Source organism: Mesorhizobium sp. AR02 (assembly GCF_024746835.1).
Classification (GTDB): domain Bacteria; phylum Pseudomonadota; class Alphaproteobacteria; order Rhizobiales; family Rhizobiaceae; genus Mesorhizobium.
Genome location: NZ_CP080530.1, coordinates 346,029 through 403,699, shown reverse-complemented (window position 1 = coordinate 403,699; position 57,671 = coordinate 346,029). Strand labels below are relative to the sequence as shown.

Genomic DNA, 57,671 nt, shown 5'->3' with positions numbered 1-57,671 from the left:
GAGCGATCGTCGCGATAGACCAGACACTGAAAATTAAGCGGACCGGCGTGTTCGCAAGACTTACCGTCGCCTGGCCTGTCGAGTGCCATAAGCGTGGCGGGATCGGATATATACGGCCCGACGAGTGGCTCGGGTATTTCAGCGGTCCAAATTTCCGGTGAGACCGCCGCATCGCCGTCCGCCTGCGCGGCGCCAGCGAACAACCCCATGGCCACCGCCGCGATCATTCCCCAATGTCGCATGCTTCCCCCAGCAATATCAAGGTTGCCCGCCTGACGTTTAATAGCCGCCGCACGTAGATGCTCGGCAAAGTAGAGTCAAGATAATTGCGTGATGTGATACAATTTTCGACCAACGTATGAAAATGCATTCAAGGCGAAGGAGGCACATAAACTGTTGAAATATATTAAAATTGTACTGGTAGGGAGAGATCGTGAGCGGCGGCGGTCACGGCCCCATAGATGTCCTAATCTCGCTACAAATTGCAAACTGTTGTAGGGAATCTCAGTAGGTTCAGCATTCGGAACCGGTTCACACTAACCTGCTGCCGGTTTAGTGGACACCGAGATAAGGTGGAAGATCCGGCTGTTCGCCTTGCCCTCGTCTTGATCTTGGCCGCGTCGTCGGTACCCTGTTCGTGACGCGGCCGACCATGCGAACTGATTACGTAGAAGAAGCCATCAGCGTAGGCCACACCCTCCGCGTCGAGCTCAAGTGGCTTGTTGGCGAAGCTGTTGTCAATAAGCCGGACGAAATCGCCGGCAATCATCCTCCCGTCCTCCAAAATCACGATTTGGACGCCTTGTGTCTCGTCGTCAGCGACCAGACAAATGCGCGGAAAGCCGGACGTTGTCTCGCAGGCGATACCGCTGACATCCGCGGATCGCTTGCTCTGCGATCCGTCGAGATTCGTCGGTTTGCCAACCAGCCCGCCGCTGATCTCCCAGGGCTGCGGATCGGTGGCCTGCCCTAATGCCGGTCCGCCAAAGGCGATCCCCGCCGTCAGGCGATTGGCAGAAATTAGACGTTTGCGACAAAATGTGCCGGGCTATCTTGATCTCGTTTTTGAGGCCTTGCAAAAGGCATCTGGCCGGGAGGATGTTCAACAAGCCGGCCTTACAGCGCAGTATGTGGCGCTATACCTCCCTAAGCCTGACAGTTTCGACATATCGCTGGCGATCACCGTGGAGCTGGAGAAGACAGGCAGGAGGTCGAATCCGATGTTGTATGTCAGGAAAGCCTCGGCTCTGGGACAAAAGTATTCATACTCACAGCTTCGAACACCGAGCGATGTGGCTGCGAGCGAGGTTGTGAGAAAAGAAGCCCTCGCGGCTGTGGAACAGGTTGTGGATCTTACCCCCGACGCTGACAGCCCACCCGGAAAACTACTTAAGCAATTGTTTGACCCGGGCCGTGAGAAATCGCGAGCGACTGAGAATGATCTGGAAATATTCCGAATTGAGGAAGAGCGGACCAAGAGCACGGAATTTTCGGACCTCATTTACCGAGAGTAAAGTTCATGGGTTCGCGGCTACGGCGGGAATGCAAATGTTCTTGCTGTGGGGCATCTATCCTACGGTGCTCGCGGTGATATCCGCTCGTGAATATCCTCAACCCGAAACTGTCTGTCCGCCTCCGGCCCAATCTCGGCCGTTGGCGGCAAAACGGTAAGGCAAATCACCGCGGCCCTCGCAAAATATGAAAACTAGGGGGCATAGCTAGCTTTGGCCCTGCCCTTCCCTCGCCAGGAACGACAACGATGCCGCGTTCTCGGCCGCCCTTCCTACCAAAGTCTACTGATGTGATCGACAAGAGCCTTTTTGATAAATCTGCGCTATTCTCCTGTCGCGCACGGACGACCGCGTGGCGAAGAGCAGGGTCCGAGGTGAGAGCCCTGCCGCGCAGCTTCTATCGTCGCACCTCGTTTGCGGCATCCGTGCGCGCCTTTCTCGGGCCTCGCGGGTTCCAACCGGCGACGAAGCGTGCATAGGCGCCCTCGGCCTGCTCCACCCAGCGGCGCTCTTCTTCCCGGTGGCTCTTGATGTTGTAGGCGTGCGCGGACCCCTTTTGGCCGCGCACGGCCTTGCTCCCGGCCTTGAGTTCCACATCGCGCAGCTTCTTGGCATGCAGGGAGGGTCGAGCCCACGCGTAACTCTCGCCCTTCATCAACAGATGCCAGATCACGACAGAGAGTTTGCGTGCGGTTGCCACGGCCGCGACATGCTGTCCGCGCCGGGCTCGCACGCGCAGGAAGAAGGCTCGCAACGGTCCGGGAGCACGAGCGGCCGCCCAGGCCGCCTCGACGAGCATGCCGCGCGCATGACCACGGCCCTGCTTGGTGATCCGCCCATGGTAGGCCGGACCTGGCCCGGACTGTCGCACGCTTGGGTTAAACCCGAGATAGCTCACGAGCTTCTGCGGATCGTCGAAGCGCGATACGTCGCCGATCGCCGCCTTCATCGCCAGCGCGACGGTCATGTCGACGCCGGGAATGGTCATCAGCCGCTTCACGCCTTCATCCGCGAGAGCCGAGCGGGCAAGATCGCGTTCGATGACCTGGAGGTCTTCGCCCAATCGGTCGAACTCGCGCAGATACCGATCGATCGCGAGGCGCTCGTCCTGCGGTACGACCTGCTCGCTCAACCATGACCGGCCCTTAGTGCCGCACAGGTCGGCATGCGGGCAGGACGGGATCAGGTGGCTATGAAGGATCGACTGGATCACGTTCTTCAATCGAGATCTCTGCCGGACGATCTGATTGCGCCGTGTCACCTGTCGACGCAGAGCCTGCGTCGGCTCATCCGGAATCCAGACTTCCGGCAGGAAGCCGCTGGCATAGAGCTGCGCCAGAACGCTGGCATCGATCGTGTCCGTCTTGATCTTGGCATAGGCGATGATGCGCACCTGCTTGGGGTTTGCGATCACCACTTTCTTCACATGCGGCGCGACAACCGCGGCGGCCGAGGACGCGTTGCCCGTCGCCTCGATCACCACGACATCATCCAACGACAGCTTTGCGGCGAAGGCATCCAGCAGATCGCGCCGCATGTCGACACGACCCAGCCGCCTGAGCCTGCCGTCCTCCCAAGCTACCGCCTCGGCGAAGGCGCGATGGATATCCAGTCCGATGATGCGCATGCCCGTTCCTCCTTCTTGGCTCGGTCAAAGACGGGAGCTGGCGGGCAACACGACATCTACTGATCCGCGCTCGCAGCGCATCCGGGAAAGTCGCGAGGGGCGGCCATGTAACGAGCTCGGGCTCTCAGCCCACGGTCTATTGACGGCCTGCCTGCACCTTCGTGCTCCCGGGGCCCCACGTCCCGGATGGGCTCACCATAAGGCCGTTCCAAAACAAGAACAGCAGGACGAAAAGGCACCACAGATCACATACCGGATAATGGCAAGGCCGAGCGCTTCATCCAAAAGGCGCTGCGCGAATGGGCCTATGCCATCGCCTATCCGACTTCAGATCACCGCGCCGCCCAACTGCCTGTCTGGCTGCACAGATACAATTGGCATCGCCCACACGGCAGCCTAAAGTCCAAACCACCCATCAGTCGCCTCGATCTAACCCTGGACAACCTGTTGAGGCTCCACATCTAGTCTTATCTGAGTCAGAAAGTCGCGACTGAGGTGGGATTCGCCGGAAGTTGGGTTGTGATAGGCTGCTGATTCACGGGATTGGTTAGCGCCATGGTCAGCGAGAACGGCAGCGAAGCGACGGCATTTGATGGGTATGTTGAGGCACTGATCGAAGTCATCGGCCACGCCGATCGGGCGGATCCGCTTCGGGATTATTGTACGGGTCTGATGATGCCGGTGGCGCGCAAAAGCGTCGAACCGTTGGCGGCGATAACGGCGCCGGCGCGCGTTTCAGCCAAGCACCAGTCACTTTTGCATTTCGTGGGACAAGCGCCCTGGTTGGATGAAGCGCTGATGGCGCGGGTTCGTGATTGGGCTTTACCGCGCATGATTGAGCGCGGCGGTGCGATCACCGCATGGATTGTCGATGACACAGGCTTTCCAAAGAAGGGCAAGCATTCGGTCGGCGTTGCGCGTCAATATTGCGGTCAGCTTGGCAAGCAGGACAATTGCCAGGTCGCCGTCAGTCTTTCGATTGCGAACGAAGGCGGCAGCTTGCCGGTCGCCTGGCAGCTTTATCTACCAGAAATCTGGGCGCACGATCTGGAACGTCGAAAGAAGGCGAAAATCCCGGACGACATAATCTTCCAAACCAAGCCACAGATCGCGCTTGAGCAAATCCATGCCGCGCTAGCGACGAAGACACCAGTAGGCGTGATCCTTGCCGATGCCGGTTACGGCGCAGATGGCGGGTGGAGAACCGTCATGGGCTGGCGGTCGATGGCGGCATTACCCAGGCCACGGGCACAGGCGAGCGTGATGCCGCGCTCGCCATGTTGGACCGCAGACCGTCGCGGCGGCGCATCACGCTGGGCGCCGACAAGGCCTATGATGTGCGCCAGTTCGTCAAGGACCTGCGCGAGCGCAAGGTCACGCCGCACATTGCCATCGACGGCCATCTGAGCAAAACCGGCAAGCCTCGCGTGACGGCAATCGATGACCGCACGAAGCGCCATCCTGGCTATGATGTCAGCCAGCGCTGCCGCAAGCGGATCGAGGAAGTGTTCGGTTGGATCAAGGCCTCGGCCGGCATGGCCAAGGTCAAGCTGCGAGGGTGCGCCCGTGTGGGCGCGGCCTTCACCTTGAACCTGGCGGCTTACAATCTGATCCGCTTGCCCAAGCTGCTGGCGGTGCCGGCATGAGCCTCATCGGCCGCTGGCGGATCATCGCGATGCCCGACTATGTCGAGGACTATCGCGACATGATGGAGCCCGCCTACATTGAGTTCGCGGCCGATGGCTCCGGCGAATTCGCCTTCGGCTGCGTCATCGGGCAAATCTTCGAAGCGGGCGACAGCAACAATGTCGCTTTCTCCTGGCAAGGCAATGACGAAATGGATGACGCCCAAGGCAATGGCTGGGCCGAAATCCAACCAGACGGCTCTATCAACGGACAAATCTGCTTCCATGGCGGTGACGAAGCAGACTTCGCCGCCCGCAAGTGGACTTCTTCAACAACCTGCTAGACTAGACCGGGCGCCGCGCCCAAGGGAGACGAGGATGAGACTAATGCAGGCGAGCGAAACTCCGGCCTTGTAGATGAAATCATCAAGGCCGGATGCGACATTTGTGCCGTAGGTCACCACAGCAACATGCTCCGAGACATCGAGGAGATGGTCGACGCGGAGTCTGAGCTGAAGCACACGGCGATCGCGATTTTCTGAAGCTGGAGATCGTTGCCTATTTGCGTTCACTTGGCCGGTTTCTGGATGTATCCGCGACACAGTGGATAGAGAATGGCAAACCGAATTAGTTAATAGTATCAATGACTAGTCAGTTCCATAATTTATATTATGCCACTTTTGCGTGTACGAGCAAAGTTAAAATGTCCCACTTCTGCAAAGTAGGAATGTCGCTTCCGCTTTGCTGAATGCCATTCTCCCCGGCACCGATAGCGAGGGAGACTGTAGGTGGGATTGGTGTTGATGAGCGAACGCGAGCTGCAACGCATAGAGGTTCTATCGAAGATCATCGAGCGAAGGATGACAACGGTCACGGCAGCACATGTGCTCGGCTTGACCAGGCGTCAGGTCCAGAGGCTCTTGAAGACTTTCCAAATCGACGGTGCCTCCGCGCTGCGACACAAGGCGCGCGGCCGACGCTCGAACCGTCAGATTGTCGACGGCGTTCGGGACTTCACTCTATCGCTCATCCGCGAACACTATCTGGACTTCGGCCCGACGCTTGCGGCTGAGAAGCTGGCTGAGGATCATGGTGTCACCGTATCGCGTGAGACGCTGCGCAAATGGATGGCTGAGGCCGGAATCTGGCTGTCGCGCAAGCAGCGCCGGACATTCCATCAGCCGCGCTTGCGCCGCGAAGCCTATGGCGAGTTGGTGCAGATCGACGGCAGCGAGCATCGATGGTTCGAGGAGCGGGGCGGTCCATGCACCCTGCTCGTCTTCATCGATGACGCGACCGGCAAGCTTCAGCAACTGCGCTTCGTGAAGTCGGAGAGCACGTTCAGTTACTTCGAGGCCTTGGATCTTTATCTGAAGGCGCACGGCTGCCCAGTGGCGTTCTATTCCGACAAGCACACGGTATTTCGGGTGGCGAAGGCCGAGGCTCGTGCCGGCCGCGGCATGACGCAATTCGGCCGAGCCTTGTCCGAGCTCAACATCGAGATCCTGTGCGCCAATTCGAGCCAGGCCAAGGGCCGGGTAGAACGTGTCAATCGCACGCTGCAGGACCGGCTTGTGAAGGAACTGCGTCTTGCTGGCATCTCAGATATCGAAGAAGCCAACGCTTTTCTGCCGGCATTCACGACCAGCTTCAACGACAAGTTTGCGAAGATCCCCACCCGGCCGGACAATCTGCATCGTGTCTTGAACATGCCGGCCGATCGACTCCGCGACCTGCTCTGCAAACGCGAGCAGCGCTATGTCGGCCAGCAATTGTCTTTCTCCTACGAACGCAAGCAGATCATGCTGGAGAAGAACGATATCTCATGCGGCCTGGTCGGCAGATATGTCGATATTTACGAGTTCGCCGACGGTCGCCTGGATGTTCGGTGGAAGGCATGCTCCCTGCCCTACACTGTCTTCGACAAAGAGCAGCGCGTCACCCACGCCGCGGTCACCGAGAACAAGCGGCTTGGCGAGGTTCTATCCTGGATCAAGAGCCAGCAAGATGAGGCTCGGCCCGCGCCGAAGATTAAGACGAACAGCGAACAGACTGGCTATCAGAAGCGCGACAGGAAGCCGGGGCGTAGGAAGGATTTCATGAATGATCCTGCTGTCATCGCGCGTCGACAACAAGCGCTGGCAAGGCTGGATGCTGCCGAGTGAAGTCAGCTCTCAAAGCTAAAGCCGAGGAGCCCTATTGGAACGCCCCCGATCGGGCTGCGCAACCCTGACCAGCCGACGCCCGATCGGGTGCTCACGTCGGCGCCAAGAAGCGCCCTGGTGCTTATCGATGCCAGGCGAGAACTGGCCTTCAGGAACGCCTGCCGGTCAGTCATCGATTGTGCCCTACACCTCTATGCCGCCGAAACTGACCCCCAATACCTCACCCGATTGAAAGAGGACGACGAGCACAGCAGGCGTTCTCGCGCCAAACGGCATCTGGCTGTCAATGAAGGCCGACTACCCAAGGACCAGGCCAGTGTCCTCAATGGGTTCATCAAGCGAATGCACGGCCCCAAGCAGCGCTTGCAAGTTTCCGACATCGACTCGCCCGTGCCAAGACTCAGTCACGTCTACCGAGAAATATCGGCCGATGCATTGCATGTAAGCTGGACGTCGCTGCACCGTCACGTTTTTAAGGATAAGGACGGCCACGTCCACTTGACGCTGGAGCCCAAGGTGGAGAGGGACGAGCTTGAGGAGGCGGCGTCCAGCCTTGCGCTTTCATTGCTTTTCGCAATGCGCTCGCTCTTGATCATCTTGCCAGAGATCTCAGTAACGCATAATCTCCAAGGCATGTTCATGAAGTACAAGAACACATACAAACGGGGATTGCGAATGTTGCATAATATAAATTATGGAACTTGACGAATCCTATTTGAAATCAATTGCTTGTCGATGTACCGATAATATCCATTATGTTAAATCGGGGCCTATAGGCCGGCAGTGCTGCTTCCGCTCAGCTTTAGACGAACTGACCTCATCAGGTGCGATGTCAACCGCTTACCAGTGTGCCAGGACCACTCTCAGCCGATTTCTCAAATCGGGCACGATGGGCTCATATCGGTCAAAAACACCGGAAAAATGATCCGCTCATTTCAGCACAGATATCGAAATGGCGACCAAGGTATGGTCTATGATCGTATAGTTGTGGTGTTCAAAGGCTGGACGGGAGAGATCGGCAACTGCCGACGCCGACGGAGCAACCCCCCAAGGAAACTCTCAGGCAAAAGTGACCGCACTGCCGAACGATCTGGAGAGAGACGCTTCGAGCGTCCACCGAAGGGGAAAGCCGGCAAGTCCGGTTAAGCTCTCAGGTACCCGAGACAGATTTGGGGATTCGCCGCGGGCCAGTCTCGCACCCCATTGTACTGTTCGGAGTTCAGAATGCCCAAAATCATTGTAATTGGCGCCGGAATTGCCGGTGTGTCGACGGCCTATGCTTTGTTGGAGCAAGGCTACGACGTGACTGTGGTTGAGCGGCGCCGCTATGCCGCGATGGAAACGTCGTTCGCCAACGGCGGCCAGCTGTCCGCGAGCAATGCCGAAGTCTGGAATCACTGGTCGACCGTCCTCAAGGGCATCAAGTGGATGCTTCGGCGGGATGCACCGCTCCTCATGAACCCTACCCCGTCGTGGCACAAGTACAGCTGGCTGCTGGAATTCGTGTCCCATATTTCGCGATATCGCGAGAACACGATTGAAACGACCCGCCTGGCTATCGCGGCTCGCAAACACCTCTTCGAGATCGCCGACCGTGAAGGGATCGACTTTGATCACGTCCGTCGCGGGATCCTGCATGTTTATTGGGATAAAGCCGGCTTCGATCACGCGTCAAAGGTGAATGAGATGCTGAACGAGGGCGGCCTCGATCGGCGATCGGTGACGCCCAGCGAATTTGCCGGGATTGAACCTGCCTTGCATGGCAATTTTTATGGAGGGTTTTACACCCCGTCGGATTCGACCGGCGACATCCACAAATATTGCGCGGGTTTGGAGAAGGCCTGCACAAAGCGCGGCGCCCAATTCATCTATGACGCTGCGGTGATCCGGATTGAACACCGGGATCGCTTTAGCCTGGTTTGCACAACTGATGGCGCCGATCTGACGCTAGAAGCCGATGGCATTGTAGTGTGTGCGGGAACAAATAGCCGCGATATCGCTGCGATGCTCGGGGATCGCATCAATATTTATCCGGTGAAAGGCTATTCAATTACGGTGGAGTTGGAGGGGTCTGCGGCAGATTCCTCGGCGCCTTGGGTAAGCATTCTGGACGACCGCGCAAAAATCGTGACCAGCCGCCTCGGCGCAGCCCGCCTGCGCGTGGCAGGTACTACAGAGTTCAACGGCGTCAATTTCGACATCCGTGAAGATCGCATCAGACCTTTGGTCGACTGGACGCGGATGATGTTCCCGAAAGTGGTAACTGAACACGTTGTGCCGTGGGCAGGGCTGCGACCCATGATGCCGAACATGATGCCCCGGGTCGGCAAAGGCCGGGTTCCAGGTGTCTTCTATAATACGGGACACGGGCATCTAGGGTGGACGCTTTCTGCTGCAACATCGGCCATGCTGGCCACGGTTGTGGCTGCCGATCTACCGGTCGATGCTCGTATGGCGGCATAGAAGACGCCCAGTTAACAAGCTCAAGGGAAAATCCAATATGACCAAGCTGACATTGGAAGTTGCCAATTCCATCATTAGTCGGGCGTGCTCTACAGCAAGCGGGAAGGGTCTTAAGCCCTTGAGCGTTGCGGTCCTGGATGCTGGCGGCCACTTGGTCGCGTTTCAGAAGCAGGACGGGGCTTCAATGCTCCGCTTTGAAATTGCATTCGGCAAGGCTTACGGAGCTTTGGCCGTCGGTTTCGGTTCGCGCTGGCTCGACAAAGCATCAGCCGACCGACCTCACTTTGTAGCCGGCCTGACCGCTATATCAGGCGGAAAGATTGTTCCCGTCCCCGGGGGCGTCCTGGTGCGAGACGAGGCCGGTCGGTTGCTTGGTGCGGTAGGGATTACCGGAGATACATCTGACAACGATGAAGCAGTGGCCGTGGAAGCAATCGAGATAGGCGGTTTGAATGCTCAAGCGGCCTGATTCGGGCAACCAACGAAAGGCCTTGTGCCCGTCGGGCAAGTGACGAAGATCTCGCGGACGATCAGGCACATTTGAAATAGCGTCTGCGCCGCCGGCGCGATTTTGGCATCTTTCGTGCACTGAGCGCCTTTAGGATGGTGGGCAGATGCAGCCGCCAAGGTCGAGAACGTTTGGATAGACAGGGTTGTCGAATGGATCAGCAAGCCTCCTACGGATTTGCGCCGTCTGAGTTCGAAGAGCGTGTCGCCAGGGCTCAGCAGTTGATGGGTCAACATCGCCTGGATGGCTTGTTGCTCACTTCGATGGACAATATCCGGTACTTCATCGGTGTCGATTCCACGTTCTGGGAGAGCTACACCCGACCCTGGTTCGTGCTAGTGCCTGCTACCGGGGCGCCCCTTGCAATCATTCCAGAGATCGGAAGGGCTATCATCGAGAAGACATGGATCAAGGAAATCAGATCCTGGCCGTCGCCTAGGCCCGAGGATGAAGGCACATCTCTCGTTGTCGCTGCGATGTCCGACCTGCCCCGGCGACACGGACGGGTCGGGGCCGAGCTTGGTTTCGAATTGCGACTGGGAATGCCGGTAACGCAATTGAATGCGATCATCGGTGATCTGAAAGGCGTCGAGATTGTCGATGGCGCAAGCCTCATTTGGCAGCTCCGCATGATCAAGAGCGCGGCCGAGGTCAGTAAGATCAAAAAGGCTGTCGACATCGCGGGTGCCGTATACGCCCAAGTGCCCGATTTCGTTAAAATCGGCGATACGGAACGTACGATCCTTCGGGAATTCCGCGGTCGCCTCAATATGGGCGGCGCCGGCGCTATCCCGTTCCTGATTTGCAGATCCGACGTCGGCGGGCCTTTCGAGATTACGGGCGGGCCAAGGGACCGGCCAATCGCTGATGGTGACCTGCTCTTCATCGACACGGGTACGACCTTCGACGGGTATTTCTGCGATTACGATCGCAACTACCAGGTTGGCAGGGCTACAGATGCCCTACGGTATGCTCAAGAGAAGGTTTGGGAAGCGCACGAGATTGGCCTTCAAGCGGCGACAGCAGGCGTTACCGCCGGATTTGTCTTTGAACAGATGGCCAAAGCACTCTCTTCGGGTGGGGCGGACCTCAATAGCAACGGACGCATGGGACATGGGCTTGGGTTGCGGCTGACCGAACCGCCGTCAATTCGACTGGAGGACAAGACGATGCTGCAGCCGGGCATGGTGCTCTGCATTGAGCCTGCCTTGGAGTACGAGCCCGGTAAAATCGTCCTCCACGAGGAAACGGTCGTGGTCACTGAAGGAAAGGCCCAGCTGCTCACAGTTCGGGCGCCGAAGCAGCTAGCTCAGATAGGCTGATGGGGTTCAAGGCTCTCGCCCGAACCTCCGATTTGCGGCGAGATTTAGAGGCGGGTCATATAACCGAAAGTTCCCTTGCTACCTCCGCAAGCGCCGCAACGGCGCGGTCGATGTCGGCGCTGGAGTGGGCGGCCGACATCTGCGTGCGGATGCGCGCCTGGCCTTTCGGCACCACCGGGAACGAAAAGCCGATGACATAGATGCCGCGCTTCAGCATGCGCGCCGCCACCTCCTGCGCCAGCGTCGCCTCGCCCAGCATCACCGGGATGATCGGGTGGTCGGCGCCGGCCAACGTGAAGCCGAGCTTGCCCATCTCGGATCGGAACCGCGCGGCATTGGCATAGAGGCGTTCGCGCAGCGCATCGCCGTGGCGGATCATGTCAAACACTTTTATCGAGGCGCCGGCGATCGCCGGCATCAGCGTGTTGGAGAACAGATAGGGCCGTGAGCGCTGGCGCAGCCAATCGACGACTTGGCTTTTGCCCGATGTATAGCCTCCGGAGGCGCCGCCCAGCGCCTTGCCGAGCGTGCCGGTGATGATGTCCACCCTGCCCTCGACGCCGCAATGCTCGGCCGAGCCACGGCCGTTCTTGCCGACGAAGCCGACGGCATGGCTGTCGTCGACCATGACCATGGCGTCGTATTTCTCGGCGAGGTCACAGACGCCTTTCAGATTGGCGATGATGCCGTCCATCGAGAACACGCCGTCCGTCGCGATCAGCCGGAAGCGGCAATCCTTCGCTTCCTTCAGCCGCGACTCCAATTCGGCCATGTCGTTGTTGGCGTAGCGAAAACGCTTTGCCTTCGACAGCCGGACGCCATCGATGATCGAGGCGTGGTTCAGCGCGTCGGAAATGATGGCGTCCTCCTCGCCGAGCAGCGTCTCGAACAGACCGCCATTGGCGTCGAAGCAGGAGCCGTAGAGGATGGTGTCGTCCATGCCGAGGAAGGACGAAATCGTCGCTTCCAGCTGCTTGTGCTCTTCCTGCGTGCCGCAGATGAAGCGCACCGAGGCCATGCCGTAGCCATAGCGGTCGAGCGCCTGCTTGGCCGCCTCGCGCAATTCGGCGCTGTCGGCGAGGCCGAGATAGTTGTTGGCACAGAAATTCAGCACCTTCTCGCCGCCGACCTCGATCTCGGCCGATTGCATCGAGGTGATTACCCGTTCGGATTTGTAGAGGCCGGCCGATTTCAGGCCGGCGAGTTCGTTCGAGAGATGAGAAATGAAATCGTCGGTCATCGGCAGACTCGCGGCAGCACAGCCCTCCCCGCACTGGGGAGGACCTGTCGGCAAATAAATTGCGGTACTACGCGTAATCTACCGCGGTCGACCATGCCGGATCAGCATGCTTCTCCCAGTACAGGTCTGTCAGCTGGCGAGTCAGAGCGCCAACCTTGCCGTCGCCTATGACGGTCTCGTCAATCTTGGACACCGGCATGATCCCGCCCGCGGTAGACGTAATGAAAACCTCATCGGAGCCCTTCAGCTCGTCGCGATCAATGTCGCCGGCGCTGACAGAGAGGCCCAATTCGCCGCATAGATCAAATACGGTCTGGCGGGTAATGCCGGCAAGGACGCCATAGGCCGGTGTCTTCAAGCGGCCCTCTTTGACGCTGAAAACGTTGAAGCCAGGCCCCTCGGCAATGTTGTCGTTTATGTCGACGATCAATGCAGTTTCGGCACCGTAGTCGTACGCATCGAACAGGCCCTTCACCAGATCGAGCCAGTGATAATTCTTGATGGTCGGATCGATCGACTTGGGGGGGATCCGGACGGTGTTGCTAATGGCGACATGCAGGCCGCGCTCCAGCTGCTCCTTGTTGGCAACCGACCCGAACGGCACCGCGAATGCGATGAACCTGTTTTCCGACTGGCGCGGGTCACGGCTAAAGTTCGGCGAGCCGCCTCGCGTGCAAATCATTTCGACATAGGCTGACTTGTGCCCGGACAGCGCCACGCAGGTGGACAGGATTTTCTCGATCTCACTGCGGGTGTAGGCCAGTTTCATGCGCAGCTTTTCCATCCCGCGGAAGAACCGGTCCATGTGCAGGTCCAGCCTGAAGAACCTCCCATCCCACACGTGAACGGTATCGTAGGTGGCATCTGAATGCAGAAAGCCCCAGTCCAGAACGGACACCTTGGCTTCGGACATTGGAAGGTACTGACCATCCATGAAGGCCACGCCGTGGGGATATTGCCGTTGATCCCGGTGCCGTTGCTCAATGGCCGGGAGAGTCGTTGCAGGTTCGGCTGCAGCAAGTGTCATTCCTGAGTCCTCCAAATCTTGCAACCGGGCACTCCGCACAACCGGTTACGATTTACCGCTGCGGAACCGCCCAGCGGCTGCACATCTCAGCAATTCAAATGTTGGCGCGCCTCAGATCGCCAGCACGCAGCGCATGCCAGATGTCGTCAGCGCGATCGATTACCGCTTGAGCGGGGCCAATAAGCCCTTTTGTGGCCGGCCGCCGGTCGCCCGGTGTTCGGAATAAATCGCAGACTTCGATGCTGTGATTGTGATCAAAGTGGTGCCCCGGCCGAAATGCCCGCTTCAAAAACGGGATGGGAGTGGCGGAAACGTTCAGCCTAACAGGCTGTTGAAAAAGGGCTCGCGACAGTCTCGGGTTCGTGATTCACTCTGACCACGAAGAGGTGGGAGTGAATCGTGCGGGGCGGTGACGGACAGACGGGCGAACTGTTCAGCTATGTGGACCTCGAGGCTCGGGTGCGGCGCGATCATCCGTTGCGCCGTATTCGGGCGATTGTGAATGAGGCGCTTTCGGCGTTGGAGCGGGAGTTTGCGGCGCTGTACTCGCCGATTGGGCGGCCGTCGATCCCACCGGAGAAGCTGCTGCGTGCGATGCTGCTGCAGGCGTTCTACTCGATCCGCTCGGAGCGGCTGTTGATGGAGCGGCTGGAATACGACCTTCTGTTCCGCTGGTTCGTCGGGATTGGCGTCGACGATGCGGCCTGGGATCATTCGGTGTTCTCCAAGAACCGTGACCGGCTGCTGGAGGGCGACATCGCTGCAAAGTTCCTGGCGGCGGTGCTGGCGCAACCCAAGGTGAAGAAGCTTCTGTCGACGGATCACTTCTCGGTCGACGGCACACTGATCGAGGCGTGGGCATCGATGAAGAGCGTCAAACCGAAGGACGGCCCAAGCGGTGGTCATGGCGAGCCGCCGGCTGAAGGGGGCGGGCGAAACGCGGAAGCGGACTTCCATGGCCACAAGCGATCCAACGACACACATGCCTCGACCACCGATCCGGATGCCCGGCTCTATCGCAAAGGGCGGGGCAAGGAGGCGAAGCTCTGCTTCATGGGGCATGGGCTGATGGAGAACCGCCATGGCCTTCTGGTCGACGCCTGCCTGACGTTTGCCGACGGGCATGCTGAGCGGGTGGCCGCACTGCACATGATCGAACCGCGAGCGGAGCGGCCACAGGCGATCACACTCGGTGCCGACAAGGCCTATGACGCGCAAGACTTCATCAATGAGCTGCGTTCGATGAAGGTGACGCCGCATGTGGCGCAGAACACCAGCGGCCGGAGTTCGGCGATCGACGGGCGCACGACGCGGCATGGCGGCTATGCTGTCAGTCAGCGTATTCGCAAGCGCATTGAAGAGGCGTTCGGGTGGATCAAGACGGTCGCCGGACAGGCGAAGACGAAGTTGCGTGGCCGCGACCGCGTCGGATGGGCCTTCACCTTCAACGCCGCCGCCTACAATCTCGTGCGGTTGCCGAAGCTGCTGGCGGTGCCGACATGACCGCGCCCGCGGGCTGTCAACTGATCGGCCGCTGGCGGATCATCGAAGCTGACCTGTGGGATCGCGGCTATCTCGACCTCGGCGGACCCGCCACGGTCACCATTGGGGCCGACAACCACGGTGAGATCGCCTTTGGCGCCCTGCTAGCCGGCCTCGATCTCGGGTACGGGCCGTCAATGGTCTTCTTCACATGGGCCGGCTTCGATGAGATGGACGAAGTTACCGGCGACGGCTCCGCAGAATTGCTCGACGACGGCTCGATCGACATCACCTTCGCCTATCAGAACGGCGACGAGGCTATCCTCAAGGCCAAACGTGATCCTTCTTCAACAGCCTGCTAAAAGGGGCTACACCAGCGACCGGGGCTCGAACTTCACGCGGTCCAGCGCAATCATGCTCTTGAATTTGCGGACATTGGGGTTCGTGTAAAGTTTGGTCTTTACAAAAACGTCAAAGGCCTCAACGTCCTCTACTGCTACAATAAGAACGAAGTCTGCATCACCTGTCACCATATAGCATTGAGTGACTTCTTTCGCCGCCCGCATTGCTCGCTTGAAGTCGTCGACAAGGTCTAAACGCTCGCGATCGAGCTCCACCGTTACGACCACGGTCAGCGACTTCCCAAGTGCTTTGGGGTCAACCAGGGAGATATCAGCGGTGATAACGCCGTCGGCGCGTAACTTGTTGACGCGCCGCATGCATGAGGCAGCAGATGAGCCCACGAGATCCGCAAGTTCGGCAAACGACAACCTGTTGTTCTTTTGAAGAGCGCCTAGTATGCGCCGGTCAAGGTCATCAATCATCTCAGTACCCTAGAGGCGAAACCACGATTATGCAAAGCGATCCGAAACGCTCGTTGCAAGATCGGAAGCTCAATGAAACGCTACCCCATTCAAAACGTGCCATTATTGCAAACGTCGGGGATATGCGAGCGTTTCTTTTCACTGCAATGCAAATTTTGGCCCAACTATTCCAAACGCTTAGGGCAGATTATGCACATGGGCACCGACCGCGGCCCTGCAATGACCGCCAGACGTCGCTGAAGGGAGTCTGCATGCACTCAGTCGAGAACTTTTATCACCTGGCCGACGAGGTCACGGCCTGGCGCCAGCATCTTCATCAAAACCCCGAGCTCGACTTTGCTGTGCATGAAACGGCACGGTTCGTTGCGGACAAGCTAGCGTCCTTTGGAATCAACCACATCGAAACAGGTATAGCCGGAACCGGCATAGTCGCTTTCATTCAGGGGGAGAGCGGCGAAGGGCCGACGATAGGGCTCCGGGCCGATATGGACGCCTTACCAATTCAGGAGGCACCGGGAAAAACATGGGCCTCGAAGATTCCGGGGAGGATGCACGCCTGCGGCCATGACGGTCATATAGCCATGCTGCTTGGTGCTGCAAAATATCTCGCAGGGAACCGTAATTTCAGAGGCACCGTCGCGCTTATCTTCCAGCCGGCCGAGGAAGTCGAATTGCCGTCGGGCGGGCTCAAGATGGTCGAGGACGGGTTTTTGGACCGTTTTGGTATCTCTCAAGTGTTCGGGATGCACAACTGGCCAGGGATCGATGTAGGCAAGTTCGCCATTTGTGCAGGTCCGATGATGGCCTCCCAGGACGATTTTGACATCGTTGTAAAGGGTCGCGGCGGGCACGCCGCAGCCCCGCACTTGACAGTTGATCCGGTCGTTATAGCCGCTCAGGTCATTATTGGCCTGCAGGCGTTGGTGTCGCGCAGCACCGACCCGGTCGAGTCGCTGGTAATTTCCGTCACGAAACTCCGCGCCTCAAATGCTTACAATGTGATAGCCGACGAAGTTGAACTGGCAGGAACGGTCCGCGCGTTGGCCCCTGCCCTGCGCGACTTCGCCGAGACCCAGTTGGAGACGACCGCGCGGAAAATCGCGCAAGCTTTCGGGGGCGACATTTCATATCGCTACCGCCGGTCGGTTCCAGCCACCGTGAACGATAACGCCGCCACTGCTCTTGCCGTTCGTGCGGCTGCAGGCACCGGCGCGGTAGCAGTAGACGAGACGTTGAGGCCGGTCATGGGTGCCGAGGATTTCGCTTACATGCTGCAGGCGCGCCCAGGGGCGCTCATCTTCATCGGCAATGGCGCTTCAGCCCCGGTACACAATGCCGCCTACGACTTCGACGATGCCGCAATTCAATACGGAGTGGCCTATTGGGTGAATGTCGTGGAGGCCGCGCTTGGGATTGACGAGGGGTAGTCGCACCATCTTCAAATGTGTCCAATTTGCCCGCAATCCGGCCGTCCATGAAATCCACTTTTCAGTAGCGCCTGGTTTTTGGCGCAAATCTTGCGCAGGACTGTTTCATATTGGCGAAGACAAACTGCTAGTAATGTGAGGCCGCAAGTGTCATCCGTTGCCCGTTCCCTTGGCATTCTCAACCTGGAAAGAGGAGCTCTTGCGGGCGAGTCTGCGGCAGACGAGGCTATCGACGCATTTAGGGAAAGGCTGCCTTTTCCGGTGATCGCGGAGACGGTAGAGGGTGCCTGGGCAGACAACGTCATCCAAGGTGACTCTGCGCTCGAGCCCGCTTACATCGCAGCCGCCCGTCGGCTCGTGGCCCGAGGGGCCATTGCGATCAGTGCGAACTGCGGCTACTCCGTCCGACACCAAGCTGCGGTGGCATCGGCCGTCAACGTCCCTGTGGCCGCCACCAGCCTCATTCTTCTGCCGCTACTGCTTCGGCAGTACCCTACCACTGCAAAAATTGCTGTCATCGCCGCGGATTCGAGCTGCCTCGACGAGAAGATGCTTGCCATTCATGACCCAGGCGATCGAGCGCGCGTCGTAGTCGGCGGCATCGAAGGTGGTGTTATGTGGCAAAATGAAATGAAACGCCCCCCGCCCTATACTGAGCCGGCCGACATCGAAGCCGAAGTCATGGCTTGCCTCTGCAGCTTACAATCGGAACATACGGATATCGGAGCGATCCTGTTCGAGTGCACGTTGTTCCCGCTTGTTTCTCCAGCCATTCGACGGACAACCGGACTGCCAGTCTATGACATCACAACTCTCTGTCAGCTCACATACGCGGCCGCCTAACCCGACTTGAACAGTTGGAGGTGAACGGATGGCGAACGCTGTCCGTTAAGCTATTGAATTCACTCGCCTTGAGTTTTCGGCGCGAAAATGTGTGGTAACAACATTTGATCTGCTAGCCGCATGTTGTATGGATTTTATGGCATTTATTCGCTAACAACGCTGGCATGTTTGTCGTTGAGAGAGTCGCGCGCGGCCACCGCTATCTTTACCTCGTGGAAAGTGTCCGCGACGGCAAAACCGTTCGCCAGCGCACGATAAAGGCGCTGGGCCGCAAGGATGCGCTGGTTGCCAGCGGCGAACTTGACAGATTGGCGGCCTCGATTGCGCGCCATGGCGAACGCAGCCTCATCCTGTCCGACATTGACGCGGGGCGAATTGCCTCTCGCCGCATCGGCGGTCCGCTGTTGTTCGGGCGGCTGTGGGAGCGGCTCGGGATCGGCGAGGTGCTGGAAGAGGTGCTGGAAGGGCGCCAGTTCGGCTTTGCGGTGGAACGGGCGGTGTTCGTTGGCACGCTGCATCGGCTGTTCGTCTCGGGCTCGGACCGCGACTGCGCGAACTGGATGGCCGATTATGGTATCGAGGGCGCCGAGGGTCTGGCGCTCCATCACTTTTACCGGGCCATGGCGTGGCTGGGCGAGGAACTCGGCGAAAAGGCGCAAGGCGCGCTGGTGGCGCGCTGCGTGAAAGACGCGATCGAGGAAAAGCTCTTCGCGCGCCGGCAGGACCTGTTCACCGACCTCAGCCTTGTGTTCATGGACACCACCTCGTTGTGCTTCTACGGCGCGGGCGGCGAGACGCTGGGCAAGCGCGGGCATTCCAAGGACTTCCGCCCCGATCTGGCGCAAATGATCCTGGCGCTGGTCGTTGATGCCGAGGGCCGGCCGATCTGCACCGAGATGGTGCCCGGCAACACCGCTGACGTGACCGTCCTGTTGCCGGTGGTCGATCGGCTGCGAACGCGCTTCGGCGTCACACGCGCCTGCGTTGTCGCCGATCGCGGCATGATCAGCGCCGATACCATCGCCGCGCTCGAAAAGCTGGGCATGGAATACATTCTGGGGGCCCGCGAACGCTCGAGCAGCGTGATCCACAACGTCGTGCTCAATGACGCGGCACCGATGGTTCCGCTCGTTCTCGAGCGCCAGCGCGGTGAAACTCAGTTGTGGGTCAAAGAGGTCAAGGTCGGTAAAGACCGCTATATTGTCAGCCGCAATGACGCCGAGGCCGAGAAGGACAAGGCCGACCGCCAGGCGATCATCGCCGGCCTCGAGGCACAGCTCAAGAAGGGCGACAAGGCACTGGTCGGCAACTCGGCCTACCGGCGTTACCTCAAGGCCAGCGGCAAGAACTTCAAGATCGATGTCGGCAAGCTTGCCGAGGAAGCCCGGTACGACGGCATCACCGTGGTGCGGACCAACGCGAAGGTGACCCCGCTCCAGGCCGTGCTGCGGTATCGCGATTTGCTCGAGGTCGAGAGCCTGTTCCGCGCCGCCAAGGCAACCTTCAATACCCGGCCGATCTTCCACCAATCCGATGCCGCCATCCGCGGGCATGTGTTTTGCTCGTTCCTGGGGCTCGTACTCAGCAAGGAACTGTACCGCCTCTGCCGGGCCAAAGGCCTGACGCCCGAATGGCAGCCGCTTCTACGCGATCTCGACCGCCTCCAGGAAGCCACCATCGAAAAGGATGGTCGCATCGTCACCACCAGAACCCACGTTACGGGCCAAGTAGGCAACGTCTTCAAGGCATCTGGCATCGCTCTGCCACACAACCTCGACGAACAACTCGCCTGAGATCATCCCCAAAATGTAGTGGTAACACGCGCCGGCGCGCGCCTAACGTGCTGATATAATAACATATTCTTACAGGCGGTGTTTAAGTGGGGCCTAACAGGCCTGGGCGTGACTGCGATCGATGATCTGGCATCTCTGATCGGCTGGCGAAGCCGCACCGCACGGTCATCTTCTCTGGCGACTCCCTTTGGGGGCGAGCCGCCAAGGTGACTGGCAGAAAACCGACAAAAAAGCGCGCCTTATGAAGAAGTTCATGCTTCGTCCACCCTTGGCGTTGATAGCGGCAAACCAACGCACTACCCTCAGCTTGGGAGCTCCGGCTCAGACACAATCACATCCGTCGAGTGGGGTGGCGTCTATATTGACGAGATTAGGAAGGTAGCCGCAAAGCGGTCTGACGTGCAGATCAATCGGCAGCTGCACACGCGGGGCGCGACTGCAATTCTCCCCTAGAGGCCTTGGCCCATAGCGCGCTCGATACCGAGTTTTGGGGCGACATCACGAGGTTCGGCTCTCTGTCCAGGGTACAGGACCTAACCCTTGAATATCCTAGAATTGCAGAATGCCACGAAAAGGTACTTGCCCCCTAAACTTCCAACTCGCTCGCCGAGCACTCGTTGAACGAAAGGGACCAAATCGGCACCCGATTTGACGTGTCCCTTTCAGCCAGCCCGCCATTTTGCGAATAGCCGCATATCTGCCCATGCTAAATTAGGTACAGATGCCGTCACGATCCGACAACGGGCGGACGAGGCGGCAGGGGGAGACCATGAAGAAGCAGACGCTCCGCAGGACGCTGAGATCGCCCGGGTGTGCTTCGTCGCACCACGCAACTTCAATACTTCAATAGTCAACAGGCGGTCGAATGAACCCAGTTGAATTTGCCTTAGTTCGGCGGATGACCGGGCGGTAGTCGCACAACCAAAAGGGAGGAACAGATCATGGAAAATACCGTAGGCAATGTGAGCCGTCGAGCGTTTCTCAATACCGGCGCCGCGCTCGGAGGCGGATTGGTAGCTGCCGGCATGCCGCTCTCGCAAGTTATCTGGGCCGCCGAGGGCAAAGTCCTCACCGCGCGCGCAAACAGGGATGTCGACAAGCTAGACCCTGCCTTTTATATCGGGAGCATTAATTCCGAGGTGATGAGCTGTATCTATTCGAAGCTCATTCGGTACAAGCCGGGCTCTAAATGGGAATGGGAGCTTGAAGCGGCTGAAAAGATGGAACAGGTCGATCCCACTCATATCCGTTTTCACCTTCGTAAGGGCATAAAATTCACCGGCGGCTACGGCGAATTGACTGCCAAGGACGTGAAATTCTCGTTCGAGCGTGTGATCAAGCTTAATTCAGGAAGCAGTTTTGATTTTGGCCCGCTCGACCACGTTGAGGTGGAGGATGACTATAATGGCGTGATCGTCTTTAAGACCCCGTTCGTGCCGGCTTGGACCCTAGCGCTTCCCTATGGCGTCGGCCATATCGTTTCCGAAGATGCGGTGGTGAAAATTAACAAGGACGGCGGTGCCTTTGGCATGAAGCCGACCGCCTTCTCCGGCCCATATGTTTTCGCCGATTGGAAGCCGAACGAGTATGTGCTTTTGACCCGGAACCCGGAGTGGTCCGGCCCAAAGCCGGGGTTTGACGAAATACGCATCCTGCCAATCGGCGACACCAAAACGGCGGAACGCGCCTATCAGGCTGGCGACATCGATTTCACTGCTATCAGCGTGGATTCACTTGCAAATTTCAAGAGCAATCCGCCCGCTGACACTAAGGTCGAGGAAAAGCCCTCACTCGATTTCACCTATGTCGGCATGAATATCGATCACCCGAAGCTGAAGGACATCAATGTCCGCAAGGCGATACAGTGGGCAATCAATGTACCGCAGATCCTGGATGCAGCCTATGCGGGGCAGGTCGACGTGGCCACTGGCATGCTTGCAAAAGGTCTTGTCGGGTATCGCGACAAGGCGCTCATCCCACCGGAAGGCGACCTCGCAAAGGCTAAGGCATTCATGGAAAAGGCCGGGGTGAGCGATCTCACCTTGACCCTCGATTGCCTAAACCAGAGCGACTATTCGACCATGGCGGGAGTGGTGCAGGCGCAATTGTCGCAGATCGGCATTGCCGTCGAGATAAATGTCCAGGACGAGGGCTCGTTCTACTCGATCGGCATCGAATCCGAGGGCGATCGCTGGAAGAACATGCAACTTATCATCCAGCATTTCACCATGCTGCCGGAGCCATTTTATTTTTCGTCCACCTATATAAGCAGCCAAGTCGGTAAATGGAACTGGGAACGCTTCAGCAGCAAGCGTTTCGATGAGCTCAACGATAAGGCGCTCGCGCTCGATGACCCGAACGAGCGGGCGAAGCTCTACCGTGAGATGCAGGATCTTATGGAGGATTCAGGCGCCTACCGGTTCCTCACCAATGGTGCTGCGCCGATCATGTACCGCACCACTCGAATGCAGGCTGCGACCCGACCGGACGGGCGTCCGCTATACATCGATTTTAAGCCGATTTAGACTTCAGTGGTGTAGACAGGAATGTGGTTGTACTTCCTCAAGAGGATCGTCCTCGCGGTCACAATTATTGTGATCGCGGTGACGCTTCTGTTCCTAATGATCCGTGCCGTGCCGGGCGATCCTGCCGCGGTCCTGCTCGGCCCGCGGGCGACGCCCGAGATGAAGGCGCTGCTGCATCAGCAGATGGGGTTGGATAGGCCGCTGGTTGTGCAGATCTTGACGTTCTTCGGCGGCCTGCTTCATGGCAATCTCGGCTTTGACGTGTTCAGCCAGAGACCAGTCGCCGACATTGTCTTCGAGCAATTGCCCTATACGATCGAACTGATTCTGGTCTCGATCCTCTGGGCGGTGGTGATAGCCGTGCCGCTCGGCTGCTACTCGGCCATGCGGCGCAACTCCTTGGTCGACCAAGTGGCCGGCGTCGTGACGGTCGCCACGATAGCAATTCCCTCCTTCGTCGTGGCGGTCTACGCGCTGCTGATTTTTGCCGTGACGCTGCGCTGGCTGCCAGCGATCGGAGCCGGCAATGGCTACAGGGATGGGCTTATCCATCTCATTCTCCCAGGCTTCGCCATAGGCGTTGGCTGGGTGGGCTATATTTCCCGGCTGCTAAGGGCATCCATGCTTGAGGTTCTAGGGGAAAACCACGTGCGCATGGCCCGCTCTTTCGGGATCTCGGAATGGAAGATCGTTGCGCGCTACGCGCTGCCCCTCGCGATCCTGCCGACCGTGACCATACTCGGGGTAGGCATCGCGTGGCTGCTTTCGTCCGCTGTCTTTATCGAGGTGGTCTTCGCGAGACCTGGCATCGGCGCATTGCTGGTGAATGCGGTCAATACGCGCAACTATCCGATTGTCATGGGCGTCGTGCTCGTCACCACGTTCCTAATAGTTGCCGCTACGACGCTCTCGGATCTGATCAATGCATTCCTCGATCCGCGAACCCGGGAAAAGCTCTGACATGGTAAGCGCAGAAGCCATCCGTCCCGAACCCAGCGATGCGATGGGTACCGGTGCCTTTCGCAGCTTTTTGGGGCAATTTCGCAAAAACCGCCTGGGCGTGCTCGGAGCAGTGCTTGTCATAGTCATAGCCGCAACTGCGATCTTCGCTCCGCTGATTATCACGCACGATCCGACCCAAATCATGGTGGGGCCGCGTCTGGCCGCACCTTCAATCGATTTTTTGCTGGGGACAGACCAACTGGGCCGCGACACGTTTTCTCGCATTATTATGGGCGGTCGCATCCCGCTCCTTGTTGCTTTCGCGGCGCTCGGTAGTTCGCTGGCAGTCGGCCTCGTACTTGGTTTGATTGCAGGGTTCGGTCCTCGCTGGCTCGACAATGTACTCTTGTTGCTCTTCGATACGATCCGCTCGTTTCCAGGTATCATTTTCGCGCTGGCCATGATCGCGCTTCTGGGACCAAGCTTAGCGAGTGTCATTCTAGTTATCGCAATAACGTCTATGCCGATTTACGCGCGTGTCGTGCGCACCCAGACAGAAGCGCTGCGTAGCAGTGAGTACATCGCCGCGGAGCGCAGCATGGGTGCCGGCACCACACGCATTCTCGCCGTGCACGTGCTGCCAAATGTTCTCGGCCCGCTTCTAATTCTGGTGAGCATGGACGTTCCGGCCGTCATCGCCGTAGAGGCGGGTCTCAGCTTTCTCGGCATGGGCGTGCGACCACCAACGCCTGATTGGGGGGCTATCCTAAACGATGGCTATAGCTACATCGGTCAGACGCCCTGGCTGGTCATAGCCGGCGGCATTCCCATCGTTCTCGCAACACTCGGCTTCACGTTCCTGGGGGAGGCGCTGCGCGACATATTCGATCCCAAATTGCGGAAAGACCTATGAGACACGACCGTCTGACACAGCATACGTCCGCGCGGCCGCTACTTGAGATCCGTGATCTGAATCTCGATTTTGGCACACCACGTGGGCACGTCCACGCCCTGCGTAACGTTTCGCTCGTAGTTCCGGCGGCACAGGTAGTCGGCATAGTTGGCGAGAGTGGATCTGGGAAATCCACCCTTGCATATACGGTGATGGGCCTGCTTCCCGAAAATGCGGATGTGACAGCCGGCAGCATCCTGTTCGAAGGTAAAGACCTGCTCAAAATGCCCGCTTCCGAGCGTCGGAGCCTGCTCGGTGACCGTCTTTCGATGATTTTCCAAGACCCGATGACCGCGCTCAATCCCGTGCGGACCATCGAGAGCCAGATGATCGATATCCAGCACCACGAACAGGGAAGCCGCGGCGAAAAACGCGCTCGCGCCCTGGAGATGCTTCACCGGGTCGGAATTCCCGACCCTCAAAGTCGTATCGGCGCCTATCCGCATCACTTCTCTGGCGGCATGCGTCAGCGCGTTTGCATTGCCATGGCGCTTCTTGTGAAACCGGCGCTGCTCGTCGCCGACGAGCCAACCACTGCGCTTGATGCAACGCTGGAAGTGCAGATCATCCATCTCCTCAAGGAACTGCAAAAGGAGATCGGCTGCTCGGTTTTGTTCGTCTCCCACCACCTCGGAGCGGTGGCTGAGCTGTGCGACCGGGTCGCCGTCATGTATGCGGGCGAAGTGGTGGAGCAGGGTGCCGTTCGGGACATCTTCCACAATCCTGCTCATCCATATACGCGCGCGCTGCTTGAGTGCGATCCCGGGCGTATCAAAAAGAGCACGCGCACTTTGCCGACCATTCCCGGTGAGGTGCCTAGTCTCCTGGGCAGCAAGGTGGGATGCATCTTCCGCGCGCGGTGCCCACAGGCATTTGATCGGTGTGCGCACGACAAACCCGTTGAGTATCGCATCGGCCTGGACCAAGTCGCGCGATGCCATCTCCTCGACGAAGAACGGTTGGTGTCGGCATGAGCGCGCTGCTTCGGGTTGAGGACCTGCGCGTCCGTTTCCGCACCATGGGTCCACTGAAGGCGCTCGCAACCGGGACGAAAGCGCCTTTTACCGACGCGGTATGCGGTGTGACCTTTAAAATCGACAAGGGCGAGACACTCGCCCTTGTCGGTGAAAGCGGCTCAGGCAAATCCACCATCGCGCGCACGATAATCGGCTTGCAGCGAGCTGTGAGCGGCAACATCAATTTCGACGGACAGGAGATTGAGGGTATCACGGGGGCTGATCGCAAGCCGTACCTGCGCCGGATGGCGATGATGTTCCAGGATCCGGTCGGCTCGCTTTCGCCAAGGCTGACAGTGCGATCGCTGTTGATGGAGCCTTTTCGTATCCATGGGCTAAAGGATCGCGATGCCGGTGCCGAGGCGGCGCGCCTGCTGCGCATGGTCGGCTTGCCAGATGATTTCGCTCGCCGCTATCCCCATCAGCTTTCCGGCGGTCAGGCCAGGCGCGTGGGCATCGCGCGTGCCCTTGCGCTGAATCCGGACTTGATTATTGCCGATGAGCCGACCGCAGGCCTCGACGTCTCGGTGCAGGGCGAGGTGCTCAATCTCCTCGCGCGGCTTCAGGACAAACTCGGCATGGCGATCCTGATTATCACGCACAATCTCAATGTCGTACGCCACATGACCGATCGAATGGCGATCATGTATCTCGGCCGCTTTATAGAGGTCGGCTCGACCGAGCGTATCTTTGAACACCCTTGTCATCCCTACACCGAGGCGCTGCTTGCGGCCAATCCTGAGCCTGACCCGGATGCTGTGCTCAATAGGATCGAGCTCAAGGGTGAGGTGCCGAGCCTGATGCGGCGGCCATCCGGCTGTGAGTTCCACACCCGTTGTCGTTATGCGCAGGATATCTGCAGCCGCGTCTTCCCCGAACCTTCGATAAACTCGGATGACACCGAGCATAGGTTCAAATGCCACTTCCCCATTGGAGCGTGAAATCGCCCCTGTTGGGGGTGACCACCCTCTCAGTTGAAATCCCAAGCTTTGACGAGTCGCAAACGCGTTTGTGCGTCGAATTACAGCCGACCGTAGAAAAGGATAGAGCAATGAAACTAGGTGAGTACGTAGAATATGATGCCACCGGTTTGGCAGCTCTCGTGAATGCGCGCGAAGTGACGCCCGTGGAACTAACACGCTTGGCCCGCGAGGCACACGACGAGGTCAATCCTCGCATCAACGCTGTCATCGAGTTCTACGAAGATGCCGAGACAGTTGCCGGCGCAGACGGGGGACTCTTTCATGGCGTGCCGTTTCTTCGCAAGGATACTGGCCCCACGGAAGTTGGACGCCTCCAAGAAAAGGGAAGCCGGCTGTTAAAAGGCTATCGCTCCAACATCGACAGCTATTTTTTTCGTCGCGCTCGCGACGCCGGGCTCCGCACGCTCGGAAGAACAACGACGCCGGAGCTTGGGTCAACCATAATGACGGAATCCATTCTCAACGGAGTTACTGGGAATCCATGGGATTTAGAGCGCTCCGCGGGTGGGTCGTCTGGGGGATCAGCGGCGGCCGTAGCGGCGGGCATCACTCCGATCGCATCTGGTGGTGACGGTGGCGGGTCAATTCGGGTCCCCGCCTCCTGGTGCGGCCTGGTAGGGCTAAACCCGTCCCGCGGACGTGTTTCCGGCGGCCCGAACGGCCAGGACCCAGCGTTTGGCCTTACTCGACTATTTGTTTTGTGCCGGGGTGTCCGCGATATGGCCGCCGCGCTGGACGTCTTTTCTGGTCCTCATCCTGGTGATCCGTTCGTCATCGTCCAGCCGAAGCGGCCATATGTGGAAGAACTGTTGCAGCGCAACGGCATTCTGCGGGTCGGGGTCGCGAGGACCAAATGGGGTGCGGTCGATGTCGACCCGGAAGTGCTTGAGGCGGTCGAGTCGACGGCCACTCTTCTGGAGGAAATGGGCCATATTGTCACGGATATCGAGCCGCCATATGAGCCATCCGACTACGTTAAAATATGGCTCGGCCTGTCAAGCTATAGCGCACGTTCACTTGAAGAAGCGGCGCGGTCCATGGGACGCGCAATCAATGCGGACACCTTAGAGCCCGCCAATCTCAAGGTTTACGAATACGGCAGAAATTTACAAAGACGAGAGGCGGACTTACACGAGACGTTGCAAAGAATGCGGTTCAGCGTGGGCGAGTCGATCGAAGCCTTCGACATCTTGCTTACACCCACGATGCCGTGTGGGGCTATACCCCACGGCGCCACGTGTAGTGCGACCAATCCTACGGTGTCTGCAGAGGAATTCACAGCAGCGGATGCCGCACTTTGTCAGTACACTGGAGTATTTAATGTTACTGGACAACCTGCGGTATCATTACCTTTGGCACAAAGCGCAAGCGGTCTGCCTATTGGACTTCAAATCGTGGGCCGCTTTGGCGACGAGGCGACCCTTGTCCGCATCGCACGCGATCTGGAGGAAGCCATGCCATGGAGTCACCGGCTTCCAAAGGTTCGAGCAGGAGGCTAAGTAGCAGCACCGACAATGCCGGGGAACGCGTCGGCGCCTGCATACATGGGCGCCGGTGCCGAGCATCGCCCGCCAGGCACGTGTTGGAATCCTCGTCCGGGCCGAGGCGGCGGTTGTCCTCTACGGGATAGATGCTGTATGCCGGCCGAAGCCTCGATGCACAGCCATAATGACTCTTAGGCGGTTGGTTTTGGATAGCTTTGGCCAATTAGAGGCGAGCCTGTTCGGTTGAGAACCTCCAGTTGGAAACGGGCACCGGTGCTGTTTCGCTTTCCCAAGCGGCAAGACGCGATCCGGCGCAACAAAACCTTCAAATAAATTTCGCAAATTTTTGCACCGAAAATTCGCTCAGAGCGGTACGTTCAATGCAATTCTAAGGTCTGGGCTCGGCGAGTTGAACTGCCGGCAGCATCGAACAGCATTGGACAACAGCCTATGGCAAGAAGAAGAGCGCTCATCTTGGTAGAAGGTCACCCTAGATGCACTGGACTGCTATACATCCAAGCGGCCAAGCGTCTTGGTCTTCATCCAATTACCCTATCAGCAGATCCCACAAAATACGATTACATTGCGACGGAACGGGTTGAGGCAATTCAGGTCGATACAACCAATCTGGATGCGCTGATCCATGAATGTTCTCGGCTACGAGCGAGCTATGACATCGCTGGCATTGCGAGCACGGAGGAGATCGTCTATCCGGCAGTTGGCAAGCTTTGCCGGCATTTCGATCTACCTGGACCTAACCCCGAATCGATTGAGCGATGCTGCGACAAATTCGTTCAACGACAGCTCCTCGCGGACGCCGGCGTCCCGATACCTGCTTACCGCTTGGCAACAAATGTGACGGATGTGGAAAGCGCAGCCGCGGAGATCGGCCTGCCGGTAATTCTTAAGCCAGCCGTAGGGGTCGGGAGCAGAAGTGTCCGATTGTGCTGCAACGTCAGTGAGTTAGCCGAACATACTGCCTACCTGTTGGGCGGGAAGCACATATGGCGATCTGCGCCGAGAATACTGGTCGAAGAATTCGCACAAGGCCCTTACTATTGCGCCGACATAATGGGAGACGAGGTCATTGCGATATGCGCCGGCGAGTTCGGCCCCCACCCGCATTTTGTCTTTCATGAGCTCACCTATCCGGCTCCGCTGACCGATGACGAGCACAATCGAATCGTCGATGTTTCGCTGACCTGTCTGCGAGCTCTTGGCTTGGGCTGGGGCCCAACGTGCATTGAACTCCGGTGGACGAAGCGTGGCCCAGTCGTCATTGAAGTCAATCCACGGGCTGCTGGCACGCCCGTTCCGCAAATGATTCCACTGGTTTATGGTGTCGATCTGATCACCGAGCACATCAAGCTTGTGATCGGCGACAAATGGGACTTGCGCAAAACGCGGTCGCAGACCGCGGCCGCGCGGATCTTTGTTCCTGATCGCGATGGCACTATCAATTCGATCGCTGGCGAGAGTCGGGCGGCCGCTGTGCCAGGTGTCGCCGAGATCAAATTCTATGTCGAACCCACGACGGCGATTAACAGAAAAGGCGATACGAGAGACTGGATAGGACATGTCATCGTCGCTTCACCCAGCCGTACCCACACCGCTGAGATCCTTCAGCGGGCCGTCGACTTGATCGGTTGGTCAATTACACCATTTTCGAGCCTTGGCGAATAGGGGTGCGATGCCGTCGACGATGAGGACGGCTGTTTACGCAATGACCCCAGGGCAGGTACGCCGACGCGATCATACGGACCCGGCTCTTCACGACAACTGGAGGGCAGCGCGCTGAAAGTACGCTCAACAACGCGGCCTTTATCAACCAAAGACAGCTACGGCTGATTTGATGATGATGCCGCCATACGGGCTTCGGCGCATCTGACGTCCCGTGGCAGCACGAAAGACAGTCGGCAGTTGCAGCGCTGGCGGCACCCGTGACCAGAGCGTTCGCATGATTTCCCGGCCGTGCCGAGTTTTCCGAACGGCGCTTCCAGACACGACGCGCTGAGACCAGCGGAGTAAGCGATGCGCCAAGGCACCTTTCCTGAAATCGGTCTTGATGGTTAGATCCTCGTTGGTCGGCGCGCCGGCGCCGATCACTTCGGATCGTCATAGCGGGTGACGTAATGGAGTTCGCGCAGGGCGGGGATGACGAGGGCGATGTCTTTGTACGCCTCGTGCTCGATGAAGTGCGCGGTCTCGGGCCCCGGCCTGGGCTTGCCGAGGACGGGTTTCCCCTTTTTGTCGACACAGTAGATCAGGATCGGCAGCAGCAGGCCGTGGTTGGGGTTGTCGAGGTCGAGTAGCCGTCTCCAGCTTTTGATGTTGAGATTCATGGCCGCGTAGAACCCCTGGCACCACGGCCGGGGGTCGATGCCGCCGCTGGGCTTGGTTGCGAATCGGGGCGCATAATCCTGTGGTCTGTCGAAGAGCGTCTCGTTGATCCGGTTGTGGATCCTGGCGACGCTGGCAAACACGGCGTGATCGGTTGCAGACCCTTTGGCCAAGACGTCGCGCGGCAACCCCATGAGCGGGCACATCCAGTCTTGCGGGTCCGGGAACCGCGGCCCGATGACCGCCGCCGTTACGAAGCCATCCAGCGCCGACATGGTCTGCACCAGCGGGCGGCGGTTGGTCTTGGCGGCCATCCAGGCCTCGAGCGCCTCGTCCGACAGCGCCATGTCATCGAGCGCGCTCATGCCGCCAAGGAGAGCTGCATCTCTTCGCGGCGCACCCAATTCCACGGCATCAGTTCGTCCCAGCGCGAGGCTGGCCAATCATTCTGGATGCGCTCGGTGACGTCGGCCATGTAGGCTTCGGCATCGACGCCGCAAAGCTTGCACGTCTCAATGATGCTGAGCACGACCGCTGACCGCTCTGCCGCGGCGAAGCTGCCCGAGAAAAGCCAATTGCGCCTGCCGACTGTAAATCCACGAATCGCCCGCTCCGCGATCAGGTTGTCGGGCTCGAGCTGGCCATCGTAGAGGAAGCGATTGAACGCGCGCCATCGTCTGGTGCCATAGGCGAAGGCCTTCGCGATATCGGCATGGCGCGACAAACCGTTGCCCTGGCGCATGAGCTGTCGTCGCAGCGCCCGGACCAGTGGTCGGGTCCGCCTTCGTCGTGCGGCCAATCGCTCGGCGGGCGGGAGTCCCCGTATCTCTTCCTCGATCCGGTAGATCGCCTGGATACCGGCCATCGCCGTCGTGCTGAGCGCGGTCGGCTGGCTGTCGTGAACGTCGAATATCTTGCGACGCAGATGGGCCAGGCAGGCTGCTTCTCGAATGGCGCCGCCCTTGTAGAGCTGGTTATAGCCGCTGAATCCGTCGGCCTGGAGCGTGCCGGCAAATCCGGCGAGTTCGCTCATCACGCTCTCGCCGGCGCGGCCCATGGTGGCGCGATACCAGGCGATCGGCGGCTCCTTCGAACCCGAGTTGCGGTCGTCGGCGACATAAACCCAGAGCGCGCCCTTGTGTGTCTTGCCGTTGCCGGGCGCCAGGATCGGAAGCCGCGTGTCGTCGGTATGAATCTTGGTGCGGGTACGGCCGATCTCGCGGATGCGGTTGCAGATCGGATCGAGCAAGGCGGCGGCGTAGCCGGCGCTGCGCGCAAGCGTGGAACGCTCGATATCGACGCCCTTGGCGGCCATCATCTGGGCCAGACGGTAGAAGGGCAGATGATAACCCCACTTCGCCATCATGATATGGGCGAGCGCGGCATAGCTGAGCTTACCGCGTGCAATGGCCTTGGCTGGCGCCGGCGCCTGGATGATTTTATCGCAGGTCCGGCAGCTGTACTTGGGTCGAATGGTCTCCATCACCTGCCAGGCCTGGGCGACCAGATCGAGCATCTCGTCGCCATCTTCGCCCATGGCGCGCAGATCGCCGCCGCAGCCCGGGCAACATGCGCAAGACGGCTCGCGAACGGCCCGCTTGCGCGGCAGGTTGGGATTGAGCTTACGCACCGGCAACACCCGCACCTTGTCGCTGTCCGCGACGATAGGCAGTTCGAGATCGGGCACGCTGGCGGCGAAATCGGTCTCGAGATCTTCGAGTTCGAGCTGCATCTGGCCGAGCTTCTCGGAGGAGCGGCCGAAGGCCTTGCGGTTGAAGCGATCGATCTGCAGCTGCAGGCGCTGGATGCGAAGCGCGGCCTCGGCGCGCTCTCTTCGCAGCTGCTCATCCCGTTCGGCAATGGCGATGTCACGGGCACAAACCGCCGCCTCCAGAGTGGCGATCCGGGCGAGGAAATCAGCGATGGAGGGAGCTTGTTCCGACACCCAAATTACATACCCGAAAGACCTCGTCTACGGAAGCAAAATCGACACAAAATCAATGAGAACGGCCGAATTTAGCCGGCCAGACGTGGTCGATAAATCTTGTTCGGCCGGCGCCAATCGATCCCGTCCAAAAGCAGCGAAAGCTGTGCCTTGGTGAGCGACACGGTCACCTGATCCTTGGTGGTCGGCCAGGCGAAACAACCATCGGAAAGCCGTTTGTAACTCACTTGGAAATGCAGGCGGTTCATCGTCCCCGTTGCAGTTTGTGATGGTGACTCACCCCTTTCATCCGTATTCCGGGCAGCACGGTGCCTGCGTTGGGAAGCGCGGTAACCGAGCGGGCAAGCTGTTGCTGCTGCGCTTTGACGATGGCCGGATTTGCTCTGTTCCGCCGCAATGGACCGATGCAGCCGTGCCCAGCCTTGAGGTTGTCGCGGGAAACGGGCGCGCACTGTGCAGCCTCACCGACCTACTGGAACTCAGCAGTCTCGTAGAGCGCCTCATATCGCAAGGGAGATGCGCAACGCCGCAAGATTGTAAAGGAAATTTCGCCGATGTTGTAAGGAAAATAACGCCGCAAAATCCATGGGGGCTTCGCTGAATGTGCTGTATTAGTAGAGATTATATGCGATTGGTTGGCAGATACACGCTTGACAGTTTAATCATACGCGGCATATTTATAATTACGATAATTGAGTCGACATCGGGGGGCAGCGCAGGTGTCGGACAGCGTCAAACACAGGCAATCGAAAGCCAGCGCTTTGGCCGAGGATGGCACGCTCAATCCAGCCCCGGAAAAAATCGGCGATCAGAAGTTCCGGGAGGACGGCTTCTTCGATCCGCGCGACATCGTGCAGGTGAAGTACGAGATGCTGCGGCGCGTATCCGTCGACAAAATGTCGGTAACGGAGGTGTCCGACGAATATGGCGTCTCCCGCCCGACCTTCTACCAGGCCAAAGCGGACTTCGAGGACGCGGGTCTGGCCGGCCTAGTACCGAGGAAGCGCGGCCCGCACGGCCCGCACAAGATCCAGAGCGAAGTGCTGGCCTTTCTCAGGGCCCAAGTGGTTCCAGGCGAGCCCATTCGGGCACGCGAACTGACGAACCGGCTCTGGACAGAGTTCGGCCTCGATGTCCACCCCAGAACAATCGAGCGTGCGCTCGGCGTAAAAAAAACGGCGTAACCATCAGTGGTGGTGCGCAATTGCATTGCGCGATGCAGTCCCGCGCCACGGAGCGATACGAAATACTGCGCGCCGCCGCGCTTGGTGCCGCGCTCCCTGTGGAGGCACGCAGTGGTCTTAGCATCCTTCTGCATCGCGGCATGTGGGCCTGGGTTAGCGCGATCTTGCGTGCGCCGGGCTGGTCCCCACCCGCGGCTTCGCCGCCTGTAGCCAGGCTGCCGATCGCGGACGAAACGTCCGAGCGACGCACAATCATCCACTTGCTCGCCGCCATCGTGATGGCGGCCCCTGAACGGAGAACAGCATGAACGAAAAGCTCAAGGTCCAATCGCATCATCTCGAGCGGAGCGCTTACCTCTACATCCGACAGTCATCGATGCGCCAGGTCATGGAGAATGTCGAAAGCACCAAGCGTCAATACGATCTTCGTGGTCGCGCGATCGGGCTTGGATGGCACGACGACCAGATCACCGTCATCGACAGCGACCAGGGCGAATCCGGCGCTTCAGCGTCGTGGCGCGAAGGCTTCCAGCGCTTGGTGTCCGATGTCGGCATGGGGCGCGCGGGGATCGTCATGGGCCTGGAAGTCTCTCGCCTCGCCAGAAACAACGCGGACTGGCATCGGCTGCTGGAGATCTGCGCTTTGGCCGACACGCTCATTCTCGACGAAGATGGCGTCTACGATCCGGCTAACTTCAATGACCGGCTTCTGCTGGGCCTCAAGGGCACGATGAGCGAGGCCGAGTTGCACGTTATCAAAGCCCGGTTGCGCGGTGGCATTCTCAACAAAGCACGCCGCGGCGAATATCGCTGTCCCCTTCCGACCGGCTTCATCTACAACGAGGTTGGCGATGTGGTCCTTGATCCAGACGCTCAGATCCGGGAGATGATCACCCACTTCTTCGAGACGTTCTCGCGGGTCGGGTCGGCCACGCAGACCGTCAAGGCGTTTGCCAGGGAAGGTCTGCTCTTCCCATCCCGGTTCCGCAACAGCAAGCGGGTGGTCTTCCAACCGCTGACCACATCGGCGGCCTTACGCACGCTGCACAATCCTCGCTACGCGGGCGTCTATGCCTATGGTCAGCGTCTTTACCGCAGAACCGTCGACGGAAAGAAACAGTTCCGCAAACGTGAGCCCAATGAATGGCTCGCATGCATCCCGGACGCACATCCCGGCTATATCAGCTGGGAGCAGTTCCAGCACAACCTCAAGGCGCTCGAGGCCAATGGCCAAGGCTACCAGACCGCGCGCATCTCGCCACCGCGCGAAGGCGCGGCTTTGTTGCAGGGGCGCGTCATATGCGGGCGGTGTGGCTGTCACATGAGGGCCCGTTACGTCACCCGGCGCGGTCAGGTGGACACTTGGTACGTCTGCAGCCGCGCCTACGTCTCTCGGGGTGAGCCTCACTGCCAGTCGATCGCAGGCTGGCCCGTCGACGCGGCGATCGGTGAACTGATCGCTGCGGAAATGACGCCCGCCGCCGTGGAGTTAGCTCTGGAGATCCGAAAAGAGATCGAAGCGCGCTATGACGAAGCGGACAAACTCCGGCTCCGTGCCGTCGAACGCGCCCAAATCGATGCCGATCTTGCACAGCGGCGGTTTATGCTGGTCGATCCGAACAACCGCCTGGTCGCCGACACCCTTGAACGCGAATGGAACGACAAACTGCGCATGCTGTCTGATCTACGAGAAGAAAGAGAGAGTGCTCTGCGCGCAGACCGAGCGACACTCGACGATGCAATCCGCGATCGATTGATCGCCATGACGGCCGACTTCAAAACGGTCTGGCGCGACCCCGCCTTGCCGAACCGAGAACGCAAGCGGCTCCTTGCCTATCTCGTCGAAGACATCACATTGCTCAAGTTCCAGGCCGAGGGAGAGACACGGATACACATCCGCTTCAGAGGCGGAAAGACCGAAACATTGATCACTCAGAACCCGAAAACCTCCGCACAGCAGGTAAAGACCCGGCCCGAGGTGGTCGAATTGGTCGACAAGCTTCTCGACGAGCATATCTGCGCTGAAATCGCTGACATCCTGAATGCAAGGGGAATCCGTCCCGGCGGCTCAGCGCGGCGCGGTAAGGCTGACACCCAGTTCAGCGACTTGCGCGTCATCTATCTCGTCAAGCAATATGGTCTGCGCTCGCGCTACGACCGGCTGCGCGAGCGGGGAATGCTGACAAAAGCAGAAGCCTGCGCAAAACTTGGAATCACCGAATGCACCCTGGTCAGATGGGCGAAATACGGCATCGTGAAAAGACATGCCTACAACGGCTATATCGGCCTCTATGAACTGCCCGGACCGCACGTCCCAGCCAAACAGTGCAGCCGATGGAACCAGCTTGCCCATCGGGCAGAGGCCATCCGCCAACTCAACTCCTCAAAATGCTCCGATCTCAAGGAAAGGGCTGTAGTATGAAGCCAGTTAGTTTGTAAAAAGGCAGAACCCCTGGTCGTCATGCGCCAAAACCTTGATGATATGACCCTTGCGTCCACGGAAGCAGAAGATCGCGCCGGAATGCGGGTCGAGCGCGAGCACCTGCTGCACCATCCGCGCCAGGCTGTTGATCCCGCGACGCATATCGGTCGCGCCGCAGCACAAGTAAATCCGGTCGGTCGGCACCACCGTGATCACCTGGTCAACTCCGCCAGGACGATGCGCAGTGCTGTCGGATCGACGATCCCGTCGATACGCAATCGCGTGCCACTCGGAAAGGCCACGACGATCCTGCCGGCCGGGTCCGGGCAATCGGGGACGGGGCATTCGACACCCGGCAGATCGCTCACGTCGATGCGCGCGAAGGTCGCCATCGCCTGATCGGCATCGAGTTCGCCGCCGGCCATCTGCTTGCGCCACGCATAGAGCTGTGACGGAGCTACGCCGAACGCTTCCGCGACCTCGGTCACCGACGACCCCGCCGCGCTCGCCAGGTCGACCAACGCGCGCTTCTCAGTGCAACTCCACAGCCTTCGTTGCCGCACGCGCCCGGGCACGGTTGCAAGATCTTCGGCCGCCGCCGCGGCGCCGCTGATCTCGGCGACCATATCGCCCCTCGCATGTTCCAATGTCATGGCCCGAAACCTCCATGTTCATCGACCTCTTGCAAGGTGCCTTGGCGCATCGCTTACCCAGCGGAAGCCGATTTCATGGAAATACAGGTCGGCATGTTGCGGGCTGATATGGTGAAAGACGCCCGCGATCGTTCGCCGGACCCGGGAATTGAAACCCTCCACTGAATTGACGTGAACGGTGTTGCGAACATATTCGTGGCTGGAATGCTTCACGGTCTCATGCTTGGCAAAACTCTCGCCTATGGCCATGAATGCCTTCGCCTCATCACTCATCAAATGCGCGTGGGTTTCGATCTGTGTTTCAATCGCACGTTCGGCCGCACGCAATGAAAGACCGGTCACGACCGCGGCACGTGCGTCACCGGCCGGAGCCCCGGGCGTGACGTCGGTCGGCCGCTGCACCATCGCCATGACCGGCGCTTTCTCCGTATTCGCCTGACCTTTTCGGCCCCGTCCCCGAGGTGGGTCATCCGGCCGCTTTCGGGGACTTCCCCCAAGATGGAAATGGTCGATCTCAACCGTGCCGTCGAGCATGTTTTCCCGCGCCACCATCAGCCGCAGTGCGTGACCCATCCGCCAGGCCGTCGGTTGGCTCACTCCAAGGATCTCGGCGAGCCGGACCGAGGACAAGCCCTTGTCCGACTGGAGCATCAGCCACATGGCCTTCAGCCAAATACGCAAGGGCAGCTTTGTAGAGTGCAGAGGGGTATGGGTCGTCACCGTGAACTGGAACCGGCAATCGCCATTGGAACATTGATAAAGGCCTGGTCGCGCATGGCGCTTGCCTGTATCGCGGCCGGCAAGCGCGATCGAGCGTTTATACCCGCAGGCTGGACAGATTCTGCCTTCTGGCCACACCATGGTTTCCAGCAAGCGCCGGCAGTGCTCTTCATCCCGGAAGGCCACGATCATTTCTTCAACGGTCCGAATGTTGGAAAGCGCTGCGAGCATCGTTTCAGGCATTCTCACCTCCGCCAGATCACGTTCCAAGAATCGCATGGGAATGCCCTAATCACAAGCCTATTGCTGTCTTTGGTTGATAACGGCCCCGTTGTTTAGCGGGAAACCAGCGCTATGCCCCCCATCGGCAACCGATATTGCATGCCGTACTATGAGACGGGTTCCAAGGCCTGCGGCCATTGCGGAGTAGCTCTGGCACTTCAGAGTTCCTGGCGCGATCAACCGAGTTGATCGAAATGGACTTCGGAGCATTTGCTTCCACTGACGCTGAGGGCCCCTCCTACCCCGTCGGCGTCAAGGCACGTTAAGCACATGAACATTTCCGCCACTCTCATCTCCTTTTTGATCTGTGCGTTGCGAGTTACAGCCCATTTTGATCACAATGTGAGCACGGATGCGCTAAATTAGCGACCGCGATTGGTCCTATATGGCTAATGCTTCGGTCAGACATCTGGCAAGCGGGTCAAATAATCGCGAAACAAAAAAATGGGGAATACCGACGGCTCAAAATAGCGTCGGCACGGAATAAATTTCAATTTGTTACTAACTCGAGACGCAGTTCTAATAGGCCTCTCGTAACTCAGGGAAATACATAGCGCCATGAACCGCCCGGATCCCAAAAACGTGAAACAGATCGCGTGTATCGGCGCAGGCACCATCGGTGGTGGAATGATTGCCGAGTTCCTGGCCAGAGGATACAGCGTGACAGCGCAAGATCCGGGTAAAGATGCCCTCGCTTCTCTTGAGCGACTGCTCGATCAAGCTTGGCCGATACTTGAGCAGATTGGGCTGACAGCTAGCGCTTCTCGGGAACGGCTTCGCTTCACTACAGATATCGAGGAGGCGGTTGCCGGTGCCGACTTTGTGCAGGAGAGCGTACCTGAAGATCTGGAACTGAAGGTGCGGATCTATGAACGGCTGGATGAGCTGGTTCCTCCAGAAATCGTCATCGGCTCAAGCACTTCCGGGTTTCCAATGACTGAAATTCAACGGAGATGCAAATATCCAGAACGCACCGTTGTGGCGCATCCTGTCAATCCCCCTTATCTCATTCCGCTTATCGAGATTGTAGGGGGCGAAAAAACGGATCCCGCAGTCTTGGACTGGGCTGTCTCGTTCTATGAAGCGGTTGGAAAGCGAGTTCTCCGTATGGAGAAAGAGATCTATGGGTTCATGATCAACAGGCTTCAAATTGCCCTGTTTCGTGAAGCGCTCCAGATGATCGCCGCGGAACAAGCGACCGTCGCCCAAATCGATGATTGCCTAACTCACGGGCTCGGATTGCGGTGGGCAAGCATGGGCCCGTTTGCGACGTTCCATTTAGCAGCGGGTGACCGCGGCCTGGGATCATTCATGGATCTTCATGGAAGTGTCGAGTGGCGGGCACCTTATGTTACGGAAACGCCACTTCCAGATTGGACGCCCGAGCTGCGCGCGCGCATTCTTCAGCAGGCGGAGGAAGTCATCGATGGGAGAACGATCCCTCAAATGATCGAAGAACGAAACGACACAGTCATAGGGCTGCTTAAGTTGCGCGAAGCTAGCCGCGCGAATGCAGCGAAAAAACACCTAGGAGCAGCACACGCCGCATAGAATTAATCTCCGTATCGCCTCCACTGCACGGTCGTGAAGGACCGACTTTGTCTTGGGGGTGTATAGCAACAAGCCGATGGCACAGTTGCGAGCGCATCTTGTAAACGACCACGTTGTCAATAGAGCCGACGGTGGACCTATTTCAAGGAACGATTGAGACATGATCTCCGAAACAACGCAACGCTTTTGGAACAAGAATATCGTCTGGGATATGTTGTTCCCCCTTGACCTGCCTAATCAATCGTATGGCTGTCCTCCAAAATACCTTGAACATTATGTCGACGCCGGCGTAACGTTTACGTCGATCTCGTTTGCCGAAGACGCTAGCGACCTTGACTATGCTGTTAAAGGCATCGCTTCGCAGAGAAAGCTTATTCACTCGAGGCCTGACCTTTATATCCACGCTCTCACCATGGATGATGTGTTACGGGCTAAGGCTGAAGGCAAATTGGCTGTCGGAATGCAGAGTCACGGCACGGCTTGGTTCGGAAAAAACCTGGGCGTTCTGGAGGTATTCCGTGAGCTGGGCCTTCGGGCTGTGCAGCTCGTTTTCAATGCCTCGAATTTTGTCGGAGGCGGTTGCTCTGACAAAGCTGACGGCGGCCTGACCACTTATGGCACCCAGGTTGTCCGCGAGATTGAACGGCTAAAGATGGTCGTTGACCTGGCCCACACCGGTTATCGCACTACGCTTGACACGCTGGAAATCGCTACAAAGCCCGTCATGTTCTCGCATGTCGGGATCATGGCACTCCACCAACACTACAGAAACCTTCGCGACGACCAGATAATGGCCTTGGCCAAAAATAGGGGCGTAATCGGTCTCTCAGGCAACAATGCTTACATCGGCGACGAGCATGGCGCCATGTCAGCGATATTCCGGCACCTCGATCATGTGGTCCAACTCGTCGGACCTGATCATGTCGGCTTTGGGTTCGACTTCGTGTTCGAGACCGACCTGCTTGACCAGTGGGCCCGTGAAATGGTGACCGAGTGGCCGGACTTCCAAGACCCGAATTGGAAAGGATTCCGCTTCCAGCGGCCCAAGGATGTAATCGATCTGGTCCAGCTCATGTTTGACCACGGCTATCCTGAAGATGCGATCAAAAAGATCGTCTCCGGAAACTTCATGAGGGTCTGCCAAGAGGTTTGGTAAGCGGCGAAGGGGTCGGAGTTAGTGCGGACGTGAACACCAGTGGCACAAATAGCTCGCATCAGTCGATCTACAGGTGGGTTTCCTGCAATGACGCTTACTTCTGACAGCCAGCTTACGTCGGATTCCTACTTCCGGAGGGCCAACGGGACGTCTGCGGCCATCCCGCCGGTCGAAAACAAACACAAAAATCAGGGAACAGGTGTCGTGGCAGCGGAACAAGCGCCAAGGTCGAGGATGGGAGGGCTGCTAGGCATGGACGATACCTTTTTGAAGTTTTCTGATGTTCAGAAAACGTACGACGGCAAGACGCTGGTCGTCAAAAATCTCAACCTCGACATCGCCCGAGGCGAGTTTTTGACGATGTTGGGTCCATCAGGCTCAGGCAAGACCACTACGCTGATGATGTTGGCCGGCTTTGAGGTGCCTACGCGGGGCCGGATCCTGCTCGATGGGCGTCCGATCGACAATCTACCCCCCCACAAGCGCGACATCGGAATGGTGTTCCAGAATTACGCGCTCTTTCCGCATATGACCGTGGAAGAGAACCTCGCTTTCCCCCTCAAGGTGCGGAAACTTGGCAAAGCGCAGACCGAAGCGAAGGTTAAGCGGACACTCGAAATGGTGCAACTCGGCGCCTATGGAAAGCGCCTGCCGGGACAGCTTTCGGGCGGTCAGCAGCAACGCGTCGCACTTGCCCGGGCGCTCTGTTTCGACCCGAAATTGGTGCTAATGGACGAGCCGCTGGGCGCTTTGGATAAGCAGCTGCGCGACCAGATGCAGCACGAAATACGACATCTCCATAAGGCGCTAGGCGTCACCATCGTCTATGTCACGCATGACCAGGGCGAGGCCTTGACAATGTCTGACCGCGTGGCGGTGTTCAACGATGGCATCGTGCAGCAACTTGGCTCGCCAGCAGACCTATACGAGCTTCCGCAGAACGCGTTCGTTGCCCAGTTCGTTGGAGACAACAACCTCCTGAGGGGCACAGTCGCCGCGACTGACGGTGCAAACTGTACCGTGGAGATTGTGGGAACTGGAAACGTACAAGCTCTTGCAATCAATGCGAAGTCTGCCGGTCGACCCGCAATGATCGCATTGCGTCCTGAGCGCATACACCTAGATCCATCGCCCGGCTCGCTGCCCAACATCTTCAGTGCTCGGGTTGAGGAACTCATCTACCTCGGCGACCACCTTAGAATCCGTGTCGCCGTGGGTGTGCACACCCTCGAGATCAAACTGCCCAATTCGGGCAGCGGTGTGCAGCTTCAGCCAGGACACCAGGTCACTGTTGGCTGGAGGACAGAAGACTGTCGGGCACTAGACACCCGATAGCGAACTATCAGTCGAATCTTAGCAAGCCTCGGAAAAGGCCAATCAAAGGGGAAAGTCAATGAAAAGTCCACGTATAGGTATAAGCGCTCTGGCAGCCATTGTGCTGACGACAGGTTCGTTTGCATTCACGAAGCCGAGCTTGGCCGCAGATCAGATCACGATCACCTCTTGGGGAGGTGCAACACAGGCGGCTGAACGTCAAGCCTGGTTCGAACCCTTCTCCAAAGAGACCGGTATCGAGATCACTGAAGATGAGTACAGCGGCGATGCCGCAAAAATCCGAGCCATGGTCGATTCCAAAAATGTGACATGGGACGTCGTGAATGCGACCTCAACCTGGGTCAATCAACTTTGTGACGAGGGGCTGCTTGAAAGGTTAGACTGGGCAAAGCTTGGCCTCGACCGGTCCAAGTTTGTGGACGGAGATATGTACGAATGCGGTGTACCCTCGATCATTTCGAGTGACGTTATCGCATATGACACCGACAAGCTGGCAGACGGCCCCAAGACTATTGCCGACCTGTTCAATCTGCAGAAGTTTCCCGGGAAGCGCGGACTTCGAAAGGGTGCCGAGAGCAATCTCGAGTGGGCGCTTATCGCCGACGGCGTGCCCGCAGCTGACGTGTACAAAGTTCTCGCCACCCCTGAGGGCGTAGATAGGGCTTTCAAGAAGCTCGATACGATCAAGGCTGACATCGTCTGGTGGGAAGCTGGCGCGCAACCGCCCCAACTTCTAGCAGACGGTCAGGTCGTGATGACCTCGGCATATAACGGGCGCATTTACGACGCGAATAAGAATTCCGGCAAGCATTTCAAGATCATGTGGGATGCCCAGGTCTGGGGAGCTTGGAACGTTTGGGTTATTCCGAAAGGCAGCGCCAAGCTGGACGACGCCTACAAGTTCATAGCTTTCGCGGCGTCGCCTGAAAGGCAAGGGACGTTGTCCAAGTACATCCCCTACGGCCCTGCCAACAAGGATGCGCTGGGTTCTGTGAGCGCCGATGTCATGCCGTGGGTATCGAACGCGCCGGAGAATCTGGCAGGTTCGCTGCAGTACAATCCATCCTTTTGGAATGACAAGGGCGTCGACTTGAACCAGCGCTTTACTGCATGGCTCGCCCAATAACACATCGTCGCCGGGAGGGGCGCCCGTTCCTCCCGGCACTTGGCCCGTGATGAGAGGGAAACCGATGCCGACTGCAACGGCTCACACCGCCTTTGAAGGGACGGCCCTGCGTGGGAATCTCCAGCGGTCAGAGCGTCGGCGCAAGCTCAAGGCGCTTGCCCTGGTGCTGCCGCTCTTGCTGTTTCTGATGGTGACCTTCGTATTTCCGATCGCCCGGATGATGTTCAACGCATTTCACGACGCGACACTGCTCACGCTTATGCCAGCAACCACGGCCGCGCTCGCAACCTGGGACGGGAAGGACCTTCCTGACGAACAAGCCTATGCGGCTCTCGCGGCTGATCTTAAAAAAGCGTGGGAGAATAGGACAATGGGCCAAATCGCCGTACGGATGAACCTCGAGCTTCCAGGTACTGGCAGCTCGGTCACATCCAGCGCCCGGAAGGCGAGCAGCCTTGCCTCTGGCCCCTACAAGAATGCTTTGATTTTATTAGATCCGCTTTGGGAGCGAAAGGACGTTTGGAGCCTTATCGACCGGGGCCGTTCACCCTTCACGGCATCTTACCTGCTACGTTCAATGGACCTGCAATACGATGCTAACAGCAAGATCGTGTCCGTGCCACCGGAAACATCCATCTTCCGCGACGCTTTCCTGCGAACGCTTGGCATAAGCATTGTCGTAACCGCGGCTACGCTATTGCTAGGCTTTCCGGTAGCCTATCTGTTAGCGACATTACCGTCTCGATCAAGCAACCTGCTGATGATCATGGTTGTACTGCCGTTTTGGACATCTATGCTCGTGAGGACTGTCGCCTGGGTTGTCCTTCTACAACATAACGGTATCGTCAACCAAACACTGGTCGGGCTGCATATTATTTCAGAACCTGCCGACCTTATTTTCAACCGGTTCGCCACGATCATCGCGATGACGCAGATCCAGCTGCCATTCACACTGCTGCCAATCTACAGCGTGATGAAAACGATCCCGCCCAGTCACATGCGTGCCGCACGATCGCTCGGCGCGGGTTCGTTCTACGCTTTCTGGAAAGTCTATTTCCCGCAAACATTGCCGGGAATCTCCGCGGGCTGCCTGCTGACATTCATTCTCTGCCTTGGGTACTACATCACTCCAGCCTTGGTGGGTGGCCCCAGCGATCAGATGGCGGGATATTATATCGCCAACTACACAAATAAACAGCTTAATTGGGGCTTGGCGTCGGCCCTCGGCGCCATCCTTCTAGTTGCGACGCTCCTCCTCTTTTATGTTTTTAATAGGTTGGTTGGTGTCGACCGATTGAAGGTTAGGTGAAATCATGGCTGCCTTGGCCTATGCCTCCCCCCTAGAGAAAATGTGGTATTACCTGCATCGTGTGATTTGCGGTGCTGTGCTGCTATTTCTCGTGGCGCCAATCCTCGTGATAATTCCTCTCTCCTTCAATTCGGTACCGTTCTTTACCTATCCTATGTCCGGTTTTTCATTCCGCTGGTATGAAGAGTTTTTCTTGTCGGCCCGGTGGCAGAACGGTCTGCAAAACTCAGTCTTTATAGCTGTCATTGCGACGCTATTGTCGACAGTCCTTGGCACCCTGGCTGCACTCGGACTCAGTCGTCCCAATTTTCCATGGCGTGCGGCTGTTTTAAGCATACTCATCTCGCCCATGATTGTGCCAACCATCATCACGGGCGTAGCCGTGTATTTTCTCTACGCTTATGTCGGCCTTGTGAATTCCTATACCGGACTGATTTTGGCACACACGACGGTCGCTACGCCGTTTGTAGTTATTACGGTGAGCGCCACCCTTGTCGGCTTCGACAACTCGCTTGTGCGTGCCGCCGCTGGTCTTGGTGCGCCACCGATCACCGTTTTCTTCAAGATCATCCTGCCACTCATATTTCCGGGCATGATTGCCGGCGCTCTCTTTGCATTCGCGACCTCCTTCGACGAGGTTGTAATTGCGCTTTTTGTCGCCGGCCCGCAGCAACGGACCATGCCGTTAGTCATGTTTACCGGCATCAAGGAGCAGATCAGCCCAACAATCCTTGCGACGGCCACCGTATTGGTTTTGTTCGCCATCGCAATGTTGACCACGGTTGAGCTCTTGCGAAGGCGCTCTGAGCGCCTACGCGGAATTCAGAACACCTTATAGCCGGACCAACCATGGCAGCGCCGTAATCGTAAGTCCTCCGCGCAGGAAAGGCTTGTACCTCCTCATCGAATACGTAGTGCTGGACAGGAGTCCACCCGGTGCCCCGCATTTCGCCAATTTGGTGGACAGTTCGAAATACCTCGCCTTTGGAACCGGATTTTGGTTCACTCGGCGCGTTGACTTGCGCCGGAGTCGACGCTGGCCGATCAGGTCGGCCACGGAACCTTCGCCGTCATGCCGCTCTTCCAGCTGATCGCGCGCCATGTGCTCGCGGCCGAGCGCCTTCATGTGGACGACACCACCATTCGTATCCAGGCGAAGGACAAGTGCGCGACTGGGCGCATATGGACTATACGCGCGACGACCGTCCGTGCGCCGCTGGCGGCAATGTATTACGGAATAGAGTTGCAGGGTTGCGGCCATACTCCGTCTTTTTTGCTACGACCATGGCGAAACCTGAGGATTACGTCTGGCAGATCCGCTCGTAGAGATCGCCGAACGTTGCTGCCTTGAATATCTCATCCAATCGAGGCGGCCTCCAGTGATCGCTATTCTTCAAACGAAGATGAAGCGCGGCAGCGAGAAGGCTGTCTCCGCCTATGTCGAAGAAGTTGTCTTCCAATCTTATCTCCGCGACGTTCAGGAGAGACTTCACTTCATCAAGGAAGACATACCTTAGATGACCGTCGCGTTGCACGCTCTCCATATTTTTTCGGACTTCTTCGGGCGGAGATATTTTCGCTACGTCCGGCCCCTCGTCGGACGTGATTGTCCAGCTCTGGTCTACCCATTGCCTTATGCGCGGAGGCAAGGGGCGTGTCGCGACGATGACCTGACCATTGCCGACGGTTGCCAGTATGCGCTCAATAGTGTCGATCCCCTCGTCGGGACTGAGTGCCACCTCCTTCGCGTGAGATGTAGCGTAGGCTGCAGTGACCTGCCCCTCGTACGAGTAATCCCAGTCATCCCAGTTGGAATTGATCCACCGGATGTTGAGTTTGCATGGCACTTGGCGTGCAAACTCGTCCATGAACCTGTTCGCCGCTGCATAAGCGGCCATTGCCGGTCCGCCGAGGATGGATGCAAGCGAGGAGAAAAGGAACACGAATTCCGGTACTTGGGTGTGGGCAGAGTGAATTCTTTTCAGCGCATTATAGAGATTGCGCGTCCCCATCACTTTGGAGGCGAACTCATTGGCGGAGGTCGTGTCTTCCATCTCAGAAAGGAACTTCAGATCAGATAACGCAGCCGCATGGAAGATACCGTCGATCCGCCCGAATTCCCGGACCGTTGTGTCGAGCGCCGCCGACAGGCTGTCGAAATCGGATACGTCAGCCTGGCGAAGGATCACCCGGCCCTTCGCATCCTCAAGCGCGGCCAGTCGGCGCATCCAGCCATCCTCATGGAGATCCACACGACCTGAACTCAAAGAGGTGGGTACTGCGCGGCGGGTTACCGCGACGACCGTCGCCCCAAGGGTTACGAGGTGTTCGGTCAAGGAAAGACCGATGCGCCCGAGAGCTCCTGTGATCAGATAGACACCTTCGGGTCTGAGGATCTCCTCACCGGGAACTCGTGTGGCGAGGGTTACCTCGGGATAATGCGGCACCCACCGCCGGGTCCCGCGGAGCGCAACCACCGCTTCGGGACCAGGCACGTCCCGCTCGATTTCAGCGACCAGCCGATCACTGATACCCGGGTCGTCGATGTTCAGGTCAACAACACGACAATCGACGGTCGGGTTCTCCTGGGGCAACACGATGGCGGGACCGAAGATGCACGCCTTTTCGGGATCAACAGGTTCGTCACCGACCTGGACCATTCGGTCACCAACAATCCAGACGTCGACCGGAGTCTGGAATGTCAGCGTAGCGAGAACTCGCGCCAAATCGAGTATGGCGTCATAGTTCCGCAAAAGATCGGTCTTCACCGTGCCCGGATCCCCGGACGCGTCGGCGCAGCCGCTCACGTGCCAGAGGCACAGAATCCGATCAGCGGGACGGTCCGAGGCGATCTCGGCGTCGAAGAGCGCCTTCAGGCCCTCTCGGGTGGGGTCGATCGTGATGATAGACCCTTTGACTTTCAGGGGCGAGTTCGAGGGCTTGGCTCGTCGGCAAACCCGAACAACCTCGTGACCCGCATCCGCCAGCTGCCGCGTGATGCTGTTTGCCAACGCGTCTCCCGCGCGCTCCGCCTCACTAAACGGCCGGTCGGCAAGCACCAGCCAACGAAGCGCCTTTGTGCCTCCGTCGCCAGAAGCCATAAGGGGAAGTACTTTCTCTGTCCAACTCTGGGCATAGGTGAACACCTCTCCCCTGCGCCGCTCTCGCTCCTCGGTCTGCGGCGGAGCCGTCAAGCCTGCAGGCTGACGCTGCGGCCAGCAACGGTGACCATCAAATGAGTATGTCGGAAGCGAGATCCTGCGGCGAGAACCGAACGGTTCCAATAGATCACTGGCCCGTTGCCAATCCACCGAAACACCCAAGGACCAGAGGTTCCCAAGACATTCCAGAAGAACATGACGGTCGGTGAACTCCTGGTCATCCTTCCCGTGCGCGGCTGAGACGATCGCTGGGACTCTGGTCTTGCGATCCTCTGAACTGATTGCTTCACGGGCGAAACGCGCCAGATTGCAAGAGGGGCCAAGGTCAATGAGCGCAGTTGCGCCGGCCGCGACGATGGCCGCGAGAGACTGGTCGAATCGGATCATTCCGCTTGCTTGCCGGCTCCAGTAGGTCTCAGGTAGCGGGACTTTCGCCGGGTGCAGATATCCTCCTGAATTCAGAGCGATGGCCAAATCCGGTACTCGCCGCTCGAGCGTGCGGACATGTGCGTCGATAGCATCAGCTGCCGGTTTCATCAGCGGAGAATGGCTGGGGACGCCCGCTGTGTTGAGAATCTGGTTGGGGATTTCTGCTTTTGCGAGCCCCTCCTGCAGCCTTTCAATCAATTCCCGTTTCCCTGTGAACACAACGCTCGTTTTGGAATTCACGACGCCGACACTGATTTCGCCAGCTTCAGCTCTGTCATGCCAAGCTTCCTCCGTGAGGATGCGTTCAGCCTGCTCTGGGCTACATTTGACCGCAAGCATGGCACCGTCGACGCCAAGATTCGCCATCGCGCGACCACGAGCGACCATCAGGGCCACTGCGTCGTCCAGTTTCAGAATACCCGCCAGGGTGGCCACGACGTATTCGCTCATGCTGTGTCCGACAAGGTAATCGGGATGCACGCCACACGCTTCCAGCAAACTCGCCATAGCGTACTGCACGGAGAAGATCATGACGTTGATTTCTTCGAAGGATGCGGCCGCGTGGCCGTCGTTTTCCCCAAACACGAGGGACTCCAGATCACGATCGAGGACCAGACGACTGGTGGCTGCACAAGTCAAGAACGCCTCGCGAAAATCCGTCACGTGATCAAACAGGTCCTTGAACATTCCTGCGTGCTGCACTCCACCACCTGGCAGCATGAACGCAATCGAAGGCGAAGAAAGTATTCGATCAGCCGCACGATCGGCCTCTTCCAATCTCTTGATGGCCATGTCTACGTTGCTTGCCACAACAACCATCCGATGATCGAAATGACATCTGCCCACCCGTAGCGTATGAGCGACATCACCGAGATTGATGTCCCTGTTGCGCCGCAGAAACGCCGCTAAATCCTGACGGGCCCGGCTTAGCGCCGATGGCGTCTTTGCGGATAGGCACAGGGCGTGGGATCCCCGCTCGACCGAGCCGGGCCAGGCCCTTACCTTCTCGTCCATCCATTCCTGCAACACGACATGGCAGTTGGTTCCGCCGATACCGAGGCCAGTGACGCCGGCAGTTCGCGGACGTCCCTGCGGACGGGGCCATGGTCTAAGCTGCTCGTTGACGAAGAAGGGCGTGTTCTCCAGACCGAGGTCCTCGTTCAGCCGGTTGATGTTGATGGTCGGGGGGATTGCTCCGTGCTGAAGGCAGAGAACTGTCTTGATAAAGCTCGCGACGCCGGCGGCGACGCTGGAATGGCCGATATTCGGTTTGATTGACCCGAGCGCACAGGTTTTGCCCATCTCCGCTTGGCCCGCGAAAGCCTCCGCCAGAGCGCGGACCTCGATCGGGTCGCCTACCTTGGTGCCAGTCCCATGAGTTTCGATGTATTCCACGTCGGCAGGGTTGAGGGTAGCGGACTCAAGTGCTTGGCGCACAACAGCGGTCTGTCCTTGCGCGCTCGGTGCTGAGAAGGACGATTTGGTGTGGCCATCATTGTTGATGGCACATCCTTTCACCACTGCATGGATCGGGTCGCCCGCCGCAAGCGCATCTTCTAGACGCTTGAGAACGACGACTCCTACCCCATCTCCGAGCACCGTGCCGCTGCCGTCGGCATCAAAAGCGCGGCACACGCCATCCGAGGAATTGATGAAGCCCTCGACATATTGATAACCCGCTTGGGGAAAGATGATGCTGGCCCCTCCTGCCAGCGCCATATCGCAATGGCCTGCCGAGAGCGACTGAGCGGCCATGGCGATCGCCACCAGCCCTGTTGAGCATGCGGTTTGCACCGCAATGCTTGGGCCGGTGAGGTTCAGCATGTAGGACACGCGTGTCGCGAGATAGTCCTTGTCGTTGCCAAGTTCAGTCAGCCAGGCGAGCGGGGCGTCTGTGGGATCGATGAGACCACCCCCTCTCAAATGGTGCAGCAGATAGAGTGGTAGGAATGAACCGGCGAAGACCCCGGTCCGGCCCTCCTGTTGGGTTGGCATGTATCCGGCCGACTCGAGTGCCTTCCAGCAGCATTCCAGGAACAGACGATGCTGCGGGTCCATTAGCGTCGCCTCACGCATCGATAGGCCCCAGAAACCCGGATCGAAGACGTCCACATCGTCGAGATGGGCGCCCACGCGCATATAATCGGAGCGTTTCAGGACGTCCTCCGGAATGCCTTGGGCCTTGAGTTCTTGCACAGAGAGCGGGGTGATCGAGCACACCCCTTGGCAGAGGTTCTCCCAGAGCGCGTCCACCGTCTCCGCGCCGGGAAACCGCCCGGACATACCGATCACCGCAATGTCCATACCGGTGCCGTTCCGACGGTCGACGACCTTAGTCGGCGCCTTCCCTGCCAACACTGACAGTGTTTTGCGGTGCGTCCCGTATCGATGGACTCCTTGCTCGCCGCGGCGCTTGCGAAGAAGGGCGGCAAGCTCTTTGAAAGTCGGGTTGAGGAACACCTCCACGACGCGGAGGGCCACCTTCAGACTCTCACGAAGCTGCGTGCAGAGACGGGCAGCCAGAAGCGAGTGTCCGCCGCAATCGAAAAAGTTGTCATCCGGATCGGCCGCTTCAGCTTGCAGAAGGTCGCGCCAGGCGGCTCCCAGTGCCGCGTCGACCTCCTCAGCATCTGTCACTGGATTGCCACCTGTCACTGGAGCGCACGCCTCTGCCGCGAGCCCGCGCAGCCGCGACCTGTCAAGTTTCCCATTGGCCGCAATGGGCAATTCCGTCAGAGCGACGAACTCTGACGGCATCGCGTAGTGCGGCACCTCAGACTTCAAATGCGACCGCAAAGCCGCCTGCCAGCCCTTGCCCCTATTCCGTAAGACTACATAAGCGATCAGTCGATCAGGCTGGCCGGTCGTCGCATCGAGCTCGGGCACAACGGCTGCGGAGCAGACGCCGGAGTACCGAAGCAAAGCAGCTTCTACAGACGCGGGGACGACGCTATATCCTCGGATCTTCACCATGAAAGCGCAGCGCCCGATAATCTCCAACTGGCCTCCATGCAGCATGCGGCCGAGATCGCCAGTGCGGAACATCTTGCCATCAGCGCGGAACGGGTCGGTAAAGAACCTTTCCCGCGTCATCTCCGGGCTGTCGAGATATCCATGAGCCAAGACATCGCCGCCGACAAAGACCTCGCCCAGGAAGCCCAGCGGTACGGGTTCGCGTTGCTGCCCGAGGATATAGACACTGACATTGTGCTGAGGCGGACCGACCGGGACGACCTTTTGTGTTGTCGCAGGATCAATCTCGCTCAAATCAATATACGAGATATCATGTGCCTCCGCTGCGCCGTAGTGATTGATAATTTTGACGTGCGGCAGCGCATCCCTCACTCGCGCAAACAGCGCTGCTGTTAACACCTCGCCTGATAGGATGATCAATCGGAGATCGGTAAGGCGGGAGGGGACGTCGAGCAAGCCGCTGCTAAGAAGCACATCCAACAGTGAAGGGGTTAGCAATATTCTCGAAATTCGATTTCGTTCCAGATAGTCGACCAGCTGGGGCGGATCGTAGATAACGTCGTCGGGAATCAGATAGGCTGGAACCCCGGCTAGGATCGGCCGCATTATCTCCCCGACCAAGAAGAGATTGACGGCCTCGCGCTCATCAGGCGCATATGGCAGCGCGTGATAGCGCAACTGGTAAGCGCTTACAGAACTTCGGTGGGGGCCAACGACCCCTTTTGGTTCACCAGTCGTCCCAGACGAAAATACAATCTGGGCCGGGGAATCAAGATCTACCGCTTGGGGATTGGCCGGGCTGGCCTTGCCGAGTTGCGCTTGCCAACCCTCGTCGAGCGACAGCACAAGGCCCGACCAATCAGGCGGAAGATTAGCCGCGAAGCGGGTGTTGGTGACAACGATCTCGACCGCTGCCTTCTCGAGTATCCGCTTGAGCGCCGCAACGGGTTGGGCTTTGTCAAGCAGGACGTAGGCCGCCCCTGTCTTAAGAATACCGAACAGCCCAACGGCATATTCAGGTGAGGTATCCATCAGGATACCGATACGCGAACCTCGGCTTTGACCATGTCCGAGGAGGTGTCCGGATAGAGTCTCGCTCAGCTCGTCGAGTTCAAGGTACGTCAAAATCCCATTCTCTGAGATGACGGCAGGGGCGTCCGGACTGAGGGCCGCTTGTTTACGGAATTGGTCATGCAGTGGTAGTTCGGGATATGGTCGCGCCTCGGCAATTCCAATGGAAGCTGGGAGTTGTGCCTTTACCTCCCCTACTTCACGCAGGACGGTGGACACCACTTCCGCCGTCATGGAATGGGTATAAAAGTGATCACCATCAAACATAATCCGGGCGAAGCGCGACGTCGTAAGCCGACGCCATTCGTCTAGATCATTGGCATTGACCACTACGTCCTTAACTCCCCCCATTGCGGTGATTGCCACCTTGAGAGGCGTTGGCCGGTTTCGGTCGTAAGTCTCCGCAAGTTCGAAATCGGCCCGCAGCGGCGGCAAAATGAAGTCTTGTAGGAGTACCTCATTTGCCAGCGCGTCCTTGGGGACCATGCCAAGGATACGAATCACATCGGTTAATTTGTCATCCGTGTATCCATACATGGGCGGCTCATCCGCCGGAACGTCCGCCGACTTGTGAGCGGATACGACAACGTGGAAGGGAGAGGGCCTATCGGCGACCTCCAGGGAGCGAGCGACCTCATAAGCCACAAGGGCTCCCATGCTGTGGCCGAAGAAAATAAAAGGTCTGTCGCTGTACGCTTGGAGCGCCTCAGTGACCATGGATACCAGTACGTCCATGCTGCGAATGGCAGCCTCAGCTGACCGTTTGCCGCGCCCTGGCAGATCGAGGCAAATGAGCTCGATGTCCTCGGGGAGATACTCAGACCAATCACGGAACGAGTGGACGCCGCCACCCCCGTGCGGGAAGCAAAATATCCGATACGATGGGTCAAGTGAACTCTTTACGACACTCAGCAATGCTATGGATTGCTCGCGAACTCGTTCCATTGCTCAAACCGCTCCACTTCGATTAACCTTGAAATACAACGTCTCCCGCATGACTCGCCCGAATTCGTATGGATCGTCGAAGATCAGGTGGCTGACCTTGAGTGGGAGCGCCCGAAAAGGGCTCCAGTGGAAGTCGGTTAGCGGAGGACGGATCCAGCAGAAACAAACATCCAACTCTCGACCAGAACTAGCGCCGCATCCCACGTGTAGGCGGCGGCCCTTTCAACAACTAAGTCCATTTTTGTCAACGCCGTGCATAGCAATTATGGACGATCTCGTGAAGAAAATATTTGCGAAAGTTATTTTACAGTTTGTTCAACAATTCGTATTGATTATTAAATTTTTATGGCCACTGGTATGATCGACGTCATAGTGTTGATTTTCATGAAGTGCCTATGATATTTTTTTAAAATATTGATCTTCGCACCAACCGCACGTGGGCTGTTTCGGCAATAGCGACCTTCGTCGTTCTCCCTTAGCACTTCGTGGAACAGGTGCGCTGATGACCGCCGGCGCGCCTGGAAGCCCTCGTCGCGGCCTACGCCAAGGCCACGAGTTTCGAAAACACACTAAGTGCCTACGCCAAGGATTGGCATTTTGCCTCTAAAGCCGCCGTGAATAGTACGATCCGCTGCCGCCGCCGAGCCAGGTCGTCGGCCTCTAGCAGGCTGTTGAAGAAGGATCACGTTTGGCCTTGAGGATAGCCTCGTCGCCGTTCTGATAGGCGAAGGTGATGTCGATCGAGCCGTCGTCGAGCAATTCTGCGGAGCCGTCGCCGGTAACTTCGTCCATCTCATCGAAGCCGGCCCATGTGAAGAAGACCATTGACGGCCCGTACCCGAGATCGAGGCCGGCTAGCAGGGCGCCAAAGGCGATCTCACCGTGGTTGTCGGCCCCAATGGTGACCGTGGCGGGTCCGCCGAGGTCGAGATAGCCGCGATCCCACAGGTCAGCTTCGATGATCCGCCAGCGGCCGATCAGTTGACAGCCCGCGGGCGCGGTCATGTCGGCACCGCCAGCAGCTTCGGCAACCGCACGAGATTGTAGGCGGCGGCGTTGAAGGTGAAGGCCCATCCGACGCGGTCGCGGCCACGCAACTTCGTCTTCGCCTGTCCGGCGACCGTCTTGATCCACCCGAACGCCTCTTCAATGCGCTTGCGAATACGCTGACTGACAGCATAGCCGCCATGCCGCGTCGTGCGCCCGTCGATCGCCGAACTCCGGCCGCTGGTGTTCTGCGCCACATGCGGCGTCACCTTCATCGAACGCAGCTCATTGATGAAGTCTTGCGCGTCATAGGCCTTGTCGGCACCGAGTGTGATCGCCTGTGGCCGCTCCGCTCGCGGTTCGATCATGTGCAGTGCGGCCACCCGCTCAGCATGCCCGTCGGCAAACGTCAGGCAGGCGTCGACCAGAAGGCCATGGCGGTTCTCCATCAGCCCATGCCCCATGAAGCAGAGCTTCGCCTCCTTGCCCCGCCCTTTGCGATAGAGCCGGGCATCCGGATCGGTGGTCGAGGCATGTGTGTCGTTGGATCGCTTGTGGCCATGGAAGTCCGCTTCCGCGTTTCGCCCGCCCCCTTCAGCCGGCGGCTCGCCATGACCACCGCTTGGGCCGTCCTTCGGTTTGACGCTCTTCATCGATGCCCACGCCTCGATCAGTGTGCCGTCGACCGAGAAGTGATCCGTCGACAGAAGCTTCTTCACCTTGGGTTGCGCCAGCACCGCCGCCAGGAACTTTGCAGCGATGTCGCCCTCCAGCAGCCGGTCACGGTTCTTGGAGAACACCGAATGATCCCAGGCCGCATCGTCGACGCCAATCCCGACGAACCAGCGGAACAGAAGGTCGTATTCCAGCCGCTCCATCAACAGCCGCTCCGAGCGGATCGAGTAGAACGCCTGCAGCAGCATCGCACGCAGCAGCTTCTCCGGTGGGATCGACGGCCGCCCAATCGGCGAGTACAGCGCCGCAAACTCCCGCTCCAACGCCGAAAGCGCCTCATTCACAATCGCCCGAATACGGCGCAACGGATGATCGCGCCGCACCCGAGCCTCGAGGTCCACATAGCTGAACAGTTCGCCCGTCTGTCCGTCACCGCCCCGCACGATTCACTCCCACCTCTTCGTGGTCAGAGTGAATCACGAACCTGAGACTGTCGCGAGCCCTTTTTCAACAGCCTGCTAGGCCGGTGCCTGCGCTGCCGGTGTATCCCAAACGCGGGCCTGCCATCGGTCTGCGCCGCTCCGAATTCATCGGCCTCGACGTCGTGCGCGAATGACCACGGTGATGGCGCCGGCTGGATCAGGATCCATCCGGAAAGGGTGTATTGGTGACGCTGCTGCCGGAAAAACCAGTTGGGCGAGGTCCAGGTCGGCTGGCCAATCTCACCAATGCGCAACACGTCCAGTACATACAAAGAGGGAAGCCTGACGTTTGTCGCGTCCGCGACACGGTGTTCGATATACGTCCTCCAACTTTGGCCCGTAAATATCGCACGAGGTTATTCTGCTCAGGTGGCACGACTTTTGCTTCCGTCCCTTTGGAGTTGGAGCTGCCCACCGACATTCAGGTGGCGGTAGAGTTAATCCATTCGTGCTTGCTACATCAGAGGCTACAACTGCCGCCGATAGGGAGATCTAGCTCGCATGCATGCGGCGCTGAAGACTTTATCTCATTTTGATCGAGCTCGCGTCGCCCACTTAGAGCTCGAGCCCGAGCAAGAACAGTTTGTCGACCCATTGGATTTTGTGTTCTCCGAGCTTCAAGGTAACGCTCGCCCCGACCTGGAGCACCCATTTTCAGTCGTCGTGAGGCATCAGATCGTTGGCTTCTTTGTCCTGCGTGAAAAAGCGGCCTTGCCTGAATGGGCCCCGCCAGGCGTGATTACCTTGCACAGCTTTCGTGTGGGCCGAGGATACCAAGGTCACGGATATGGAAAAGCGACTATTGGACTTGTCTCTCGATGGATTTCGACAAACCGCCCATCTGTTAGGCGCCTCATGCTTACCGTTGAAGAAAATAACTTAAGGGCTAGACATTTTTATATGACGTCTCGGTTTTCTGACACTGGCGCTACTTACTACGACAAGTTTGGACTGCAAAATGTCCTCGAACGCGAGATAGATTCGGTCTGACGTTGTGACTATTGTGACTTCCTACGTCGGCCGTTGCCCGATCATCGCAGCGGTCAAATCGTTCATGCTATACCCGTTCACACTCTCCGACTGACCAGTACCCCGAGCGTGAAGCGCGAAGCTGCAGTCGAGGCCGCGGAATAGCGACGACTAAAGCGGGATTGGACCTGCGGACTTAACCTCTTCCATCATGACGCAAGTTCGGAAGCTCCTCACGTTTCCTTCCTTAAAAAATAATTGGCGTGTAAGAGACGTATACTCGTCCATGTCTCTGGTATTAATGATGAGGATGAAATCTGCCTCTCCGGTAACGTGGTAGCATTGCTGCACCTGAGGGCTGTTCAGGAACCTTCTTTTCATCCCGTCGAGCAAATCCAGTTTTCCGTTTTTAGCCGTCACCTCGACGATGACTGTCTGAGGACGCCCAACCGCTCTCTCGTTTGAGATGGTCATGAAATCGTCAAGCCGCGTTTTGCCAGCATGCAACATCTAGGCACTCTCCTGATATACGTGGCTCAGCGCAAATTCTGCGCCATGATGGTAGTCACGTCGGAGGCTGCTATATCTGGTTCTGAACCACGGGCCGGAGAGTGGAAACGACCACCGCGTGGATGGTTCGAGGCCGGGATCCAGATCGCCGTCGCTTTCGTCGTCAGCTATGACGAAACCGGCTCGCGCACAGAATTGCTGACAGCCCCCGAGAACCGCTGACTTGAAACACGGGAGGGGACCTGGACCCCACAAACCTGTCTACGGACCGACAACGGATACGCTACCCTCTCTTCACGCCAGGTCAGCGGCGTCGTTCAATCCCCATACGATCAGGTCGGTTCGCGCTCCGCACCGCAATCCCTGTCCCGCCCCCCAGAAACCCGCGAGACTTTGTCCACATACTCCACTCCCTCAAGTGGAACGGTGTTTATCGATGAGCTCTTTCACCCTCCCTTTGCAGTGCACCTCAGCGTGCGCCCGGCGTTTCGATATAGCGGCGCATTTCAGCTGCATGTCCCGATAAAGCGTCTTTGCAACGGAAAGCTGGTCGTCGGTTGATCGTTTTCCGGGTCCTCCTCCGAACTGCAGAGCATCCCTGCAGTCTTCAAGACTCGCCGGGAACACGCCAGCGAGTTGGCTGGCGAGCTCGCTTCGGCGTTGTGTGGCGCAGCTAACCTGAGACAGTCGCTGCGCGATCTCGCCAATTTGAGTGTGGGCCTCCCTGAAAGGGATGCCTCGCGACGCCATCCGTTCGGCGGCGATGGCCGTCATTGATGACCCGTCTTCCAGATGTTCGCGCATCGACCTGAGGTTGAACGACATGTACTTCACGATGAGCGATGTAAGGATGATGGCCCTCTTCAGGGCCTCCTCTGAAAGCCTGAGAGGTGAGCAGCCGTAGTTGCTTGCTTCAATCGAGTTGCTGAAGGGTGCTTTGCAGGTAGCCGTTGCCGCAGAAACGTATGCGCCAATTACGGTGCTAGCCGACCCCTTGATGTGTTCAAGCAGGAACGGGTTCTTCTTTTGCGGCAGCATGGACGAGCCGCCGGCAAGATTTCGGGGAATGTCGATGAGGGCGAACTCACGCGTCGTCCAAACCTGCAGATCCTGGGCCACACGACTGAGCAAGGTTGAGGTGCTAGCAAAGATAGAAAGCCCGTGCAGGTGATGGTCTCGGCTCGCGACCGCATCAAGTGAGTTGAACGACGGCTCTTCAAATCCTAGAAGACTTGCGGTTTTCAAAGGATCAATCGGCATACTGGTGCCTCCGCCGGCACCAGCTCCCATAGGGCAGTTCCTGATGTTTTCCAGCAGACTATGGAGGCGCTCGCGCTCGCGTCCCAGAGCGAAGAAGACGCCAAGCAAGTAGTGCCCTGGCGACCCAGGGAGTGCGATCTGGTACTGACTGTACAACGGAGCCACAAGGCTCGATGCCTCTTCCGCTCGCTGAAGCAGGGTATCTTGTGCAATTCCAATCTGTTGGGAGATGGAACACGCGGCCTCCCGGAGAGCCAGGAGAGAAATGGTCGCGTTCAAGTCGTTGCGGGATCTCGCAAGATGCAGCCAGCCGGCCTTTTCCGGGCCAGCTCTGGCGGCAAGTTCGGCCTCATAGGCAAGGTAGAGGCCACGCGGCGCATCGCGGCCCTCCAAAGACTGAAAGCCCTCGTCCTGGAGGTCCAAGATG

46 protein-coding genes, 6 pseudogenes and 1 riboswitch (2 of these 53 cut by a window edge) are annotated in these 57,671 nt (G+C 58.4%); of the genes and pseudogenes, 34 read left to right on the top strand and 18 right to left on the bottom strand.

Features of this window, described 5'->3' with window-relative positions:
• Positions 1 to 227, bottom strand: the 5' end (the start) of a protein-coding gene (locus DBIPINDM_RS01740) for a hypothetical protein (protein ID WP_258581146.1). It extends 2,182 nt beyond the left edge of the window; 227 of the gene's 2,409 nt are visible here — the first part of the coding sequence; its start codon is at positions 225 to 227; the stop codon falls past the left edge of the window.
• A 248-nt stretch (positions 228 to 475) separates the two neighbouring features.
• Entirely contained in the window at positions 476 to 769 is a 294-nt protein-coding gene (locus DBIPINDM_RS43545) for a DUF3616 domain-containing protein (RefSeq protein WP_416361694.1), read from the bottom strand.
• Here DBIPINDM_RS43545 and DBIPINDM_RS01735 point away from each other — a divergent pair.
• Together DBIPINDM_RS01735 and DBIPINDM_RS01730 are read left to right on the top strand one after the other, a co-directional pair.
• The gene (locus DBIPINDM_RS01735) at positions 653 to 973 is read left to right on the top strand and encodes a hypothetical protein (RefSeq protein WP_258581145.1); all 321 of its coding nucleotides are present in this window, start codon (positions 653 to 655) and stop codon (positions 971 to 973) included. The two genes, DBIPINDM_RS43545 and DBIPINDM_RS01735, sit on opposite strands and share 117 nt — an antisense overlap.
• A gap of 67 nt (positions 974 to 1,040) precedes the next feature.
• Entirely contained in the window at positions 1,041 to 1,514 is a 474-nt protein-coding gene (locus DBIPINDM_RS01730; RefSeq protein WP_258581144.1) for a hypothetical protein, read from the top strand.
• Positions 1,515 to 1,908: 394 nt separating this feature from the next.
• Here the strand turns inward: DBIPINDM_RS01730 and DBIPINDM_RS01725 are convergent, their stop codons facing one another.
• Positions 1,909 to 3,138 carry an IS110 family transposase gene (locus DBIPINDM_RS01725; protein ID WP_258581143.1) on the bottom strand — a complete coding sequence of 410 codons (1,230 nt, stop codon included), beginning with the start codon at positions 3,136 to 3,138 and terminating at the stop codon, positions 1,909 to 1,911.
• 258 nt (positions 3,139 to 3,396) lie between these two features.
• On the opposite strand from DBIPINDM_RS01725, the pseudogene DBIPINDM_RS01720 reads away from it, so the two are divergent.
• From DBIPINDM_RS01720 to DBIPINDM_RS01675, 9 genes and pseudogenes are all read left to right on the top strand, one after another.
• Positions 3,397 to 3,603, top strand: a pseudogene (locus tag DBIPINDM_RS01720) (integrase core domain-containing protein); the annotation flags it as partial.
• Between the two features lie 90 nt (positions 3,604 to 3,693).
• Positions 3,694 to 4,407 (top strand): annotated as a pseudogene (locus tag DBIPINDM_RS01715) (IS701 family transposase); the annotation flags it as partial.
• Positions 4,335 to 4,784: pseudogene (locus DBIPINDM_RS01710) on the top strand (transposase); the annotation flags it as partial. The pseudogenes DBIPINDM_RS01715 and DBIPINDM_RS01710, both read left to right, overlap by 73 nt.
• On the top strand, positions 4,781 to 5,107 hold the full coding sequence (locus DBIPINDM_RS01705; protein ID WP_258581142.1) for a hypothetical protein: 327 nt from the start codon (positions 4,781 to 4,783) through the stop codon (positions 5,105 to 5,107). The pseudogene DBIPINDM_RS01710 and the gene DBIPINDM_RS01705, both read left to right, overlap by 4 nt.
• Before the next feature lie 444 nt (positions 5,108 to 5,551).
• Positions 5,552 to 6,928, top strand: a complete 1,377-nt coding sequence (locus DBIPINDM_RS01695) for an ISNCY family transposase (RefSeq protein ID WP_258581141.1) — start codon at positions 5,552 to 5,554, stop codon at positions 6,926 to 6,928.
• Positions 6,929 to 7,045: 117 nt separating this feature from the next.
• A complete protein-coding gene (locus DBIPINDM_RS01690) occupies positions 7,046 to 7,633 on the top strand; it encodes a hypothetical protein (RefSeq protein ID WP_258581140.1) in 588 nt (195 codons plus the stop codon).
• A gap of 291 nt (positions 7,634 to 7,924) precedes the next feature.
• Positions 7,925 to 8,014, top strand: a riboswitch (glycine riboswitch).
• A 138-nt stretch (positions 8,015 to 8,152) separates the two neighbouring features.
• Positions 8,153 to 9,391, top strand: coding sequence for a D-amino acid dehydrogenase (locus DBIPINDM_RS01685; RefSeq protein ID WP_258581139.1), 1,239 nt, complete (start codon positions 8,153 to 8,155; stop codon positions 9,389 to 9,391).
• A gap of 37 nt (positions 9,392 to 9,428) precedes the next feature.
• Complete coding sequence (locus DBIPINDM_RS01680) at positions 9,429 to 9,860, top strand: GlcG/HbpS family heme-binding protein (protein ID WP_258581138.1); 432 nt, start codon at positions 9,429 to 9,431, stop codon at positions 9,858 to 9,860.
• 191 nt (positions 9,861 to 10,051) lie between these two features.
• On the top strand, positions 10,052 to 11,221 hold the full coding sequence (locus tag DBIPINDM_RS01675) for a M24 family metallopeptidase (protein ID WP_258581137.1): 1,170 nt from the start codon (positions 10,052 to 10,054) through the stop codon (positions 11,219 to 11,221).
• 55 nt (positions 11,222 to 11,276) lie between these two features.
• Here DBIPINDM_RS01675 and DBIPINDM_RS01670 read toward each other — a convergent pair whose 3' ends face one another.
• Together DBIPINDM_RS01670 and DBIPINDM_RS01665 are read right to left on the bottom strand one after the other, a co-directional pair.
• Positions 11,277 to 12,461, bottom strand: a complete 1,185-nt coding sequence (locus DBIPINDM_RS01670) for a glycine C-acetyltransferase (RefSeq protein WP_258581136.1) — start codon at positions 12,459 to 12,461, stop codon at positions 11,277 to 11,279.
• A gap of 67 nt (positions 12,462 to 12,528) precedes the next feature.
• Complete coding sequence (locus DBIPINDM_RS01665) at positions 12,529 to 13,488, bottom strand: aminotransferase class IV (protein ID WP_258581135.1); 960 nt, start codon at positions 13,486 to 13,488, stop codon at positions 12,529 to 12,531.
• 399 nt (positions 13,489 to 13,887) lie between these two features.
• On the opposite strand from DBIPINDM_RS01665, the gene DBIPINDM_RS01660 reads away from it, so the two are divergent.
• The gene (locus DBIPINDM_RS01660; protein ID WP_258580758.1) at positions 13,888 to 14,991 is read left to right on the top strand and encodes an IS5 family transposase; all 1,104 of its coding nucleotides are present in this window, start codon (positions 13,888 to 13,890) and stop codon (positions 14,989 to 14,991) included.
• Positions 14,988 to 15,332, top strand: coding sequence for a hypothetical protein (locus tag DBIPINDM_RS01655; RefSeq protein WP_258580592.1), 345 nt, complete (start codon positions 14,988 to 14,990; stop codon positions 15,330 to 15,332). The genes DBIPINDM_RS01660 and DBIPINDM_RS01655 overlap by 4 nt, the downstream gene beginning before the upstream one ends.
• Before the next feature lie 6 nt (positions 15,333 to 15,338).
• On the opposite strand, the gene DBIPINDM_RS01650 is transcribed toward DBIPINDM_RS01655, so the two are convergent.
• Entirely contained in the window at positions 15,339 to 15,794 is a 456-nt protein-coding gene (locus DBIPINDM_RS01650; protein WP_258581134.1) for an Lrp/AsnC family transcriptional regulator, read from the bottom strand.
• Between the two features lie 251 nt (positions 15,795 to 16,045).
• On the opposite strand from DBIPINDM_RS01650, the gene DBIPINDM_RS01645 reads away from it, so the two are divergent.
• The 10 genes from DBIPINDM_RS01645 to DBIPINDM_RS01600 all read left to right on the top strand — a co-directional run bounded on the left by DBIPINDM_RS01645 (position 16,046) and on the right by DBIPINDM_RS01600 (position 29,442).
• On the top strand, positions 16,046 to 17,221 hold the full coding sequence (locus DBIPINDM_RS01645; RefSeq protein WP_258581242.1) for an amidohydrolase: 1,176 nt from the start codon (positions 16,046 to 16,048) through the stop codon (positions 17,219 to 17,221).
• A gap of 147 nt (positions 17,222 to 17,368) precedes the next feature.
• The gene (locus DBIPINDM_RS01640) at positions 17,369 to 18,064 is read left to right on the top strand and encodes a hypothetical protein (protein ID WP_258581133.1); all 696 of its coding nucleotides are present in this window, start codon (positions 17,369 to 17,371) and stop codon (positions 18,062 to 18,064) included.
• A gap of 164 nt (positions 18,065 to 18,228) precedes the next feature.
• Positions 18,229 to 19,857: an IS1634 family transposase gene (locus tag DBIPINDM_RS01635; RefSeq protein WP_258580689.1), complete on the top strand. Its 1,629-nt coding sequence runs from the start codon at positions 18,229 to 18,231 to the stop codon at positions 19,855 to 19,857.
• 941 nt (positions 19,858 to 20,798) lie between these two features.
• Entirely contained in the window at positions 20,799 to 22,382 is a 1,584-nt protein-coding gene (locus DBIPINDM_RS01630; RefSeq protein ID WP_258581132.1) for an ABC transporter substrate-binding protein, read from the top strand.
• Positions 22,383 to 22,403: 21 nt separating this feature from the next.
• Positions 22,404 to 23,342 carry an ABC transporter permease gene (locus tag DBIPINDM_RS01625; protein WP_258581131.1) on the top strand — a complete coding sequence of 313 codons (939 nt, stop codon included), beginning with the start codon at positions 22,404 to 22,406 and terminating at the stop codon, positions 23,340 to 23,342.
• A 43-nt stretch (positions 23,343 to 23,385) separates the two neighbouring features.
• Positions 23,386 to 24,237, top strand: a complete 852-nt coding sequence (locus DBIPINDM_RS01620) for an ABC transporter permease (protein WP_258581241.1) — start codon at positions 23,386 to 23,388, stop codon at positions 24,235 to 24,237.
• A complete protein-coding gene (locus DBIPINDM_RS01615) occupies positions 24,234 to 25,250 on the top strand; it encodes an ABC transporter ATP-binding protein (protein ID WP_258581130.1) in 1,017 nt (338 codons plus the stop codon). Before DBIPINDM_RS01620 ends, DBIPINDM_RS01615 begins: the two co-directional genes overlap by 4 nt.
• Positions 25,247 to 26,233: an ABC transporter ATP-binding protein gene (locus tag DBIPINDM_RS01610; RefSeq protein WP_258581129.1), complete on the top strand. Its 987-nt coding sequence runs from the start codon at positions 25,247 to 25,249 to the stop codon at positions 26,231 to 26,233. Before DBIPINDM_RS01615 ends, DBIPINDM_RS01610 begins: the two co-directional genes overlap by 4 nt.
• A gap of 110 nt (positions 26,234 to 26,343) precedes the next feature.
• The gene (locus tag DBIPINDM_RS01605) at positions 26,344 to 27,774 is read left to right on the top strand and encodes an amidase (RefSeq protein ID WP_258581128.1); all 1,431 of its coding nucleotides are present in this window, start codon (positions 26,344 to 26,346) and stop codon (positions 27,772 to 27,774) included.
• A 435-nt stretch (positions 27,775 to 28,209) separates the two neighbouring features.
• On the top strand, positions 28,210 to 29,442 hold the full coding sequence (locus tag DBIPINDM_RS01600) for an ATP-grasp domain-containing protein (RefSeq protein ID WP_258581127.1): 1,233 nt from the start codon (positions 28,210 to 28,212) through the stop codon (positions 29,440 to 29,442).
• Positions 29,443 to 29,583: 141 nt separating this feature from the next.
• Here the strand turns inward: DBIPINDM_RS01600 and DBIPINDM_RS01595 are convergent.
• The 4 genes and pseudogenes from DBIPINDM_RS01595 to tnpB (DBIPINDM_RS01580) all read right to left on the bottom strand — a co-directional run.
• A pseudogene (locus tag DBIPINDM_RS01595) lies at positions 29,584 to 29,781 on the bottom strand (IS1595 family transposase); the annotation flags it as partial.
• Between the two features lie 80 nt (positions 29,782 to 29,861).
• Positions 29,862 to 30,464 (bottom strand): UPF0149 family protein, encoded by a 603-nt coding sequence (locus DBIPINDM_RS01590; protein WP_258581126.1) that lies wholly within the window; start codon positions 30,462 to 30,464, stop codon positions 29,862 to 29,864.
• On the bottom strand, positions 30,461 to 32,044 hold the full coding sequence (tnpC, locus tag DBIPINDM_RS01585; RefSeq protein WP_258581125.1) for an IS66 family transposase: 1,584 nt from the start codon (positions 32,042 to 32,044) through the stop codon (positions 30,461 to 30,463). Before tnpC ends, DBIPINDM_RS01590 begins: the two co-directional genes overlap by 4 nt.
• A gap of 71 nt (positions 32,045 to 32,115) precedes the next feature.
• Positions 32,116 to 32,292, bottom strand: a complete 177-nt coding sequence (gene tnpB / locus DBIPINDM_RS01580) for a transposase (RefSeq protein ID WP_258581124.1) — start codon at positions 32,290 to 32,292, stop codon at positions 32,116 to 32,118.
• A 20-nt stretch (positions 32,293 to 32,312) separates the two neighbouring features.
• On the opposite strand from tnpB (DBIPINDM_RS01580), the gene DBIPINDM_RS43540 reads away from it, so the two are divergent.
• From DBIPINDM_RS43540 to DBIPINDM_RS01570, 3 genes are all read left to right on the top strand, one after another.
• The gene (locus tag DBIPINDM_RS43540; RefSeq protein WP_416361686.1) at positions 32,313 to 32,645 is read left to right on the top strand and encodes a DUF5372 family protein; all 333 of its coding nucleotides are present in this window, start codon (positions 32,313 to 32,315) and stop codon (positions 32,643 to 32,645) included.
• 160 nt (positions 32,646 to 32,805) lie between these two features.
• Entirely contained in the window at positions 32,806 to 33,228 is a 423-nt protein-coding gene (locus tag DBIPINDM_RS01575; protein WP_258580931.1) for a helix-turn-helix domain-containing protein, read from the top strand.
• A gap of 304 nt (positions 33,229 to 33,532) precedes the next feature.
• Positions 33,533 to 35,650, top strand: a complete 2,118-nt coding sequence (locus DBIPINDM_RS01570) for a recombinase family protein (RefSeq protein ID WP_258580930.1) — start codon at positions 33,533 to 33,535, stop codon at positions 35,648 to 35,650.
• A gap of 6 nt (positions 35,651 to 35,656) precedes the next feature.
• On the opposite strand, the gene tnpB (DBIPINDM_RS01565) is transcribed toward DBIPINDM_RS01570, so the two are convergent.
• From tnpB (DBIPINDM_RS01565) to DBIPINDM_RS01555, 3 genes and pseudogenes are all read right to left on the bottom strand, one after another.
• Entirely contained in the window at positions 35,657 to 35,866 is a 210-nt protein-coding gene (gene tnpB / locus DBIPINDM_RS01565) for an IS66 family insertion sequence element accessory protein TnpB (RefSeq protein WP_258581123.1), read from the bottom strand.
• Positions 35,863 to 36,276 (bottom strand): IS66-like element accessory protein TnpA, encoded by a 414-nt coding sequence (gene tnpA / locus DBIPINDM_RS01560; protein WP_258581122.1) that lies wholly within the window; start codon positions 36,274 to 36,276, stop codon positions 35,863 to 35,865. Before tnpA ends, tnpB (DBIPINDM_RS01565) begins: the two co-directional genes overlap by 4 nt.
• Positions 36,277 to 36,360: 84 nt before the next feature.
• A pseudogene (locus DBIPINDM_RS01555) lies at positions 36,361 to 37,266 on the bottom strand (IS1595 family transposase); the annotation flags it as partial.
• A 597-nt stretch (positions 37,267 to 37,863) separates the two neighbouring features.
• Between DBIPINDM_RS01555 and DBIPINDM_RS01550 the strand changes: the two are divergent.
• The 7 genes and pseudogenes from DBIPINDM_RS01550 to DBIPINDM_RS01520 all read left to right on the top strand — a co-directional run.
• Positions 37,864 to 38,856, top strand: coding sequence for a 3-hydroxyacyl-CoA dehydrogenase NAD-binding domain-containing protein (locus DBIPINDM_RS01550; RefSeq protein ID WP_258581121.1), 993 nt, complete (start codon positions 37,864 to 37,866; stop codon positions 38,854 to 38,856).
• A gap of 160 nt (positions 38,857 to 39,016) precedes the next feature.
• Positions 39,017 to 40,012 carry a dipeptidase gene (locus DBIPINDM_RS01545; RefSeq protein ID WP_258581120.1) on the top strand — a complete coding sequence of 332 codons (996 nt, stop codon included), beginning with the start codon at positions 39,017 to 39,019 and terminating at the stop codon, positions 40,010 to 40,012.
• A 252-nt stretch (positions 40,013 to 40,264) separates the two neighbouring features.
• Entirely contained in the window at positions 40,265 to 41,347 is a 1,083-nt protein-coding gene (locus DBIPINDM_RS01540) for an ABC transporter ATP-binding protein (RefSeq protein ID WP_258581119.1), read from the top strand.
• Positions 41,348 to 41,405: 58 nt separating this feature from the next.
• The gene (locus DBIPINDM_RS01535; protein WP_128203431.1) at positions 41,406 to 42,473 is read left to right on the top strand and encodes an ABC transporter substrate-binding protein; all 1,068 of its coding nucleotides are present in this window, start codon (positions 41,406 to 41,408) and stop codon (positions 42,471 to 42,473) included.
• 64 nt (positions 42,474 to 42,537) lie between these two features.
• Complete coding sequence (locus tag DBIPINDM_RS01530; RefSeq protein ID WP_258581118.1) at positions 42,538 to 43,782, top strand: ABC transporter permease; 1,245 nt, start codon at positions 42,538 to 42,540, stop codon at positions 43,780 to 43,782.
• 4 nt (positions 43,783 to 43,786) lie between these two features.
• Positions 43,787 to 44,620, top strand: a complete 834-nt coding sequence (locus tag DBIPINDM_RS01525; protein WP_258581117.1) for an ABC transporter permease — start codon at positions 43,787 to 43,789, stop codon at positions 44,618 to 44,620.
• 192 nt (positions 44,621 to 44,812) lie between these two features.
• Positions 44,813 to 45,016: pseudogene (locus DBIPINDM_RS01520) on the top strand (IS66 family transposase); the annotation flags it as partial.
• A 67-nt stretch (positions 45,017 to 45,083) separates the two neighbouring features.
• On the opposite strand, the gene DBIPINDM_RS01515 reads toward DBIPINDM_RS01520, so the two are convergent.
• The 3 genes from DBIPINDM_RS01515 to DBIPINDM_RS01505 all read right to left on the bottom strand — a co-directional run bounded on the left by DBIPINDM_RS01515 (position 45,084) and on the right by DBIPINDM_RS01505 (position 54,466).
• Entirely contained in the window at positions 45,084 to 52,361 is a 7,278-nt protein-coding gene (locus DBIPINDM_RS01515) for a type I polyketide synthase (protein ID WP_258581116.1), read from the bottom strand.
• A gap of 660 nt (positions 52,362 to 53,021) precedes the next feature.
• Positions 53,022 to 53,366: a hypothetical protein gene (locus tag DBIPINDM_RS01510; protein WP_258580592.1), complete on the bottom strand. Its 345-nt coding sequence runs from the start codon at positions 53,364 to 53,366 to the stop codon at positions 53,022 to 53,024.
• Positions 53,363 to 54,466, bottom strand: coding sequence for an IS5 family transposase (locus tag DBIPINDM_RS01505; RefSeq protein ID WP_258580758.1), 1,104 nt, complete (start codon positions 54,464 to 54,466; stop codon positions 53,363 to 53,365). Before DBIPINDM_RS01505 ends, DBIPINDM_RS01510 begins: the two co-directional genes overlap by 4 nt.
• A 540-nt stretch (positions 54,467 to 55,006) precedes the next feature.
• On the opposite strand from DBIPINDM_RS01505, the gene DBIPINDM_RS01500 reads away from it, so the two are divergent.
• Entirely contained in the window at positions 55,007 to 55,495 is a 489-nt protein-coding gene (locus DBIPINDM_RS01500; protein ID WP_258581115.1) for a GNAT family N-acetyltransferase, read from the top strand.
• Between the two features lie 150 nt (positions 55,496 to 55,645).
• On the opposite strand, the gene DBIPINDM_RS01495 is transcribed toward DBIPINDM_RS01500, so the two are convergent.
• On the bottom strand, positions 55,646 to 55,984 hold the full coding sequence (locus DBIPINDM_RS01495) for an Lrp/AsnC family transcriptional regulator (protein ID WP_258581114.1): 339 nt from the start codon (positions 55,982 to 55,984) through the stop codon (positions 55,646 to 55,648).
• A gap of 414 nt (positions 55,985 to 56,398) precedes the next feature.
• On the bottom strand, positions 56,399 to 57,671 hold the 3' portion of the coding sequence (locus DBIPINDM_RS01490; protein ID WP_258581113.1) for a lyase family protein. It continues 1,424 nt past the right edge of the window; 1,273 of the gene's 2,697 nt are visible here — the last part of the coding sequence; its start codon lies beyond the right edge, outside the window; it ends in the stop codon at positions 56,399 to 56,401.

Bases quoted from the DNA above. Each gene is read 5' to 3' on its own strand.
- DBIPINDM_RS01735 (WP_258581145.1), top strand. From the start codon at position 653: ATGCGAACTGATTACGTAGAAGAAGCCATCAGCGTAGGCCACACCCTC.
- DBIPINDM_RS43545 (WP_416361694.1), bottom strand. From the start codon at position 769: ATGATTGCCGGCGATTTCGTCCGGCTTATTGACAACAGCTTCGCCAAC.
- DBIPINDM_RS01725 (WP_258581143.1), bottom strand. From the start codon at position 3,138: ATGCGCATCATCGGACTGGATATCCATCGCGCCTTCGCCGAGGCGGTA.
- DBIPINDM_RS01705 (WP_258581142.1), top strand. From the start codon at position 4,781: ATGAGCCTCATCGGCCGCTGGCGGATCATCGCGATGCCCGACTATGTC.
- DBIPINDM_RS01685 (WP_258581139.1), top strand. From the start codon at position 8,153: ATGCCCAAAATCATTGTAATTGGCGCCGGAATTGCCGGTGTGTCGACG.
- DBIPINDM_RS01680 (WP_258581138.1), top strand. From the start codon at position 9,429: ATGACCAAGCTGACATTGGAAGTTGCCAATTCCATCATTAGTCGGGCG.
- DBIPINDM_RS01675 (WP_258581137.1), top strand. From the start codon at position 10,052: ATGGATCAGCAAGCCTCCTACGGATTTGCGCCGTCTGAGTTCGAAGAG.
- DBIPINDM_RS01670 (WP_258581136.1), bottom strand. From the start codon at position 12,461: ATGACCGACGATTTCATTTCTCATCTCTCGAACGAACTCGCCGGCCTG.
- DBIPINDM_RS01665 (WP_258581135.1), bottom strand. From the start codon at position 13,488: ATGACACTTGCTGCAGCCGAACCTGCAACGACTCTCCCGGCCATTGAG.
- DBIPINDM_RS01655 (WP_258580592.1), top strand. From the start codon at position 14,988: ATGACCGCGCCCGCGGGCTGTCAACTGATCGGCCGCTGGCGGATCATC.
- DBIPINDM_RS01650 (WP_258581134.1), bottom strand. From the start codon at position 15,794: ATGATTGATGACCTTGACCGGCGCATACTAGGCGCTCTTCAAAAGAAC.
- DBIPINDM_RS01645 (WP_258581242.1), top strand. From the start codon at position 16,046: ATGCACTCAGTCGAGAACTTTTATCACCTGGCCGACGAGGTCACGGCC.
- DBIPINDM_RS01635 (WP_258580689.1), top strand. From the start codon at position 18,229: ATGTTTGTCGTTGAGAGAGTCGCGCGCGGCCACCGCTATCTTTACCTC.
- DBIPINDM_RS01630 (WP_258581132.1), top strand. From the start codon at position 20,799: ATGGAAAATACCGTAGGCAATGTGAGCCGTCGAGCGTTTCTCAATACC.
- DBIPINDM_RS01625 (WP_258581131.1), top strand. From the start codon at position 22,404: ATGTGGTTGTACTTCCTCAAGAGGATCGTCCTCGCGGTCACAATTATT.
- DBIPINDM_RS01620 (WP_258581241.1), top strand. From the start codon at position 23,386: ATGGGTACCGGTGCCTTTCGCAGCTTTTTGGGGCAATTTCGCAAAAAC.
- DBIPINDM_RS01615 (WP_258581130.1), top strand. From the start codon at position 24,234: ATGAGACACGACCGTCTGACACAGCATACGTCCGCGCGGCCGCTACTT.
- DBIPINDM_RS01610 (WP_258581129.1), top strand. From the start codon at position 25,247: ATGAGCGCGCTGCTTCGGGTTGAGGACCTGCGCGTCCGTTTCCGCACC.
- DBIPINDM_RS01605 (WP_258581128.1), top strand. From the start codon at position 26,344: ATGAAACTAGGTGAGTACGTAGAATATGATGCCACCGGTTTGGCAGCT.
- DBIPINDM_RS01600 (WP_258581127.1), top strand. From the start codon at position 28,210: ATGGCAAGAAGAAGAGCGCTCATCTTGGTAGAAGGTCACCCTAGATGC.
- DBIPINDM_RS01590 (WP_258581126.1), bottom strand. From the start codon at position 30,464: ATGAGCGCGCTCGATGACATGGCGCTGTCGGACGAGGCGCTCGAGGCC.
- tnpB (WP_258581124.1), bottom strand. From the start codon at position 32,292: ATGAACCGCCTGCATTTCCAAGTGAGTTACAAACGGCTTTCCGATGGT.
- DBIPINDM_RS43540 (WP_416361686.1), top strand. From the start codon at position 32,313: ATGGTGACTCACCCCTTTCATCCGTATTCCGGGCAGCACGGTGCCTGC.
- DBIPINDM_RS01570 (WP_258580930.1), top strand. From the start codon at position 33,533: ATGAACGAAAAGCTCAAGGTCCAATCGCATCATCTCGAGCGGAGCGCT.
- tnpA (WP_258581122.1), bottom strand. From the start codon at position 36,276: ATGGTCGCCGAGATCAGCGGCGCCGCGGCGGCGGCCGAAGATCTTGCA.
- DBIPINDM_RS01550 (WP_258581121.1), top strand. From the start codon at position 37,864: ATGAACCGCCCGGATCCCAAAAACGTGAAACAGATCGCGTGTATCGGC.
- DBIPINDM_RS01545 (WP_258581120.1), top strand. From the start codon at position 39,017: ATGATCTCCGAAACAACGCAACGCTTTTGGAACAAGAATATCGTCTGG.
- DBIPINDM_RS01540 (WP_258581119.1), top strand. From the start codon at position 40,265: ATGGACGATACCTTTTTGAAGTTTTCTGATGTTCAGAAAACGTACGAC.
- DBIPINDM_RS01535 (WP_128203431.1), top strand. From the start codon at position 41,406: ATGAAAAGTCCACGTATAGGTATAAGCGCTCTGGCAGCCATTGTGCTG.
- DBIPINDM_RS01530 (WP_258581118.1), top strand. From the start codon at position 42,538: ATGCCGACTGCAACGGCTCACACCGCCTTTGAAGGGACGGCCCTGCGT.
- DBIPINDM_RS01525 (WP_258581117.1), top strand. From the start codon at position 43,787: ATGGCTGCCTTGGCCTATGCCTCCCCCCTAGAGAAAATGTGGTATTAC.
- DBIPINDM_RS01515 (WP_258581116.1), bottom strand. From the start codon at position 52,361: ATGGAACGAGTTCGCGAGCAATCCATAGCATTGCTGAGTGTCGTAAAG.
- DBIPINDM_RS01510 (WP_258580592.1), bottom strand. From the start codon at position 53,366: ATGACCGCGCCCGCGGGCTGTCAACTGATCGGCCGCTGGCGGATCATC.
- DBIPINDM_RS01500 (WP_258581115.1), top strand. From the start codon at position 55,007: ATGCATGCGGCGCTGAAGACTTTATCTCATTTTGATCGAGCTCGCGTC.
- DBIPINDM_RS01495 (WP_258581114.1), bottom strand. From the start codon at position 55,984: ATGTTGCATGCTGGCAAAACGCGGCTTGACGATTTCATGACCATCTCA.